The organism is Butyrivibrio sp. MC2021 (genome assembly GCF_000621605.1).
Taxonomy (GTDB): Bacteria; Bacillota; Clostridia; order Lachnospirales; family Lachnospiraceae; genus Butyrivibrio.
Window position 1 is genome coordinate 230,686 of sequence record NZ_JHXX01000003.1, and the last position, 57,671, is coordinate 288,356.

Sequence of the window (57,671 nt, forward strand, 5' to 3'; positions counted from 1 at the left end):
GTTGTCTGGTTCATCTCGATGGTTGTTGACCACATATCTGTTGCATAAGGTTCGCCTGTGTCAGGGTTAATATCGCAGGAAGCTACGATCCACTGGTTGATCTGGTTGTTACCGTCGTTCCAGTTTCCGCCGCCCATATCTTCAGGAACAGCAACTTCTGCTGAGAATCTGTTAAGACCGTCCTCTGTAAGTGTGTACTTGCCATTTTCTACAGTGTAGATAAGTCCTTCTGTACCGCCATGCTGGATCTGAACTCCCTCAGGAGAAGCATACCAGTCAAGGAACTCCATAAGTCTTGCGAAGTTCTCGTCAGAAACCTGTGAACCTACGCAAAGAACACGTCCGTCGCCGTAGTATGTATCAGATGTCTGATAAAGGTTGGTATCTGCTACAGGGATCTCGATGTAGTTGGTTCCCTCGTTACCCTTCTGAGGAGTGTTCCAGAAACCATACTGCCAGCTGTACCAGTAGAGGTAAACTCTCTTGTCCTGCATCTTGGAAACCATTGAGTTCCAGTCCTGTGTAGCTGAGTCAGGATCTACAAGGCCCATCTGATTTGCCTGATAGAAGAACTTGAGCATCTTGTAGTAAGCGCCGTTCTTGTCAGTAAGAGGAGCGATGGAGTGATCTGTTCCGATAAGAACAGATCCGTTAACTTCCTGTCCGTACCACTTTGTAAGCTGAGCTACGCACTCCATGTACTGGCTGTCCCAGTCCTTCCAAAGGCTGATCGCATAAGCGGGATCGCCCTTGTCGTTCTTGGGATGAGCTGTCTGGATGTCCTTAAGACATGCAAGAAGGTCATCAAGGTTCTTAAGATCAGGTGATCCGGCTTCCTTATACATATCCCATCCCATACGAGGATATGAATAAACGTGAAGCTGTTTGTAAGCTGTAGGTCCGTTGTTGTTCATCTCAAGAGGAATAGCATAGATCTTGGTTCCGTCGCCCATCATTGAGTTGAACTGCTTGATCTGTGACATGTACTTAGCAAGGTTAGGATAACTCTCGATCACATCTGTGAGGTCATGTACAAGACCTGTCTCGATACACTCCTGAGCATCAGCGTTGTCAAGGATGATGAGATCACCCAGAGCGCCTGCTGCGCAGCGGGTCTGATAAAGTGTCTGTCCGTCACCGGCTACCTGCGGAGCGATGATGTTCATCTCTAAGTTGAATTTGTCCTTCAAAATCTTGCCGTACCATCCGGACTGAATGCCCTGGAAGTTAGCTGCTACATTGTAGAAATCTACAGTGTAGGTCTCGTCGTGGCTGGCAGCCGCAGGAGCAGCTGCTGTGTCGCCGCCTGTAGTGTCAGTTGATGTTGTGGTGGTTGTTTCGGTCTTGGTTCCGCTTTGAGCCTGACCGCCTGTGGTGTCTGCTGCTGTCTCGCCGCAGCCTGCCAGCATTGAAACTGCCATAACTGTTGAAAGTGCCAGAGACGCAAATTTCTTAAACTTCATTTCATTTCCTCCTTTTTTCTTATAAACATCCCCGTTCCGGGGCTACTCACAAAGTAGTGGGCATTAGCCTTTCACGGCTCCTATCATGATACCTTTTACAAAGTACTTCTGGAAAATAGGATAAACAAGCATGATCGGCAGAACTACAATAACCGTGATGGTCATACGTACACTGGTGGTTGTCTGGGTGGTGGCTGCGGCAGCTGCCAGTGACTGGGTGCTGCTGTTGCTCTGGGCCAGAGATGCCAGTGAGCTGGCCTGGTTCAGGTACTGGTAAAGCACGAACTGCAAAGGATACAGCTTGGTATCTGTCATGAGAAGCAGTGTATCCTGGAAAGCGTTCCACTGGCTTACCGCTGAGAAAATAGCAACGGTGGCCATGATGGGCTTGATAACCGGAATGATGATCCTGAAGAATATGGTCAGGATCCCTGCTCCGTCAATCTCAGCAGCTTCCTGAAGTTCCTTGGGCACTGACTCAACGAAGGTCTTGGTGAGGATCAGGTTAAAGGGTGAAACCACCGCGGGAAGTATGTATCCCCAGAAATTGTTGGTCAGGTGCATTTGCTTCATAACCAGGAACCAGGGAATGATTCCGGCGTTGAAGTACATGGTTGCTACGATAAGCCTGTACCAGAGCTTACGAAGCCACATTTTTTCCTGAGTGAACATGAATCCCAGGAAAGCGGAAGCGAAGACGGTCAGGGCAGTTCCAAGAGAGGTACGAAGCAGTGAGATCTTGAAAGCCTGAAGAAGTCCGTCGATCCTGAAGGCTGACACGTAGTTGTGAAAATGTATCTGTTTCGGCCAGAAAAGCACGTCTCCTCTGGCGCTGATATCGTTGGCACTTATGGTATTTATCAATATGTAATAGAAGGGGTACAGGCAAAGGAAAGCTGCTATTGAAAAAATGATGTAGCAGATGATCTCCATTGTCCTGTCTCCGGCACTGACTTTTATATTGCTCTTAATCTCTTTTTCTCGACTCATAACAGGCTCCCATCAAAGAATACTTTCGCCGCGGATGGCTTTTGATAATCCGTTTACAACAACAAGAAGCACCAGACTTACAAGGCTCTTTAACATACTGATGGCTACGGAAACGGAATATCCGCCGGCGCCCATGGCCAGGTTGTAAACATAAAGGTCAAGAACCTGGATGTATTCCTTGTTGAAAGCGTTCTGGAATACGTAGTACTGCTCCATTCCGTTGTTGAGGAAGTTGGCCACGTTAAGCACCAGAAGTACGAAATATGTAGGCAAAAGACTTGGTATCGTAATGTGCCTTATTATCTGCATTCTGGTGGCGCCGTCCACCCTTGCCGCCTCGATCATCTCGCCGTCGATACTGGCGATGGCTGCGATGTACATGATGGCTGCCCAGCCCAGATTCTTCCAGGTGAGCCACAGCCACTGCACAAACCACACATGGGACGAGGACTGCAGGAAAAGAATGGGCTGCTCGATGACACCGTACTTCATAAGAAGGGAGTTCATCATACCTGTGCTGTTAAAAAGTGCGAAGGCGATGGAGTAAACCATTACCCAGCTGACGAAGTTGGGAAGTGTTGTTACTGTCTGAACGAATTTGCGGAACTTAACTCCTCTGATCTCATTGAGAAATACTGCGAAGAGCATTGGAAGCCAGCTGGTTCCGATGGTGATTCCGCTCATGGCGAAGGTATTTTTAAGTACCTGAATGATCTGTTTTATCTTGGTCTCGCTGCTGACCAGGGATGCAAACCACTTAAACCCTACAAAGGGGCAGTTAGCCAGGGTCTTTGGCGGTTTGTAATCGTAGAAAGCGTACATCCAGCCGTACAGCGGATAGTAGCAAAACAAAAGAACTAAAATAATGAATGGTAATACAAGCAGAAACAGTTTAAAAGAATAGGCTTTTTTCTTAGTCACCTCTGACTCCTCCTGATTTCCCCGAATACTTTACTTCTTTACTACAGATTTCCTTTTAATGAGCTTGCATGGAACCTTCACCACCACAGGATCCCGCTCTGCAGGCTCTTCCCCGTTTGAGCCCTCAAGTCTTGTAAGAAGAAGCTCTGCCGCTATCCTTCCAATGTCCTTAAGAGGCAGCGCTGTGGTCGTAAGCTGCGGTCTGAAATACTCCGCGATGATCTCGTTGTCGAAGCCCACCACAGAGATATCTCTGCCGATGGCGATTCCTTTTTCCTCCAGATAATCATAGATGCCGCCGGTCATCTTGTCGGAGATTCCAAAAATGGCTGTGACCTCCTTGGGAATGATCTGCTCTGCTCCCAGGTAGCCGGCCTTTCTGCTCCAGTCCCCGTAGTACACCAGCTCCGGATCGTACAATAAGCCGTTTTCAAAAAGAGCTCTCTGATAACCCATGAGACGCTTGGCGGTGTGTATGTTCTCCATTCTGCCGCCGATAAAACCGATACGCTCATGGCCCAGGCCTATCAGATAGGAAGTCATCTCATAGGCGCCCTTTTCATCATCTATAACCACTGACGGTACGTTGGACGAATTGGAATATGCATAGCACATAACCACCGGAAGCGGAAAATCTTCATTAAAAGAAGTAATGATCCTTGAATGACCTGCCAGATAGATGACCCCATCCACCTGCTCTGACAGCACGTCCTTCACAACAGGATCCAGAACTGAATGGTACTCCTCTTCCTTGCCGTACCAGGTGTCACTCCACCTGTCATAAAGTCGCAGATTGTGAACGATTGCCCGATACCCTTCCTGCTCACAGCTTCTCATGATGCTCTCTATGATGGTCGGAGAAGTGAACTGCTCAATGTCCTCGGCAATGATCGCCACAGTCCTGGTCTTCTTGCCCCGAAGGCCCTTGGCCATGTAATTGGGCTTGTAGCCGGTTTCCCTGATAACCTGCAGTATTCTGTTTTTAGTCTCCTCGCTGGTCTTGGCCTTGCCGTTTATAACGTTGGAAACGGTAGTTGCCGAGACATTACAGATTTCAGCGACCTCTTTTAGCGTCACCATTGGGTTCCCTCGCGCAATGCTTTGTTAATCGTTAAACTTGAGTTTATTATTGCGCTTACGGCAATTACTTGTCAATATGTTTCTTGTTAAACTGCACATAAAATAGCAAAAAATGAGAAGTGTGTTGTGCAATTATTAGTTGACTTTGATAAGGCATAATTTTAGTATTGTTACATATCCCAAGTTTATCCTTAAACTATTGTCAGGTTTAACAGCATATTGACCGAAAGGAGACCTTATGATCTACTATGTTGACGCAGCTTCCTTCCGCGACGGAGACGGAAGTCAGGCAAGACCTTTTAAGCACATAAATGACGCTGCCAGGATCGCAGTTGCCGGGGACGAGATCGTAGTTAAGCCCGGAATCTACAGAGAGCACGTTGTTCCCAAGAACGCCGGAACCAAGGACGCTCCCATTGTTTACCGCTCTGCGGAGCCCCTCGGAGCTGTTATCACCGGAGCCGAGAAGGCCGCCGGTTGGGAGAAGGTCAAGGGAAGCATATGGAAATTCACTGTGGACAACAGCATTTTCGGTGACTATAACCCCTATACCACCATTGTTTACGGCGACTGGTATTTTTCACCTAATATCAGACATACAGGATGTCTTTTCCTTAATGACAGAATGATGTACGAGACCAACACCCTCAAGGATTGCCAGGATGGAGTCGTTGATTCTTTTGCCTGGGATGATGAGGGATCGCAGTACCTGTGGTTCACAGAGCAGAAGGAGGACAAGACCGTTATCTACGGTAACTTCCGTAAGCTGGATCCCAACAAGGAAAATGTTGAGTTCACGGTTCGCCGCAACTGCTTTATGCCCAAGGTAAATCACATCAACTACATCACAGTCAGTGGCTTTAACATCAACAAGGCAGCCACCACCTGGGCTCCTCCGGCAGCTTACCAGGACGGCATGATCGGCCCCCACTGGAGTATGGGCTGGATCATCGAGGACTGCGAGATCTACGGAAGCAGATGCTGTGGAATTTCTTTGGGAAAATATTTGGACGTTGAAAACGATATGTATTTTACAAAGAAACAGGTAAAGAGCCCCACACAGATGGAGCGCGACGCCGTTTGCCGCGGCCAGTACCACGGATGGCTCAAGGAGAAGATCGGACATCACATCGTTAGAAGATGTCATGTTCACCATAACGAACAGACCGGTATCGTGGGCAGAATGGGCGCTGTTTTCTCAACCATCGAGGACTGCGACATCCACGACAACTGCACCTCAGCTCAGCTGGGCGGCGCAGAGACAGCCGGAATCAAGCTTCACGCAGGAATTGACGTAACCATCAGACGTAACCATATTCACCACAACATCATGGGTGTATGGCTTGACTGGGAGGCACAGGGTGCCAGAGTTTCCCAGAATGTCATGCACGATAACTGCAGGCCCGAGGGCAAAAAGCAGGCTCAAGGCGCCATGTTCAGTACAGATGTATTTATCGAAGTCGGCCACGGTCCTACGCTTGTGGACAACAACCTGCTTCTTTCACCGGTTTCAATCACCATTCCCAGTGAAGGAATCGCCGTTGTTCACAACCTGATATTGGGGTCCTTCTCTCTCATCAACTCAGGAGTTGACAGCATTGTAAATAACCAGAGAGAGCCCAGATATACTCCTTATCACATCCGTCACCGCACAGAGGTTGCAGGCTTTATGACTATCCTCCACGGTGATGACAGAATTTACAACAACATCTTCGTTCAGCAGCATAAGATAACCGACAAAAAGAAAACTGCTCAGGACGCTGATTATCAGGTAGTAGGAACAGGGCCCTTCGACATCTTCCCCACACCGAAGGAGTGGAACGACCAGTTTGACTTCAGTAAGAATCCTGACATGGGAGGCCTGGCAGAGGCTCACTTCGGTCACCTTCCGGTATGGATCGAGGGAAATGCGTACTTTAACGGGGCCACCGTTTATAAGAAAGAGAAGAACAAGCTGGTTAACAAAGCAGCCAAGATAACTGTTTCTCTCTCAGAAAAGAACGGGGATTATTTCTTAAAGACTAATCTTGCAAAAGAGCTTGGAGATTTCACAGATGGCATTATTTCCACCGAGATCTTAGGAAAAGCCTTCGAGCCGGAGCAGAGATTTGAAAATCCTGACGGAACGGATATTATATTCGACAGGGATCTGCTTGGAAACCACAGAGGAACTTCGACTATTCCGGGACCGCTTGCGGAACTTTCCGCTAAGGAGATGCCGGTTTGGAAGGCGCTGAAAATCTAATAAATTCAACAATGAAAAAGAGGGGAATCTTCCCCTCTTTTGCTATTCTAAAAGATAAATGGACTACTTGATTCTCAGGCTCTCCATCACAGATATCGCTGCATCCGCTTTTGTTCCGTCATGGTTGTAGATAAAAAGAATTACGCAGATACCTTTATCCGTGGGAGTGAAAGCGAACTCCACTCTGAAGTTCTCATACTTGCCCACATAGTGGTGGAAGTTAAGTCCCGCCAGGGATTTACTCTGGCTTGTGGGATAGAAATAGTGCCGCAGGGTAAGGCTGTTCCACTTAAGGCGCTTTTCCTCCGAGGGACAAATATTGGAAATAATGGCCCTCTCGATGGCATTGGTCTCGTCCTTTTCCTCCGGGACATCCACAAAATAATCATTGTCAAAATAGAAGATTCCAAAGAGGGCGTTGCCGTCAAGGTACATCTCCCCATCCTTCTCATCGGAGATATGCTTGTTAAAGATCTCAGTGTCATCCACCCTGGTCATGGAATCCGGTATCCTAAAGGTGATATCCCCATCGGCGATACTCCGCTCTGTTCCTGAGGTTCCGATGGTTGTGCTGCTATTTTTTGCATGATAGTCATCCAGGTCAAGCTTGACCTTTCCGCCGGAGGATCCGGCTCCCATTACAGGCAGCATAAGGAGCACGGCCAGCATGATGACAAGTATTTTTTTAGAATTAAATCTCATGCTCATCTCGTCTCCTTTTTACTGTAAAAAATCCCTGCTTCATCAAGGTAATCCAAGACCTTCTTCATGGCCCTGTAATCCCCATAGTCATCTGTTACTTCAACACTCATGCCGCTTTTGTAGATCTCTTCAAAGGACTTTTCAAAGGGCTTTCCCACGATCAGCTGATTGTCGATGTAGACCTGATCCTTGGAGACTCTGATGGCCACACTCTTTTTCTTATCGTTGATGATCCTTACCGAGGCTTCACTTTCTGCGGGCTTTTCCTCTTCCTGCCCCTCGTAGTCGACATCCGGATCTGCGGGCTGCGCCTTAACACTGTTTCCATTTACAAGAAGAGTCATATCCACCAGAGGATCCCCCTTCACGTTTCTAAGCTCCAGGTCCAGGAATTTGGCTCCAATCAACAGGGGCAGCATGACCAAAAGCAGAATTATTAAGTTTTTCCCTGTTCTACTCTTTTTCATCAAGGCTCCTGTTTCTCCTGAATGTTTCCTTCTTCTATGCCAACGCTGAGGATAAGATCCTTTACCTGCTGATAGGTCACATTGGCCGCGTAGTTATCTATAAGAAGCACCTTGTCGTTCTTCATGGCATTTTCCGTTATCTTATCTTTGGCCTCTTCAAAGCCGCTGTAGTCCTTGCCCGCGACATTTATCCCCTCTGTGGAGATCTCGATCACCAGGGTATTGGCCTCTGTTTCGGAAGGTTCCTCCTTCTTTTCATAAGTGGCTTCCTTCAAAAAAGGCATCTGCTCCGCCACGTTCAGCATAATGGTGAGCTGCTTCACAGACAGGTAACTGCAGATAGCTATAGCTGCCACAACTGCTGCCAGCACCAGTGCATACACCCTGGGTTTTACATTTTTCCTGAAAGCTCCGTCCCTTTTTCTGATCCACAAAAACAACCTTATAAAGATCAGCAGGGCCAGAACCGCAATCACAATTTTCATACGTTACTCCTGCCCTGTCAGATAAAGGTTGCTGTAGGTCTCCTGAAGCTGCGCTATCTCTTTTTCCAGTCTCACATGATCCCTGTAAAGGATGCCTTCATCCTGCAGGGTAAGCAGCACCGGCATCCCTTTCTTGGATTCCACAAATGCACTGATCTCAGAAACAAACTGATCATAGGCCTGGACCTGGGTGTCGGGAGTTATGACAATATCTTCGATCACCGTCTCGTCGTTGTAGGCAAGCCTTATATGTCTGGTCTTTGGATCATTCTTTTCATAATCAGCATTCAGCGTGATAAAGGCCACCAGCTGATCTTCAGTCTCGTAAGTTTCAAGCTGAGTTTTCATGATCTCATTCTCAGCCTGAGTTACTTCCATATTGTTTTCAAGCTCGGTCAGAGCCTCTTTTTCCGCATTTGATGTCAGGGACTGCTGGCACATCACCACCATCAGCACGATGAAAATAACATCAAGAAGCGGCGTAAGGTCTATATCCGGCCCCTGTCTTCTGTTTCTTCTCTTCATCTCATCCCCGCTTTACTGCATCTCATACAATCTGTCTATCTCGTCAAAATCTGTCTCTATGGCGTTCACCATCTGGTCCGGTTTTCTTGCTGCATATATCTTAAGGAAAATGGAAAATGCCAGTCCGATCATGGTTGAAGTAAGGGCTGTTGAAAGAGATGTGTAGAGCACCTCGAAGTTCTGCTCCTTTACTGCGGAAAGTCCGGGGATAAGTCCCAGGATAGTTCCCAGAAGGCCTAAAAGAGGAAGCACGGAAATAAGGCTTGTGTACTTCAGATAGGTGATATAGTACTTGTTGAACTCCTTTCGAAGGGGCTCGTGCTTCTGTCTTTCAAAGGTTACAGTGGTGCTCTGTTCCAGATTTCCCTTGTCATTTTTTCTTGCCCAGGAGCTGGTGCTGTTGTAGGCATTTCCGGATCTGTCCTTGATGTCCTTCATTTTGCTGTGGATCATCATGAGATTGATAAGAATATCTGCTCCCACCACAACGATCACAAAATTATATATCCACTCTAAAATACTTAAGTTGATTCCCATTGTCCCTCTCCTTATTTGCTCTTAGGGTTCGATATACCCCTATTATTCTGCACCGGTGCGATCAGCACCTTGCCGGTGCCGCGATATACATTTACCAGTCCCTCCCCTGCTGCCATGGAACCCACCAGTGTAGGTGTGGTCCTCTCCACGGTGAACTTAAGGCCCGTGGACCAGGCTATGGCCATGTTGCCGTCTATCTTAAGAACGTCGTCCTCCAGGTTCACCTCGATGAGCTCGCTCCTGGGAACGGGGCTCTCCAGGGCCACCACGCCCTCTCCTGAAATGCTGGTGTTAAAAAGTCCCTCTCCCCCCAGAACTGCTGAGGATACAGTGGTTCTTGCCGCCACCTTGAGATCAACGGTGTCCTGACAAGCCAGGAACATGCCGTCCTCAATGGTGAGATTTCCATGCCAGTCCTCCAGGTCCTCGATAATAATATATTTGAAGGTAGGCTCCAGAACCAGGATTCCCTCCCCGGTATAAAGGGGCTTAACGGCGGATTCACCGGTTACCTTGCCTGCCGCAAACTTTTTTACCAGATTGCCCAGACTTGAAATGTCGGTGCGAGCCTCCAGGTCCCCCAGCATCAGCTGCATGCTGCCCTTCTGGGTGATTACGCCGCCGGTGCCGTCCAGCTGGGCTATAAGCTGCCTTTTTCTGACATCCATCATGGCAGCAAAGTAGGCCATCTCAGCCTTTTCAGGCTCCACGGATAAGTCCCTCTCATACTCAACAACAGTAAATATTCCTTTGCTCAGGGTGATTTTCTTAGCGTCCGAAGAATTGAACAGATTTGTAGTGATCATAACCCCTCCCCAACTTTCTTCTTTCAGATATTTTATCACTTCCCCCGGATAATAGAAAATGGTACCGGGAGATTAATCCCGGTACCACCTGAAAAATCATATATTATTATTCACCGAACTTTTTAAGAGAATCTGAAACTTCATAAGTAAAGCTGTCGCGATGAGCTGTAATGATAGATGAGTACATCTCCTCACCGTCATCGTATCCCTTTGTGTAATACCAGGAATCACCCATACTTGTCTGACCGTAAATTCCATCGTTCAGTTTATATACAAGGTCACCATTAGGAAGTTTAGCCAGTCCGCACAATTCTACAGGGTAGTAGATAACTGTATCATCATAATGGCCGCCTGAGCTTGAAACTGTAGCTGAATATACTATCATTATGCAGTTATTATCCTCAAAATCTCTTGCTTCCTCCTTGGCAATAAGTAAATACTCGCCTTCAGTCTTAAGATTTGATACTACTCCATCGGTGTAGTCATCAGCAATATAAGCCTCAATTGTTTTCTTGGCATCCTCATACAGTTTGCTTCTTGCACTGTCAGATACATCGGAAAGGCTCTCTACAAGCTTGTATCCTTCAAATACCTCTAAGCCGTCGCCGCTCTCTGAAGTAAAGTTTTCTGAATTTGTGACATCCTGATATAAATCAAACAGATTCTCATGGGCAGATATACCATTCCATGAGTCAAAGTATGTATATCCGAGAAGATCGCCTTTTTCTCCGTAAGTTATTCCTTCATCACTCTTAAGAATATCGCTGAAGAATAAAGAGAAATAGAGAGTCTTAGGTTCGTACTCTTTTTCTTCATTAGTTACAGTGCTCTTGTAGACTAAATATAAATAATTGTAGCTGCTGAAATATGTGTCTGTATCTTTAATGGCATCAAAAATGTATCCTGCATATTCAAAGTCGCTGAAAGTATAATTACGGCCATTACTTCCTGCAGTATATGCAAGGAATGTGTCTTCTGCTTCTTTCTTAACTTCTTCAATAAATTCAGGGGTAAGATCAGCATACTGGCTAACGTACTCCTCAAGGCCGGATACGGTATATTCCTTGGATGTATTCACAGGGATCTTTCCGAAGTTCTTGGCATAATAGCTCATATCGCCGGCATCAAGAGAAATTGTGACAACATCGCCGTTTCTAAGTCCTGATGACTTATCGCAGTTAAAAGAGTAGGTGGAAACAAAGTCTCCTGAATACTCATAATCTACTCTTCCCTCAGGAGCTGTTCCTGTAAATTCAACCTCCAGTTCCTCGAAAGGATCGAATCTTCCGATCTCTGTAAGGCCATCAACCTTGTGCTTTGACTTATCTTTATACTTAAGCTTGCAGGTAACAACATCCTCAAGCTCCTCATCGATCTTGAAGGAGTAACTGATCTCATCACCGTTTGTAAGTTCTTTGTTTTTCTCAAGCTCCACATCAATGGCTTGCTCCATGCAATCCATTGGTGTTAAAAGAGTAAGAAGATTGCCGTATTCCTTCTTGGCTTTCTTTCTGTACTTAAGCTTCTTGCCATACTTGCTCTCAACCTGTTCCCAGTCAATGTGGGCTCTTGCGGTTCCATATCCGTCATAGCCCTCAGTCTCGATAACAACATACTTATCAAGGTCAACCTTGGGATCGGCTTTCACAATGCTGACTACGACAAACAATACTACCAGTACGCCCACAGCTGCTGCGAAGATCTTCGCAAGGGGCAGTGACTTCAATTTAGCTGTTACGTCAGCCCCCACTGGCGGCATAGCTGTTGAAGTGTTCACAGTATTTACAGCGCTTGCTGTATTTTCAGTTCCTGCTGTATTTTCAGTCTTCACGGTTTCAACCGGTGTTTCCCCACCTGAAGGCAGCTTCAATTCCTTTCCGCATTTTGGACAAAACCTCGCGCCTTCCTGCATTTCGGCGCCACAATTTGGACAAAACATTATTCTTTTTTCCTCCTGACACATACTTTTTTTCCTGTGGGTCCCCCACCCACTAAATAAGACGCCTTACTTTAACACACAATTATGCCCATTTTGTGAACAACCCCCAGATATTCCGCAAGAAACCAATATTCCGCTCTTGGTTTCCGTCAAAATTAGCATTATATGCGTAGACTATTCCCCGAAAAACCTATAGAATAGGACTTATCTACGGAAACCGGACAAACCGTTTATTGAAGAGGGAGAGTAATTACAACTATGAAAGAAACCGATTTAAAGGATTTATTAAAGGATATGTCCCTTGAAGAGAAGATCATGCAGCTGGTGCAGCTGCCGGGCTGGGTCTTCCAGGGGGACGCCGCTGTTACAGGTCTTGCGGAGGCCACCGGCTCAGAGAGAGCCAAGATGCTGGCAGGAAGCACCCTGGGACTTTGGGGCGCTGACAGGATCAAGGCCCTGCAGGATGCTCATATGAAAAATCAGCCCCACCACATCCCTATGCTCTTTATGCTGGATGTTATCCACGGACATAAGACAGTTATGCCCTGTCCCCTTGGTCAGGGTGCGACCTTCGATCCCGATACCGTAAAAAAGGGCGCTGAGGTTCAGGCAAAAGAGGCCTCCGCTGACGGAGTTCAGGTAACCTTTTCCCCTATGGCTGACCTTGTAAGAGATGCCAGATGGGGCCGTGTTCTTGAGTCCACCGGCGAGGACAAATACTTAAACAGCCGCCTGGTGGCCGCCATGGTCGAGGGCTATCAGGGAGAGGATCCCAAGGATGCGGATCACGTGGCTGCCTGCGTCAAGCACTTTGCAGCCTACGGCGGAGCAGAGGCAGGAAGAGATTATACCAATGTTGAGCTCTCGGAGCACACCTTGAGGGAGCAGTATCTTCCAGGCTACAGAGCAGGAATCGACGCAGGAGCGAAGCTCGTTATGACCAGCTTTAACACCTTAAACGGAATTCCTTCCTCAGCCAACAAGTGGCTTATGAGAGATATTTTGAGAGATGATATGAAGTTTGACGGAGTACTTATCTCCGACTGGGCTGCCATCGCTGAGATCAAGAACTGGGGCCTTTCCGAGGACTTCAAGGAGGCTTCCCGCCTTGCCCTGGAAGCCGGCGTTGACATCGACATGTGCACCGACTGCTACCAGAACAATCTGGAGGATCTGTTAAAAGAGGGTGCGCTGAAGGAAGACCTTATCGATGAAGCCGTTATGAGAGTTCTGAAGCTCAAGAACGACCTGGGTCTTTTCGAGGATCCTTACCACGGCGCAGATGCTGCCAAGTTCGAGAAGCTTGCCCTTAGTAAAGAGCACAGAGAAGTAGCCAGGGACGCCGCAAGAAAGTCCTTTGTTCTTTTGGAAAATAAAAATGATGCCCTTCCTCTTAAGGCTAAGAAGCTGGCATTTATCGGACCTTATGTTACAGACAGAAATCTCCACAGCACCTGGGCGATCTCCTGCGACGAGAACCACGCCATCAGTCTTGAGACCGCGGTAAAAGAGCTCTATGACGGAAGCGATGTGGAGTGCAGATTTGCAGTGGGCTGTGAGATGCTGGAGGATGGAACTGAGCTTTCAAGGGAGACCTTCGCAAGTAAGCTCTCCGATGCAGAAAAAGAGGCTCTGTTAAAAGAAGCTCTTGAGGCGGCCAAGTGGGCCGACGAAGTTGTCCTTTGCCTGGGCGAAGACATCTGTCAGTCAGGAGAATCCACCAGCCGCGTAAGCATCACCCTTCCCGCTCCTCAGCTTGCTCTTTTCCAGGAAGTTGTGAAGGTTGCAAAAAAGACTGTAACTCTTATCTTCAACGGAAGACCGCTGGAGCTTGATGATATTTCAAAGAAGACCGATGCTCTTCTTGTTTGCTGGAGACCGGGAACAGAGGGCGCTCACGCTGTTACAGATGTGATCAGCGGCAAGTTTTCTCCTCAGGGTAAGCTTCCCATGAGCTTCCCTTACACCGCAGCACAGGCTCCTGTTCACTATGACAGCTACAACACAGGAAGACCCAAGCCTACAGAGGGGCCTTCAATGTTTACCTCAAGATTTTTGGATTGTCCAAATGAGCCCAGATACCGCTTCGGATACGGACTTACCTATTCTAAGTTTGAAGTTTCTGCAGTGAAGCTCTCAGCTGAAAAGCTGGAGAAAGCAGATGCTGCAGGAATCACAGCAACTGTATCTGTTAAGAATGTTGGAAATGCAGAGGCTACGGAAACTGTGCAGCTCTACATCAGAGATATGGTTGGTTCCAGGGTTCGCCCGGTAAAAGAGCTGAAGGGATTTGAAAAAGTTACCCTTGCTCCCGGCGCATCAAAAGAGGTATCATTCAAAATCACTGAGGATATGCTCAGATTCTGGACTATGAACAATTGCTTTGAGAGTGAAGCAGGTAAGTTCAAGGTGTTTGTGGGACTTTGCTCCTGTACGGAGAATGCGGCAGAATTTGAATTGATTTGATGAATAGACCTGGGGGACTGGGAAATGGTCCTACACCCCCGTCCCCCAGGTCCATTTCTACCTTTATTCCAAAGTCTCTTTCACTTCCAGCAGATCCACGCATATCTGATCTGCTAAAGACCTCATCTCCTCATCCGCCGGAATAATATCCGGCACCATGATGCATTGCATTCCTGCAGCTTTGGCAGCTCGAACACCATTGTAGGAATCCTCAATTGCAACAGCCTTCTCAGGCTCAGTTCCCATGGCTTCGCAGGCCAGCAGATATATCTCAGGATTTGGCTTACTTATCTTCACCGCATCCCCTCCGATAATTTTATCAAAATAATCTATCAGACCGGCCTCAGTTAGTTCCCGCTCCACAGAAGCCTTTTTTGTTGAAGAAGCAAGGCCTATGGGCACGTTGTTGTCACGAAGGAAGTCCAGAAGCTCTTTTACCCCGGTCTTAATGGGAAGCTTGCCGCCGTCATACCTCTCATGGAAGATCACAGAGCTCTCTTTTCTGAGCTTCTCATAGATGCCGGCACCAAACTCAGGGGCATAGGCGGTTTCCACGATCTCCGCAGTCTGGGCATCATTGGTTCCGATGCACTTTTTGAAGACCTCCTCCAGGTTCTTAAGGCCGTATTTCTCCGCCAACACCAGCCAGCAGTCAAGGATAGCCCTCTCAGAATCAAAGATGACTCCGTCCATGTCAAAAATCACCGTAATGTCTTTTTTCATACACCTCTCCTCATATGCTTGAAAACAAAAAGAAAAGGATGATCAAACCATCCAGGCTTAATCATCCTTACTACGCTTATTTAACTATATTACTTTATTATGGTGAATTCAATCAGCGGTTTCTGTTCTCTGGCTTCGATCAAGGCATCAAACTGCTCCTGGCCACCGGTGAAGTCCTTGGTGTCCTCATATTTGCAGGTCTCTCTGGTGAATCCCACAAACTGGCCGGAGCCTTCTGTGACGCCGTCGGAGATGTAATCCTTCATCATAAGGGACTTCCACTCATCGGAGATAAAATAGGTCTCGTATCTGTGGTTGTCGCCGCCATAGATGATGCCGTTCTCGATTCGAAGCGGAAATGCGCTGCCGTTGCCGAATACATTGCCGATATTGGCGGCCTTTCCATCCCTCATTCCGTAGATGCAGGCCTCGCTGGCGGAGTTGTCAGCCAGGAAAACCAGATCCGTGATGGCAAGAAGAGGTTCCTCCTCGCCGGAAAGCTGAACATATGCATACCCCTGGCCCTCTGTGAGCTTGGAGATAACATCATCAAAGCTGTCAAACTCGTAAATTCCTGACTGCTCCTGAAGGAAATCCACAGGACCATAGCCAAAGGACTCATCCTCTTCAAATATATTCAGATCTTCGGAAGTATCTGTGGACACGGGCTCAGGCTCCTCCAAAGGAAGTCTGCTTACACCCATAACAGCGGCGTCCCCCTCTGAAGTTGAGCCGCAGGCAGTCAAAAGACCAAAACAAATAGCTACACTTAATATCAAACAGAGTCTCTTTTTCATATATCCCCCTCTCTCTGAATGTACAACAGTGCCGTCTTTATTAATTATACGTGTTATAAACTCCCCAAAACATTAACATTTTATAAATTCGATACCATGCGTGTTTCTCGGAAACGCGCATGTGTGCTATACTTTTCTGGGGGTAATTCTAAAAAAAGCATTAACTTTCTATGTTGGAGGAGATCATGTCAATTGAAGCGTACTTAAATCCTGACTTCACCTGGCCCAAGAAGCTTATTTTTCTGCTGGCGGCCCTGGGAGGTCTTTTTATCTGCAGTATTCTTATTTTTTTCTGGGTAAAAATGGCTGCGGCTGAGAAAACGGACCGCAATGCCACCGGACCCGCTCTTTTCCACAGCTATATGGAACTTTTCTATGAGATGATAATATCCGCAACCTCGGTTATGAGCTTTGCCTGCGCCTATGTCATCATCAATCACGTATACAGCCTGGCCCACACTGCAGGCTACAGCTACGATTATTTCAGGACTTTCATCGAGATCATGGATAACTGGAAGGACTTTGTTCTTCTTATACTTATCTGCACCTCCTGCGTGCTGAACACCATCCTGGACAAGCTCATCATTCCGCTGAAAAAGATCGCCAGAGAGGATAAAGCCACTGTGAGGATGTTGGCTATGTTCTACGTCATCATCATTCTTCTTTTCCTGAATGTCATCGGTGACGAGAGCGAGTACAGCCCGGTAATGATATACTATCTGGGCCTGATGGTGGGTCGTTTCGTCTACTTTGACGCTTCCTTCCTGGATTTTCTTGGGGCGCTGAAAAATATGTTTTTTAAGCTGCCGCTACTGGTTCTTGGGATGGCGCTGTCGGGGCTACTCTGCTACTTTGGCTTCTCTGCGGGATATCTTCTTGAAAGGAACTATTTTATCGTGGGAATCTTCTATACCCACCTGTTCCTGCTGCTGGCGGTGTTTATCATCAAGCTGAGCCACGTTTTGGAGCTGGTGGTGAAAGTTCCAAAGAAAGAAGCGCCCCAAAAGGCTGTGAAGGCTCGGAAAAAGAAGGTTGCTCCCAAGCGGGATGACTACGAGTATTTCCCTGAAGATAACAGAGACAGGGATGATGATATCGAAGACTTTGACGATGACTACTACGAAGATGACGACTATCCGGAGGACCGCAGATGAATGAAGCAGATGAGCGCTACTCAACAGCAGAAGAAGCCATAATCGATGCCTTTTTCCTGCTGGCAGGGGAAAAGGATTTTAACAAAATATCCGTGTCGGATGTGCAGAAAAAAGCGGGGGTTGTGAGGAGCACCTTCTACAACCACTACGAGAACATGCCTGCGCTTATCACCGCTGCGGAGGATAAGACCATTCAGGATATCTTTGCCATGATGGAGGACTTCCATCCAAAGAACGACAAAGAGATCTGCAAGTCATACTTTCTGGCCATTTGCAATTACACGAAGAGTAACCCTTTTCTGGCAAATCTGCTGGAGAGCGCCAGAGGGGACTCTTTCTTTGAAAAAGCCATGACGATGTTCCACAGATATGTGAAAGATGTGACGGATACCGCGCCGGGCCAGACCGGCTCCAAAGAGGAATTCTCTTTCCTCATCGCAGGCACCATCGGATGTGCCATCGGTATCCTCCACAAATGGATCCTTGAGAACTACAAAACGCCGCCCTCAGAAGTGGCCCTGATTCTGGCGAAGATCTTCCTCGGCGGCGTGTATCCTTATATGAATCTGTAAATAGGTTTGAGCCTTTGTTGTGGGGGCCTGAGGCAATTTTCATTTTCACAGGCCGTGACACCCCGGGCAACTTCAACCTGTCAACGCATCAACTGGCAAACACGCATCTTTGCGGATAATCTTCCCTGTTGTGTTTCGGGCGAAGGGATCTTTGCGGATAAGCAGCGCCGTCACATGTCGATAACTAGGCTGTGACGCATTATACTCATCAATGATCTGATGAAGCGCGAGCTTTAATTCCTCATGAGTCAGATCTAGCGCCTCCACCACCTCCGGATCCGGATAGATCCTGGCGGTGAGCCCATTATTCTCCCCGGTTATCACAACCTCTTTTATCAGAGGATTGATCCCCAGTTTATTCTCAATCTCCTCCGGGGACACATTCTCCCCATTGGACATAATGATCAGATTCTTAACTCTTCCGTTGATAAAAAGATACCCATCTTCATCTATATATCCCTTATCTCCCGTGTGGAGCCAGCCATCCTCCAGAGCCGCGGCGGTTTCCCCGGGCATCTTGTAATAGCCCTTCATGACGCTGCTGCCCCGAACCAGGATCTCACCGTCTTTAAAAGAGATCTCCACATTCTTAAGGGGCTTTCCGATGGAACCCTTCTTATGATCGGAAGGAGTGTTGCTGGTGATGACCGGTGAGCACTCGCTCATGCCGTAGCCCTCCAGGATATCCACTCCCAGCTCCTCATATTTATCAATGTAAAAAGGCTCCAGGTGAGCGCCGCCGGTGAAGATGATTCGAAGCTTTCCTCCAAGCACATTTTCATAAATGCTGTGTTTATCAAGATCTTTTTCCAGTGCGGCGATCTTTTTATAAATGGTTTCTATCATAAGAGGCACCATCAGCATTACTTCCGGCTTGAAAATTCCGATATTCCTTACCATGTGAAGAAGGCTGTCATTAAGGCAAACGCAGCAGCCCAGGGACAGGGTCTTCAGGATGTCCATCACCAGGCAGTAGGCGTGATGTATCGGAAGTACGCTTAGAACAACGCAGCCGGGACTTGCCTCGTACTCTACGCTTCTGACATTTTCGGAGAGGTTCTCCTGAGTCAGCATGACGCCCTTACTTTTTCCCGTGGTTCCTGAGGTATATATTATGGTGGCAATGTCAGAACCTGCGGCACCGGGAACATCAAACATTACATCTCCTTTAGAAAGAAGCTGCGAAAGAGAACTTAATCTTTCATCCCCGCTTTCTATCTCCTCGGTGGAAAGAACCCAGATATTCCTCAGCATGGGGCATTTTTTCAGGAACTTTTGTGCATAGCCCAGAAGCTTTTTATCCAGGAAAAGAGCCGCACAGTCCGCCCTCACAAGAAGGTCCGAAAGCTCCTCTGCAGGAAGAAGCGCATCCAGCGGAACCGCCACATTGCAGCCGGTCACCAGAGCAAGATAGCCGGCTATCCACTCCGAGCTGCTGCCTCCGATAAGGGCTATATGAGCTCCCGCAAAGCCTGATACTTCAAGACCTCTGCGTATCTTCTTCACATTCTCCCCAAACTTTTCGTAGGTGATCTCTTCTGTTTCTTTTTTATTCAGCCACTTAAGGGCCGTCAGAGGCCCATACTTTTTTACCGTCTCATCCCAAAGACTTCTTATGTTTTTCATAGCACTCCTCCGTTTAATCTTTCTTTATCAGACCATTGATGCAATGAGGTTCATGGCCTCTCCCACGGTATGGATGTCGCAGAGCTTCTCCGGGGCCAGCTCGATGTCGAACTCATCTTCAACTTCTCCCAACAGGGACATGAAATCCAGGGACGAAAAACCAAGGTCCTCCCTGAAGCGGCAGGAAGCAGCAACTTCCTCGGGGCTTACACCTGAATACTGCGCAATAAGTTTTCTGAACTCTTTCTCGATACTCATAATTTTTCTCCTCCTCATATTGGATGTGCTTGTTTACACGGTTTCTATGATCTTACCTATGGTCATGTCGCTGTTTTCCATGCCTCTGAAAATGATACGCATCAGGTAGTAGTGGAGCAGCTCCATGTTCTTTTCCCCCAGGTCTGCCACCTGATAATGATAGGAAAAATTCATGCCTCCATCAGGGGTGTGGGTCACCGTCAGGTACATTTTCTTGGTGGCGGCGCCGTTGGCGAACCATTTGTTATGCATGGGGATTTCCTTTAAATATGGATTATCCGGCTTCACAGGCATGGGCTGATAGGTCAGGTAACAGCTTTCGTAGGTGGTATCCTTCGGGGTCTTGTAACGCTTTTTTATCTCCTCATAAATAAGTGCCGGGTCGTAGCCCGCGTGAAGATATATGCCGTTCTGGGTGTTCTGTATGATGTAGGCAGCCTCCATAAAGGTGGTTTCTTGGCTGATGACGGTTCTGCAGGGGAACATGACAGTTCTGCTGCCTCCGCTGGTCCACTCATCCTTGGTGGATCTTCTGGAGATGAAGTTCTGTATGGAGATGTCCTCCTGACCGCCGTTTTGCTTGGATAGGTAGGTCCGAATCCCCAGCAGTAAAAGGTTGGTTATTGAAAGGTTGTGGGTCATGCAAAAATCTATGATTTCCTTTGTGGGGACTTCCTCCAGGGGATAGTCCTTGACCTGTACAAATAGGTTTTTCTTTTCTATATCCGCGGCGCGAAGGCTCTTTTTCCTGTGCTTCTTTCTTGCCCTCTCCAGAACCTCAGGTCCCTGAATGTCGGAGTACAGGGGCTCTCCGAATTTATCCAGCTGCTCATCCCAGAACTTTTTGTCTTTGGCAAAACGCTTTGGATTCTGCTCTTTTTCCAGGTCCCTTGTGAGCACCTCTTCGTAGTCCGCCAGGTCCTCGGGAAGCTCTGAGCCGAATTTGAAGTGGGTGTAGAGAGCCATGATGTCATTGGTCATGACCACCACTCCGCAGGAATCGATGAGTCTGTGATCCATATGGATAAAAAAGCCGTTGTAGCCCTCCGGGAGCTTCATGAGGAAAACCTCGCACATGGGAATATTGTCGCCGTCGAAGGTCTCATAAGCCCATTTCTGCATGACGGCGTCGGCATCCTCCATAGTCATATCAGATAGGTCCTTTATGGGAATGTCGGTTATCTTCTCATCAGAAAGGTATTGTTTAACCTCTCCCTCTTCATCAGGTTCCGTGAATCTCACCCTCATGCATCCGTATCTCTGATACTCCAGCAGTATGGCTTTTTTCAGAATGTCAAAATCTATGTCTGCCTTGATGGAAGCCACAATGCTAAGCCCCGCCACCTGCTGTGTCCTGTATTGCCTTATCCACCGGTAGTGCATCTTCTGCGCCGGGGTCAATTCGTAAGTTTTCTTCATATTCTCCTCCCTCTTTCATCTTCTAAGCCATATGTAAACAACCGCCTGTCACTACCTATCCCCTCCAAATCTTTCCTCATTCTCCCACAACCCTCTTCCTCCATCCATACCTCCCCCGACTTAATGAACACCTTCCCCAAAATTGTCCGAAAGATATCGAACAATCCAAAGGAAAGTGTTTGATATCTCCAACAAAGGTTACTTATAATGAAAAAAGAACAATTAAGGAGGGCGAAAAAATGCGCGCTGTACTGACAAGAGTTTTATCTGCCTCTGTAACCATAGATGGAAAGCGGGTTTCCGAGATTGGAAAAGGATTTCTTGTGCTTCTGGGAGTCCATGTCAATGACACCGAGGCCCAGGCAAAAAAAATAGCCGACAAGATCTGCGGCCTTAGAATATTTGAAGATAAAAACGGAAAGATGAACATAAATCCCACGGATGCGGGAGCGGAGCTTCTGATCGTGAGCCAGTTCACGCTGTATGCGGACTGCAGCTCAAGACGCCCGGGATTTACCGAGGCGGCAAGACCTGAGATCTCAGAGCCTTTGTATGAGCTTGTGGTAAAAGAGTGCCGGGACAGGGGCTTCAAAGTTGGCACCGGTGTGTTTGGCGCTGACATGAAGGTTGAGTCGGTCAACGACGGGCCGGTGACTATTGTGCTGGATGTGTGAATGCAGACAGAAATTGACCCCGTCCCCCAGGTCCATCAGATTTCTTCTACATAATTCACAAATTCAAGCTCCGTCAAACTGTGCAGGAAATCTTTGTGGGAGCGCATTGTGTCAAAGTCCACATCAACGATAAGCGCTGCGTCCTGGGATTGCAGCGTTTTTTCTTTGCTCTTGGTCATGCTGCTGATGGAGTAATTGTGATCATTGATCCATTTGGAGAGCTTTTTAACACCGCCACTTTTGTTTACTTCAATATAAATGGTGATATACTTGCTGGATTCCTCAACTCTTTTGCTGAGTCTTACCAGCACAAGGTTGGCGATCATTATCAGGAAAAAGCAGGCGATTCCTATGATCAGGTAGCCACCGCCGATGGCCATTCCCATACAGGAGGTAACCCACAGGGATGCCGCAGTGGTAAGTCCCTTGATCTGTTGTCTTCCTGTTACCAGAATGGTTCCTGCTCCGAGAAAGCCTATGCCGCTGACTACGCCTGCCGGTATACGGCTTACATCCGCATTCAGCCCCGGCATCATGGCAAGAAAGATATTTAAGGAAGTGGCAACGGCAGAACCCAGGCTCACCAAAGCAAAGGTCTTGATTCCGGCATTATGTCTTTTTACCACACGTTCCCAGCCCACAAGGCTTCCGAAAAGTGTCGCCAGAATAAGTCTGATGGCAACTGCTATATCATTAGGACTTTCAAGAAACTCAATGATCGTCGTAAGATTCATATTATTTCTCCTATAAAAACAGACTCTTTTACATTTATATTATACCGAAAAATCCATTGTAATTATTTATGTAAATCTCAATTTTTCATAAAAAAAGAGGATTCGGAATATCCGAACCCTCTCTCTGAATTTGTCCTATTTTACTGTACTGCATTGAACTCGATGATCTCGCCATTGTTGTACTCGTCGTAGATGGCTGACATATAGGAGTCATCCTCCACCTGGCCGTCAGCAGTTGCAGGTGAATTGCCGATCTCGGAGATAACGAAATATGTGGCATCTCCATTAGTATCGTAGTTAACGTATGCCTCCTGATCAAGCATCAGTGAACCGTTAAGTACAGTTAACTTCTTAGCGAAGTGATTGCCGCAGGCATAGAGCTTTCCATCAGCAATAGCGAAAGGATAAGCTGTTCCGCCGGCTGTTACATAGCCCATGTATGTAGGCACGCCGTCTGCGTAGCGATAGATCTCTGCGTCGATGGCTGCGATCTGATCGATATTGTCAAAGGTATAGTCTGTTACAAGAAGAACGTCCTCACCGTTGATGTTTGCATTGGCATAACCCTGTCCTGCCTGGAGCTTGTCAACGATCTGGGTAAAGGTCTCGCACCCTGTGATGTCCATGGGAACATGCTCTGCTTCTGCAGCTGCTTCCGGTGCTCCTGCAGTCTCATCAGGGATGTCACTGCCATACTTTGCAGCATCATACATCATTTCTGCAATAGCCTGGAGATCGAAGCCCTCCAGATCCTTAGCCTCTGTTGAAAGGCTGTAAGAAACACCCAGTTCTACATCAAACCATCTGATAAGATCGATGGTGTACTCATCTGAAATGAATCTTGAATATGTGCCGGTCATAAGGCCGTCTCTCCAGGTTGAAAAAGTGATATCGTCAGTCACTGTCCAGTCATAATAAAGACCTGAAACATCTGTGTTGTCATCACCTGTCACCTGTGCTCTTGCTGTGTACTCAAGATCGTCAAGGTTAAATACTGCCTGAACCAATTCCCCCGGAAGTGAAGAAGGATCTGTATCCTCCATCAGACTCCACTTTGCATTGGTTACTCCCTCGGGAAGCTTGAAGAGTGCGGGTACAACCTGATTGGCCTCTTCCTCTGTACTGTCGCGCCAGGGGTTGGCGATCTGGGTTGTCTGCTCTTCCTGGACAGCTGTCTCCTGCTGTACTTCTGCAGTCTCTACCGCGTCAGAAGAGCTGTCTGTCTTTCCGCAGCCTGCAAGCGCAAGGGCCATTGTTGCTGCAACCACCAGTGATACCAAATTCTTTCTTTTCATAATATATTTCCTCCTCATGATTGGTTTCCTATTCTTTATACGAACAGGAAACTGCTTTGGCAAAAAACATGCTTTAATTATACGGAAATATATTGTCTATCTTTATTAAAAATTCATAAAAATTACTTCTTTTCAGACTTTTTCTTTCTTTTGATAACTTCTTCGGTGCCTACTCCGACAGCGCCAACTCCAAGGAGAAGCCATGGCCAAGGGAATTTCTTTGCTGTTGAAATAGGTGTAGGAAGCTCGGGCTCTACCACATTTGTAATAGTTCCTGTGGTTCCTCTCTCAGGGGTTGCAACCTTTGCATCATCCTTATTCTCTGTCACTGCATCGGGCTCTGTAGCCACAACAACGGTCTCCTCTTCCTCCGGTGCCAAAACTGCGTTCTCACTCTGTGAAACAGCTCCTGCCTCAAGAGATGTAGCAGCCTTATTTCCCTTTGATACCAGCTTAGAAGGCTTTGTTGCACCAAGAACCTCGGGAAGATCAGCATCAGCAACATCACCGCCTGCTAAAGAAGAAACCTTATTGGAACCGTTTCTGTAAACAACATTTGTATTCTGTGGCTGGTTATTGGAAGTATTCTCAGAGCCCTGGTCATTTCCCTGGCTTCCCTGATTGCCCTGATTTCCTGAATTTCCGTTGTCTTCGCTGCCGGTCTCAGGCTTTCTTACCTTGAATTTCTTCTTGTCGTTAAGAACTTCGCTTGCCTTGTCAGCCTCTTCCTGAGCTTTGTCAGCGGCCTCCTGAGCCTTTGCTGCAGCCTTCTTGGCCTCCTCGTAGCTTTCAACGGCCTTGTTGTACTCTGCCTCAAGAGCTGCAATTCTTTCCTTGCTTACTGTGCTGTCAGCCTTAAGCTCCTTAAGAGCCTCAGCCATCGCATTGACCTTATTGTAAGCCTCATCTACAGCGTCGTACTTCTCCTTGGCTTCCTTCTGCTCTGCTGTGGCATCAGAAAGTTCATCAGCGGCGTTATCCTGAGCCTTCTTGGCATTTTCAAGGGCCTTCTGGGCATCCTGCAGAGCCTCATCCGCCTCAGTCTTTTTGGAATCGGCATCTTCCAGCTCTTTCTTGGCATTTTCAAGATTAGCCTTCTCATTTTCAAGCTCTTCTGACTTCTCTTTATAAGTATCATTTGCAGCATCAAGATCAGACTGTGCCTTGTCACATGCCTCCTTAGCATCAGTTTCCTTACCCTCAGCCCCAGTCAGAACTTCATTTGCAGCATCAAGCTTCTCCTGCGCAGCATCAAGTTTTTTCTGAGCCTCTTCAAGTACTCTTTCAGCCTTTCTCTTACGCTGTGAGAGATTACCGTATCTGTTTTTTTCTTTATTGATCTGAGCAACAAGATCATCATAAGCCTTCTGCGCTGCTTCAAGCTCTCCGGCTGCTTCATCACGCTGTTTTTCAAGGCTTTCCTTGGTTTCCTTAGACTCTTCGTACTTCTCCTGCAAAATATTCAGATTCTCCTGAGGAGATTCCAAAGCTTCCTTGGCCTTTTTAGCTTCCTCTGTCAAAGTCTCAAGAGAAGTCTTTGCTTCATCTGCTTTATCTTTTGCATCCTTGGCATCAGCCTTTGCAGTATCCAATGCAGTCTCTGCTTTTGAAGCAGCTTCGGTCTTATCTGTAAGGTCCTTATTCTTCTCTTCCACAACCTTATCAAGGCTCTCTCTGTTACTCTTAGCTTCGTTATAATTCTCTGAAGCTTCCTGAACGTCTTTTGCTGCGTCTTCCTTTATAGAAGTCTGCTCAGTGATAACGCCTTCCTGCTTCTTGATTTCATCCTGGGCATCACTAATAAGACCGTTCTGCTTATTTACTTCCTGATTTGCATCAGAAATATTCTTATTAAGGTTAGAAACCTGATTACTGAGCTCGTTGATCTTGTTCTGAACCTCAGCAGCTTCCTTTGAATTCTCGCCGTATTTCTTCTCTACCTCTTTCTTCTGCTCTTCCAAAGAAGAAATCTGACCGCTGAGCTCTGTCTTCTTTTCAGTAGCTTCTGTGATCTCTTTGTTCTTATCACCGATTATACCGTTGGCAATATCAATTGCTTTCTGCTGCTCATCTATCTTGCCCTGGGCTTCGTTAAGCTTTTTATCAGCCTCTTCTGCAGCCTCAGTTGCAGCCTTATTGGCGGCAATATATTTACTCTCGGCATCAGCGGCAGCCTCTGCCAGCTTATTGGCATTCTCGATAGCTTCCGCATTATTGCTTGTATAATCATCTACTGCTTTCTTAGCTTCTTCTGCAGTTTTATCAGCATTAGCCTTTTCCTTTGCGGTATTGGCTACTGCTTCCTTGGCATCCTTGGTATCCTGCTGGTATTTTGTATTGCCGGCTACATAATCATCCTTTTCTTTAAGAATCGTTTCGACATTATCATATTTGCCGTTTCTCCGGATTATCGCAATTTGGTATGTGTAAGCTGCACAAGCTACAGGATCCATAGTATTACCGCACTCATCCAGTACTTCATAGCTGTAATAATACTTATGCCCATTGTATGTAACTTCAATATAGTTCAATGACCAATCTTTGTGTTGCATTGATGCACGAACATTAATATCTTCAGCTTTAAGTTCAGGATTCTCCTCCAGGAAAATGAGTGATATCAACTGCTCTGCAATAGTAAGATTATTAGCTTTAGACCTGCTCTTATTAATATATTTATCAGCTTGCTTCATCAGCTTCTCGATATCATCGCTGCCTGCGTACTTATCTTTTGCCTTCTGAAGTTTTTCCTTGGCAGATTCTTCAGCTAAACCAGCTTCTTCCTTAGCTTTATTTGCCTCGTCAAGCTTATCGTTAAGATCCTTAAGGGGCTTTGCTGCCTCATCTGCAGCTTCCTTAGCCTTATCAGCCTCATCTTTCAGTGCTTTTGCAGTGTCTGCAAGCTCCTTGGCAGCCTCCTGGTCCTTTTGTGCCTGCTCCTTATCCGCTTCAGCCTGCTCCTTGCTCTTTCCGGCCTCTGCAGCTATGGATTTCTGCTTTGTAATTTCTGAATTTGCATCGGAAATAGCTTTTTCTTTATTGGCAATCTCTTCTTTAAGCTTATCTATACTTTCCTGAACCTTTTTAGCTTCTTCACAGTCCTTACCGGCAGTTTCCTCTGCAGTCTTTTTAGCCTTCTCAAGTTCTGAAATCTGGTTGTTGAGGTTTTCTATATCTTCCTCTGCCTTATCCTTGATGCCATTCTGCTTTTTGATCTCAGCCTCAGCATCGGAAATCTTCTTGTTCTCGTCTTCGATGGCCTTCTCTGCATCTTCGATGGCTGTCTCAGCTGCTTTTTCCTTCTCCTTGGCCTTATCCAGAATTTCCTTCATTCCGGCTTCTGTCTCTGCAGCTTTCTTCGCATCCTCTGCTGCATCATTAAGTGCTTTCTGAGCATCGGACTTATCCTGATTAGCCTTGTTAAGGTCTTCCTGGGCATCTGTTATCTTATTCTCAGCCTCTTCTGCCTTCTTATTAAGCTCAGCAAGCTTATCCTCAGCCTCTTTTCTGGCAGCTTCCTTGCTGTCAGCAAGCTCCTTGGCTGCATTAAGCTCTTCCAATGCTTTTTCGTAGGCTTCTTTAGCTTCGTTATAAGCTTTTTCAGCAGCTTCATATTCGGTCTGAATCGCGCCGTATTCACTCTTCTCTTGGTTAAGTGTTGCTTCAGCTGTCTTTTTGGCTCTTCCTGCAGCATCCCTTCTTGCAGCTGTTTCTTCCATGTCCTTTTCAAGGTCCTTGACTGTCTTTTCCTTAGCATCATAGTCCGCTTTTACTTCGTCATACTCGCTCTGTACGCCGTCCTTTGCCTCCTGGGCTGCTTCTTTTTCAGATACAGCATCTTCGTAGGCCTTCTTAGCATCGTCAAGCTTCTTCTGAGAATCTGTAATAGCTGTGTCAGCATCTTTTACGTCTTCTGTAAGTTCGTTTATCTTTTCCTCGAGCTTATCTGCAGAATCTTTCTTTTTCTCGGCATCTGCTGAAGCCTCATCATATTCGGCTTTAGCTTCGTCTACCTTATCCTGGCATTTAGATACCTTCTTATCCGCATCAACCTTATTCTCTCTTGCCTCAGCCAGAGCGGTATCTGCGGCGTTCAGGTCCTTCTTTGCGTTAATTACTGCGGACTTAGCCTTCTCGATGGCTTCCTTCACATCACCGCTGTAGTTTCCGTCGGGATCCTTGAGACCATACTGATCAAGGATGTCCTGAAGGGCCTTCTTTGCAGCGTCAACTGCTGCCTCTGCCTTGTCATATGCAGCCTTGGCATCGCTTACCTCTTTGCCTGCAGCATCTGCGTCGGCCTTGGCGTTGTCCACTGCCTTGTTTGCTGCCTCTGCCTGGTTCTTGGCATCCTCTGCAGCCTTGTTGGCATCATCCACAAGGTTCTTTGCTTCTTCCTTTGCCTTCTCAGCGGCCTTCTTGGACTTGTAGGTCTCATCGGCAGCTGTCTCAACAGCTTCGCCGTCTTCTGCAGCCTTGTCAGCGTCTGCCTCCGCAGCCTCAGCTGCTTCCTTTGCATCCTCTGCTTCGTCAGCGGCAGCCTGAGAATATTTCTCAGCCATCTCTGTGGCTTCGTCGTTTACTGTCTCCTCATACTCCTTAACAGCCTTCTCTGCTGCGTCATTGAGCTCATCAAGTTTCTCAACAGAATCCTCGATATTCTCTATGGCCTTCTCAGCATCCTGAAGGTCCTTATCTATATCGCTTGGTTCAACCGGCTCAGCAGACTCGTCGTCCATGGCATCTGTCACTGCATCCTTAGCATCCTCGATAGCGTCTGCTGCCTCGTTGTTGGCCTTTTCAGCACTGTCCTCAGGAAGGTCTGAGCCATTCTCTGTTACTTCGGTGTTCTCATCAATAAACTCTGAGGGAACATCATACTCAGCCGCCTGCACAGTCATTGACTGAAGACCCATGCTGGCACTGATACCTATGGTAATCGCTTTGATTATCTGCTTGTCAATTGAATTTTTCATACTACTCTCCCATACTTTCTTTCATACATATATAATTTCGCCACTCTAAAATAGTAGCTTTGACATAGTATCAATTGAGCTATCATACAATCAATCATATTCAGAGTTTCTTTTGTCCCGAGCGATATTTCACGTGATTATATTCTTATCTTCGTGACAGGCAATAAAAAACCCGGGGCACCGGAAGATTTCTCCCGAAGCCCTGGGTCTCAAAAATCATATGTATTTAGTTATCTGATCAATATTCGTATCCGTGGTCCACATGAACATGTGAGAAGAGGTACTTGTCCAGACGAACAATTGCCCATGGCGTGTAGATACCGCAGGTGATAGTTGAAAGAATTCCGCAGATGATGTACTGTCCGAAGAGACCAAGGCCTGTTCCGTCGTAGTACATTCTGTCTGCACCTACAATTGAGTGCTTCATCTGCCACTTCTCGATCATTGTTATTGTCCATGGTGTTGCGATAGAGCAGGTGAGTACGATCAGAAGTGTCTGAAGAAGACCATATCCGAAGAACTGGAAGCTGTTTCCGTCAAAGCTGCCCACTGAAGTCGGATCATCAGCATAGAAGGTGTGCTGCATCTCCCATTTTCTGAGGGCTACTACCAGGAAGAAGCTGTAGATACCGCAGGTAACAACAGTAAGGATCTCCCAGAGGATCCAGTGTCCAAGAAGTGATTCGCCGTTGCCGTTGAAATCAAGTCTTCTGCCGTCGATAACAGTGTGGGTCTTTCTCCACTTGAAGATCTTGCAGAGCATCCAGGGTGTTGCGATACCGCAGGTAACGCTTCCGAGAATAGCTGTAAGAACAAGAAGTCCCAGAAGCTCTGTGCCCTCGCCGTCAAAGTATGAATTGTTCTGGCTCATAACTGCGGGAACTGCATTGCCGTTAGCATCGGTGCCCTGAGGCATTGCTGCACGATCCTTCTCTTTTTCCCTGTTGTACTTGTCCTTCATCTCAGCGTAGAAAGACTTGTAGGCATCAATGTCTGCCTGCACATCAGGCTGTGATTCCATACCCTTTTTGCCAAGAACAACTCTAGCGATGGACTCAAGACCCCATGCCAGTGAAAGAAGTCCGAAGATAACAGTAACGTACTTCCAGTTAAAGAACATTCCAAGGCAGGAAACAAAGCTCAGCACTGAAGCGCCTAAAGCAACGAAACCGAAAGGAGTTCTCTTTTCAGGCTTCTTGTAAAGGATATATCCAACAGCTCCAAGGCCTGCGCCTGCAGCAATAACAAATATAAGCTTAACCAAACCGAAAAACACTTTGAAAACAACTCCGATAACCGGGATAAACAGGAAAATTCCCAGAACACGGAACAGGACCATCTTAATGATTCCCATGATAAGGGGCATAAGCAGAAGCACAGGGGCTGCCAGCTCCATATTTTCAAGAGTCAGGTAATCCCTCCAGTTCTTTTTGATGTCCTCAGCCTTCTTACCGGCCTCGCTGACGGTCTCCTTGATAACCCTGGCCTCATCTGAGTTCTTCACCTCGTTGATGGCATTATCGATTTCATTGCCCAGGGACTGTCCGGCATTTCCAAGGAAATCTCCCGCGGAAGGTCCCGCCTGGGGAGCCGGTGGCTGCTCGCCGCCGCAATACGGACAGAATCTGCTGTCATTGTCAATTTCTTTTCCACAGTGAACACAAAACATTTTTTCTTTTCCTCCTAGATTAGAGTAGATTATTGCGCTTAATGAAAAACACAGCGCATACTAACGCGCAGGCCACGAGAAACAGTATTTCCCATAACCTGAAATCTTCTTTCCCCTTATTTATGTATCTGATTCCTCGGATAATAAAAAAGATGATAAGCACCGGCAAAAGAGTGACAGAGAGAATGTTCCACTTTGCAGCCTCCCCAAAGTCCAGTCGGACTATAGCCGCAAGGGCGTGGCTCATGCCGCACCCGGGACACATAAGGCCGGTGACCCATCTGAAGATACATGGCAGCCCAAAACCCAGATTGGAGAATGCCACGATATACAGTATTACAAAAATCCCAATGGGAACGAACTCTTTGGCCAGAGCTCTGATCCTATCCCGCTTGTCTATGGCATTCCACCTCCGTTCCATTGCATTTTGGACTAACAACCTCAGTATTTTACCACATTTCTTCCAAAAGAGATTGACCATTATGTGAAAAAATTATCATCTACCTGACCAAATTTCATAAACAGGCCAAAATATTATATAATATAATAGATATAGTATCGATAAACCGAACAGGAATATTAATGAAAAAAAAGCGGAGCAAAACAGGATTATTCGTGCTTCCGGTGGTGGTATTCATTATTTCCATCATCATTCTCGCCTTCGGAAGCAGACTTCTCACGGAGTCAAATATGACCCGTTTCAGCCAGCTGGACAAGGGCTGGTCTGTTTGCTATGACGAAATTTCCCTGGAGGATGTCACCCTGTCGGAGCTGACCCTGTCCGGCATTCAAAAGGGCACCGTCATCACCACCACCAATACCCTTCCCCGCAAGCCCATTATTTCCCCCAATATCATGTTCGTGGGAAAAATGTCCATAATAGAAGTCTATGTGGACGATGAAGAGGTCTATACCTACGGCCGTGAGGATTATGAAAACGGCAGGCTTATCCCCAAGAAATACCATTTCATCCCGGTAAACAGCGCAGAGATAACCCATGAATTAAAGATAGTATATACAGTGGGCGAAGATGACATTTTTACAGAGATAGCCCCTGTATACTATGGCACCATGCATGACCTCATGAAGGAATTTCTTGAGGTTCACCGATTTCCTATTTTCGTAGGAGGCTTCCTTATCGTATATTCATGGCTTCTGTACTCCCTGGCCATATATCTGCTTCTTACGGGAAGGCGGGATCTCTCCATGTTCTTCAGTTCCGCCATCGCCATGCTTCTTGGTCTTTACACCTTTACCTACAACGACATCTTTTGTCTTCTCAGTGATAAAAACCATCTTTTCTATGTCATGGAATTCATGACACTGTACCTGATCCCGCTGTCTGTCAGCGTGCTTCTTTACACTACCCACACAAATATCGTCACGGTCTGGCAGAGACTCATTATCATAATAAATTCCCTGCTTCCCGCAACGATACTGGTGATGCACCTTCTTAACATCATCCACATCAATCACTTTGTATCCCCCTTCCAGATAGTAATTCTGGTGGAAATAGTGATAATGCTGCCGCCCCTGTTTATAGGCCTTAACAAAGAGCACAAAGAAAGACTCTCCTCGGAGACCTACACCGGCGTGGATGCGGACAGCTACCTGCTTCTTGGCTTTATCATTCTCATATTTTTTGCCCTGTTGGAAATCGGAAAATATAACTTCATCAAATTTACAGGCTATACCGACAGGCTCTTTACCAGCATCAACTACCTGACCCTGGGCATACTGTACTTCATTTTCTGCCTGTTTATTTACTATTTCCTCTACAGCATAGGCAGCATCAACTCCAACTACATAAACAAGCAGCTGGAGGGTCTGGCCTTTACCGACACTCTGACCGGCCTTATGAACAGAGCCAAGTGCATGCAGTATTTCGCCGCCATAGAAGTGCCCTATGCTGTGGTGAGCTTAGACCTGGATAACCTCAAGTACGTAAATGACAACTACGGCCACGCGGAGGGTGACAAAATGCTCCGGTCCTTTGCCCAGCTCCTTGACAAGGCATTTCCTACCGCAAGCATTCTGGGCCGTGTGGGGGGCGACGAGTTCCTGGTGACCATAGAGAACCCTTCCGACAATATCTGCGACAAGTGCATAAGGGACCTGGAAGATTACATGGACAATTTTAACGATGGCATTGAAAAGTTTACCCTCTCTGCCTCCTGTGGCTATGCCTACAGTAAAGAGATTCCCGGCGCCGGCTTTGAAGAAATCTTTTTCCTGGCAGACTCAAGAATGTATGAGATGAAGGAGAAACACCATGCGTAAAAAAGTTCTTTTTCTTATCATAGCCTTCATAGTGTTCCAGCTGCAGATCGTGGTGTGGCAGCTGGTCTTCAAGCCCATCCACTACAGGGATGTCATTGTCCTTAACGATGGCTGGACCGTAAACTACAACGGTGCAATCTACACAGATGTAAAGCTCTCCAATCTCAGAAATCTCCTGGGCACTTCAACCTACGCAGGGGATACTATTACCATGTCTAAAAAGATCGAGCCCCTTGCGGACCATCTGTCCCCCACCCTTATGTTTGAAACCAATTTCAGCGCCTGGAAGCTGCATTTCGGCGGCGCAGAGCTGGCCACCCATCACTATGACAAGCTCCAAAAAGGGCAGTTTGTGGGCAGCGAAAGGAACTTCGTACCCATGCCCTCCTCCACCGGCGAAGTGAATCTGGAGCTGGAGCTCTATGTTACCGATGACGGCGCCTACAGCTACTATTCGGCTCCGCTTCTTGGCAGCTATTCCGACGTTCTTTTATACTGCGTTTATACAAATATGTTTGTGTTCATGGCCTCCACCTTCCTTATCACCTTCGGCCTTATGTTCTTTGCCATAACCCTGGGCTTTAAAAGCACCATGCCGGAGATCAGGATGCAGACCTTTGCCTCCCTTTTGTTCATCACTCTGGGAGTGTGGTTCCTGGCCCAGTTCAAGCTCTTCAGTCTCTTTGTCAACACCAGGGGCCACGAGACGGAGCTTGAGTATATATCCCTTTATCTTGTGGTTCCCCTGATGTACATGGTCATGGGAAGTATGCAGGATTATCTGAAAAAAAAGATCTTCATAGCCTTTGCCTCCATCAGTACCCTGGTGGCGCTGCTGCCCATACTTTTACACACTTTCGGCCTTGTGCACATCAACAAATTCCTGGTTGTCTATCAGATAGACGCCCTGGTCCTCATGATATTTATGCTTGTGATGCTTATAAAGGACTATCGGAGGACCGGTCTTAACACCTCCCAGTCCATTCAGTTCGCCGGCCAGTGCGTTCTGGCGGGCTCCTTTATCATAAATGTGCTTTTCTATTACCTTGAAGTCTCTGGAATCTCTGAGCAGTTCATGATCTCAAAGATGGCGGTTCCCATGGGCGCCCTTTGCATGGCCTTTGCCTCCCTGTTGAACTACTACGTATATATTTCCGAGACCTACGCCCGTAAAAAAGAGCGTGCCTCCCTGGCCCACCTTGCCTACGCCGACGGCCTTACCGGAATTCCCAACAGGTCCAGATACGAGAAATACTTATCTGACCTTGATGAAACCGATGAGGATTACTGCATTGTCAGCATTGACCTCAACAACTTAAAGACCGTAAACGACCACAGCGGCCACCTTATGGGAGACAGATATCTTTCGGAATTCACAAAAGCTTTGGAGAAAAACAGCCTTAATAAAGGCTTTATCGCCAGAATCGGCGGTGATGAATTTGTATTGGTTCTTACCGGGGAAAATATGGAACTGGCAGATAACATCATGGGCCATGTCCAAAGGGAACTTGACAGAATAAACAGCCTGAGCAAACTCTATAAACGCAGTGCCGCCTACGGTTATGCCTTCAGACACGAGATAACCGCAGGCGATTTCAATCAGGTTTATCTTCTTGCGGACCAGCGCATGTACCGCCACAAGTCGGAAATGAAAGAAAAGATGGCTTGAGGGCTTATGCAATCAAAGATGCTGGTCTCTGTCCACTTTGTCGTACTGCTTTAAAAGCCATGGTTCTATGGCTGCGGTAAGCTTCATGTCCAGGTTAAAGAAATAGACTGTGAAGGTTACCCCAAAGAATACCACGGACACTATTACAATTATCTTCAGTATTTTCAAAAATATTCCCATTTTGTCCTCCGATGTCGTCAAAATTTTTTTTACCAGGATTTGTCATCGGGAAGTATCTCCAGTGACGGATCCAGGGGCTCTTCCTGCATAACGGTTCTCATGAAGGAATTGATCTGATCTCTTACTCCCTGTCTTGAAATGATCCTGGGGTCAAAGAGGTCGTGGGATACCCATACCAGCGGGATTCCCTTTTCTCTTGCTCTTTCCTCAAAGAGACCGTGCATACCGTCCAGGGCCTTGCAGCTCATGTGCTCCCAAAGGATGACCATGTCTGCGTTGAACTCCTCAACGAACTCCCAGAGCTCATCAAGAAGAACCTTGTAACCGCCGTGGGTTCTGTTTCTCATGATCATGTTCTCGGTGAGCCATGCCATGTCATAGATGGCCTGCTCTCTGTTCTCGGGGGTGTCCTCCGTGGCCAGCATCTTGGTGGATACCATAGAAAGCATGTCCGTAAGAGGAACTATTCCCCAGCAGTTAAGAAGCCATACAAGGAAGTCCATGTAATAGTGGGACTGAACGCCCCATACGATGGCTCTGTGTCTGTATTCCTTGGCTGCCATTTTCTTTTTTGCATAAGCCTGCTGAGCAAGCTTGGAGATCTTTCTGTCGGCCTTTTCAAAGGCTGCAACTCTTCCGCAGATGGCCATGTAGTTGGTCTCTGTGTAAAGAGCAAGGTTGGATCCGAATACCTGTGGGTACGGAGTGCGGTTCATCTCAAGCCACTCCATACGGCACTTGGTGGCATAGTTTACACGCTTAGCACATTCGAAATATGCTTTCCAGTCCCATTTTTCTCCGGTGTGCTTTTCTATGAAAGCTATGGCGTTCCTGATCTCCTGGGCCGCGTACTCCTGAACGTCGTCCTCTCTGTGACGAAGGGGCGCTGCCAGCTGGAATACCGGGATTCCGTCCTCATGCTGAAGACGCTGGGAAATAACGCCGTTTCCAAGAAGGGATCCGTCGCAGGTGGTATTGCACTGGATGGCGCAGGCACCGATGATAGGCGCGTCATCATCAATGGAAACACCGGCCTCAGCCTCAGGCATGGGACATACGTCGCCGGCAAGACCGAATTCCTGGGCAACGTCTATATAGTGACAGGCTGCGTACTGGTTAAGAAGCACCGATACGTAGGTTGACGGGGTCTCACGGGACAGAGCCTTCAGTGTGGGAAAGCCCATCATTACTGCCGTCATCTCATTTTCATCCACAAGGACAACCTTGTCGGAGAACTTTTTATCATTGCCGATTCTGCGGTCGCCCCTGAACAGTGAATCCAAAAGCTTTGCCACATCATCGATAATAAGGTCCTGCTCCTCGTGACAGATCCTCAGGTACTCGCCTCTAAGTCCCTGGGTATGTCTGTCCACCATCATGGGAACAGCCAGGTAATTGGCCATCCAGCGATAGCGGAACATAGCCTTGACATTTCTTGGTTTAACAACGAATTTGCCGAGGGTCATCATTATCCTCAGCCATCTTGAGTAGTCGTAGAGGGTATCAGCCACTCCGCGCCACTCTCTGCGGGTCCTTACCTTGGAGCCCTCTTTATAAAAATCGCCAAGACGATCAGCGCCGATTTCTTTAGCCATTCGCTACCCCCTTGTTATGAATCTTTTTGATCTCAATGCTCTCAACAAAGGCCTGTACTCTGGTGACCATCTGTCCCGAGGTTCCGATGGAATAGGGTCTGTCCACCGCAAGAACCGGATATCCGTATTTGTTCCTGAGGATGGTGGTTCCCATCATCTTCTCGTAGGCCCAAGGGTCGCAGAACTTCATCTGCTGATAGATGATGCCGTCAGCCTTGTACTCTTTTGCCAGCTGATCCACGTATACCCTTCTGTGGTCCATCTTGTCCGTGTTCATGAATCTCGGGCACTCGCCCTTGTTCATGTAGATACGGCAGATCTGGGTCAGGGCATCCTCCTCGTCATTGAGGATAATGGGATCTCTTCCGGGAAGGGAACCATAGCAGAAGCGGTCTGCGCAGACATAGGCCCCGGCGTCCTCGATGAGCTTTACGAAATCCGTATCGTCCACCTCGGAGCCCGCCACAAGAACCCTTGCTCTGAAGCGGCTCTTTTCATCGGGTTCACGGGTCTTAAGTTCCTCCAGAGTCTCCTTTAACTTGTCTATCAAAAGATACTTTGGCGCCACATAGGTTGCCAGAGTTATCACATTGAACTCATAGCCTGTTATCCTGGGATTGTCCTCTTTTCTGAAGTCCCCGATGGCCCTTATAAGCTCGCAGGTCTCGTTGAACTCAGCCACCGCCTTCCTGATGGCGGCATCGGAAATATCGATTCCGAAGGTCTCATGAAGAGGATTCAGAATGTGATTCTTGCACTGAAGCACATAGAGATTAAGGCCGTTGTCGTCAGCCTTCATGGGCACTTCCATGTACTGGAAAAAGAACTTCTCTTTGTCCTTTCCCATGGTCTTAAGAAGCTCCATGTTCTCGATACATCTGTTCATCATGGAACAGCCGTCGGGAGTGATGACGCAGTCGGCGAAATTGTAGCCTCCCTCAATGGCACGCTCCAAAAGGGCGCGGCTGTACTCGCACAGGAAGCTGGTCATGTAGTAGGTGGAAATGTCCAGAGACCCGGTTCTGGGGGCTCTGAGCCTTGCGGAAAAACATCCCTCAAGGTTAAGAAGAGGCTCCGGCGTATTCTCACAGGTATATGCCACGCATACCTTCCCCTCCGCCTGAGCCTTCTGAACCAGCTCATTGTTTGCCTCAAGAAGCAGGTTCTCAAAATAAATCAGATGTTTTAAATCTTTCATTCAAAATCTCCTGAAATCTTCTGATTATTGGAATTATTATAAAAATAGTCTAAATGATGCGGGCATAAATGTAAATATATTGTGCAACCTTAACAAAACTTTTATACATCTTGCTATTCAATAAAAATATATCGTTTATCAATATATTTTTGTTGACAAACAAAAAGAAGAGTTTTAAACTACAGCTATGATCACATCAAGGATCTGTAATTTGCTGTATTCTCCGGAGAATCTATAAGAAAGAAGAGATAATATGAAAGTGAACAGTTCAGAAGCAATTAGTATCAAAGTAAGTAAGATCGCGATTTTTCTTGTAACCGTTGTTGCAGTAGTCATGTGCGTTATAGGTCCCAAGCTGGTGGACATCGTCATGACCAAGGATTCACCCATAGTCACAGGCCAGGCCAGATACCTGATGCTCCTTATAGGTGGATACATCTGCGCAGCAATCCTTTTTGCCTTTCTGTTTTTACTCTACGGGCTGATCTCCAGGATCGAGGTCGGAAATGTTTTCACCCCGGAGAACGTGAAGGCACTTAGGAATCTGGCATGGATAGTGTTTGCAGCCAGCGTCATCACCGGTGTCATCGGCATCTGCTGCACCCTTATGCTGCTTATCGTCACAGCCACAGCCACTTTTACCATCCCAATTATCTGCGTTGTGAAGAATGCCTTCGGGAAGGCCGTGGAAATGAAGGACGAGCTGGATTTCACAGTATAAGGAGGGAGCTATGATCAGAGTAAACTTAGATGTCGTTATGGCAATGCGAAAGATCGGCTCCGGGGACCTGGCAGACAAGGTGGACATCACACCGGCCAATCTTTCTATCTTAAAAAACAATAAGGCTAAGGCAATCCGCTTCTCTACTCTTAATGCCATATGCAAGGAGCTGAACTGCCAGCCGGGAGACATTCTGGAATTTATTCCGGATGAAGAGTGAGGAGAAAAGTATGGATAACTACAATATGAATCAGTCACCGGATCAGTTTATTGATTTCGACGAATACGAGAAAGAGACATTTGTTGCTCCCAAGCCTCTAAGGCCCTACGTTCCCAACAAAAACATTTTCAGAATAGCCGCAGTTGTCAGCTATCTCATCGGTTTCTTTTATTATAAATATGTTTTCGGCATCGCCCCCAAGGACTCGGTTCTTTTCCGGGACCATGTGGGAATACCCTATTTTATCTTTGGAATTCTCTTTATTGCCGGGTGCGAGGCCTTCGCTCATTTCACCGGCAGCTCCTATGAAGATATCAGAAAGAGAAACGGCTCCGTTTTGGAGGGCGTGATCTTCATGGTCTGCGTACTTCTTCAGAGCTTTGCACTTCTCCTTTGGGGGTACAGAACAGACGTCTTTGCCGCGGTTTTCCAGGTTATCATGTGGCACCTGACCATCATCTACTACGTACTTGCCAGGTGTGGAACCCTTACAACAGGTAAGAGCGGCATTCTTTTCCCGTTGGATTTTCTTGAAGGTCTTGTCATCGTTCCCTTCGGCAACTTCGCCCTGAGACTCGAGACTCTTTGCAGAAAGGGAGATATGAAGGATACACCGGACGAAACCTCTCAGGGAAAACAGGTCAAGATAACCTTCAGAGGTATTCTCACCGTGATCTTCAGCGTATTCGTGGCACTTATGGTTTGTCTCTATGCTCTGTCACAGCTCAGCGCCGTTTCAGACACCTTCAGGAGTCTCAACGACAGCGTTACAAAAGCCATTCAGAGCGTTGTGGGTGATGACATCGCAGTGTGGATCATCAGGAATATGTTCAAGTTCCTGGTTTCAATTCCCTTCGGATGTTTCCTCTATGGTCTTGTGGCAGGATCTCTTAAGAAGAAAAAAGCTGATATCTCCGAAGCCTGCTTTAACCACTATACCAAGGGCTTACATCAGCTCCCTGCCTACTCGGCATATATCATTATCGGAAGTATCTGCTTCTTATATACAATATTCTTCGGAACAGCTCTTTACGACTTTATCAACAATCAGGGCCTGTTTGCATCAACTGCCCACGAGGCCTCAGTCAGAGCCGTTGACAGCTTCTGGAGCCTTATAAGAGTGGTACTTCTGAACTTCGCGATCATGGCGGGCTCATGCCTCTTCTCAAGAAAAGCCCTCTGGGAGCAGAAGTCCACAAGAGTCATCGCTACACTGCTCTTTGTGTTTGCTCTGGGATTTGCGCTTCTTGGACTCTATAATCTTTGCGTTGTATATATGGGAGAATATGGATTTACAGCGAAGAGAGTGCTTTCTACCTGGGTTGAAGGCAACATCATTGTATGGTGCGTGCTGATGATAGTAAGACTTTATAAAAAGATTCCCGCTGCTCAGATTGGAATCATTCTTGGAGCAATCTCCTTCTCAGTTGTGATGTGCGCTAAGTTCTAAATGTTTGTGGCTGGGTTAGACCTTGGGGACGGAGAAATGGCCCTACAACCCCGTCCCCCAGGTCCACTTTCCGTCCCCAAGGTCCAACCCCGTTTTTTCTATTCAAACTGGCTTCTATACAATGCGTAGTAGGCACCACGTCTATTCATCAAATAATCATGATTACCCTGCTCGACAACATTACCGTTGTCCACAACCAGGATATTATCCGCGTTCCGGATAGTGGAAAGGCGATGCGCTATGATAAAGCTGGTCTTGCCGGCCATGAGGCTGCGCATGGCTTTTTGCACTTTGCGCTCGGTGGAGGTGTCCACGTTACTGGTGGCTTCGTCCAGGATCAGCATGCTGGTGTCATAGAGCATGGCTCTTGCAATGGTGATAAGCTGCTTCTGACCCTTACTTATATTGCCGCCGTCCTCGCTGATAACGGTGTTGTAGCCCTTTGGAAGGCGCATGATGTAGTTATGGATGTGGGCCGCCTTGGCTGCTTCCACAACCTCCTCCATGGTGGCGTTCTCTTTTCCGTAGGCAATGTTGTCAAAAATGGTTCCGTTAAATACCCAGGTGTCCTGAAGGACCATGGAGTAGTTCTTTCGAAGGCTCTGCAGCGTGTATGCCTTCACCTCTTTTTCATCTACGAAAATAGCTCCCTCGTTGACATCATAGAACCTCATAAGAAGGTTGATTATGGTGGTCTTGCCGGCGCCGGTGTGGCCAACGATCGCTATGGTCTGTCCCGGCTCAGCCTTCATGTCAAAGTCCTTAAGGACTATCTTGTTCTTGAGATATCCGAAATCCACATCCCTGGCTTCTACGCTTCCCTCTGAGTTCACAAGGTCTGCGGCCCCCTCAATATCTTTTACCTCTTCCGCCTCGTCCAGCAGCTGGAAAACTCTCTCCGCCGCTGCCAGAGCGCTGAAGATCTCGTTGATGATATTGGAGATTTCGTTGATGGGTCCTGAGAACTTACGGCTGTATAGGATGAAGCTGGAGATCTGGCCGATGCCTACGATTCCGTTCATGTACAGCATGGCGCCTCCAAGACCGATGGCCGCAAGGCCGATGTTACTAATCATTCCGATGGTGGGACCCATGGTCATTCCAAGGCTGTCGGCGTCTCTGTAGGCCTCTGCGGCATTTCTGTTTATCTCCTCAAATCTGTCGCAGACGTAGTCCTCGTGGGCATAGGCCAGAATGGTCTTTTGTCCCGTGAACATCTCCTCCGCAAAGCCGTTCATCTCGCCGTAGGCAAGGCTCCTGAGTCTGTAGAGAGGTCTGGTCCTCTTACTCATATACCTTGTAAAAAGCACCGACACAGGAATGGTGAACACCATACAAAGCACTAATGGCGGTGAGATAATGCACATCATCACGAAGCTTCCGATAACGGTAACAAAACTGGTAAGAATCTGCACAACATCCGATGAAAGGCTGGTGCAGACAACGTCTATGTCGTAGGAAACACGGCTGATGATATCTCCCGCCAGATGCCTGTCAAAGTAGCCCACCGGCAGCTCCATCAGCTTGTTAAAGACATCTCGCCTCATGTTCCTGGCAACTTTTCTTCCCACACGCATCATGCCTATGTTCACGATAAAACTCAAAATATTTCCGCTGACGTAGGCGATCAGCATGAAGATTCCGTAGCGGATAACCGCATTCATATCTACTTTTCCCGCCCCTGCTCCTGCGGCGTTAATGGCTTTGCCCGCAAAATCAGGTCCCAGCAGGTTCCCTATATTGCTGGCAAAAGCGCACAGCAGCATCAAAAGCACAACCCAGGCGTACTCCATAAGATATTTGAGCATGCGCCTAAGGGTCCTTCTGGCGTGTTTTGGTCTTTCTTTAGCTTTTCCTCTGTCTCCGGGTCCCGGCATAATAAATCTCCCTTGCTCAGGTTGTTTGCATTTCAAAAGTTTCTCTGTAGGCTGGGCAGCTCTCCATAAGCTCCTCATGGGTGCCGTAGCCGATGCAGCTTCCGTTGTCCATCACCATGATGTGATCCATGCCCATGATACTGCTGACTCTCTGGGCAATCAAGATAAGGGTGCTGTCCTTGTGGTTCTTCTTAATGGCCGCTCTCATGGTGGAGTCAGTCTTGTAATCAAGGGCGCTGGAGCTGTCATCCAGAACCAGAATCTCAGGATCCGCCGCCAGGGCTCTGGCCACCAGGAGCCTCTGCTTCTGGCCTCCGGAGAGGTTCGCTCCCTTAATGGCTGCCATGTACTCCATCTTGCCATCAAGGCTGTCTATGTATTCCATGGCCACTGCATCCTCCGCAGCCTTATTCAGGTCTTCCTCAGAGATGCCTCTTCCGAAGTCGATGTTATTTTTGATGGAATCGTTAAAGACCATATCGTTCTGGAAAACCACGCCGAACTTCCTTCGAAGCTCATCCTTCTCATAGCTTCTTACGTCCCGTCCGTCAATGGTGATACTGCCCTCATCCGCGTCGTAGAATCTCATCAGAAGGTTCACCACTGTGGTCTTGCCGCAGCCCGTGGGTCCTATGATTCCGAGACTCTCACCCTTTTTCAGGGAAAAACTGATACTCTCAAGGGCACGTTCTCTTTTGCCTCCCGCAAAGTCTGCGTCGGTCTTACTCTCGCTGCCGTAGGAAAAGCTGACGTTGTCGAACCTGATGTGGTCATCTCTGTCCTTTATTCCATAGGCAATCTCCCAGCCGTCGTCGCAGTTTATGACTTCATCTATTCTGTCTGCGCTGGCACTGGCCTTACTGATACTCATAAATATACGGTTTAGGCCCATAACACCCATGGTGATCATGTTGAAATAAGTAAGGAAAGCCAGGATAACACCGGGCTCGATCTGGCCTGCATTTACCCGGGCCGCACCGAAAATAACAACAAGGGTAAGTCCGATATTAAGGCACAGCTGCATGAAGGGTCCCGGGATAGCCATGACAGTTCCGGCTCTCATGTCGGTTTTTGCCATCTCCTCATTGGCGGCTGCAAAACGTCTTTTTTCATACTCGCCCTTACTGAGGGCCTTAACAACGCGGATTCCCGTGATGTTCTCACGCATGATTCGGACCACGGAATCCAGCTTTTTCTGAACGCCGGTGTACATGGGAATACCCTTTGAAGATACGAAGAATATTACAAAAATAAGGAAAGGCAGCATGACGATAAGGATCATTGACAGCGCCCTGTCCATCATAAAGGTCATGATAACGCCGCCGATAAGCATCATGGGAGCTCTTACGCAAAGGGCCTGAAGCATTGCCACGCAGCCCTGAACATTGTAGCTGTCGCTGGTCATTCTGCTGATAAGACTTGGAAGTCCGAAGGAGTCGAATTTGTCTCCGGAGAGATTGGCAGTCTTTTTAAACAGGGCCTGCCTTACGTCGAAGCTGACTCTGTGAGCGTTATTGATGGCCCGCCTGTTGGCCATGACATTCAGCTGCCTGCAGAGAATTGCCACTATAAACATCAAAAGTCCCCACAGGATGACCTCAGCCATTCTTCCTGCGGGAACTATGTTGTCTATCATATGTTCAAGAATATAAGGGATTGTAAGCTCCGTCATGGTGCCTACGAGCTTTAAAAAGATGGCAAAAAGAATTGCCCACTTGTATTTCCCCATGGATTTAAAGATCAGTTTCATAAACTACCCCATTTCTCCCAAAAAGCAAATCCATTGTAGCATAATTATGCATAATGAACAAAGCTTTCAAAATGGGCAGGGCCTCAAAACCGGGAATGGCTACCGAATGAAAACATAGCAAAACCCTTCGGGGGCCGGCCCCGGAGGGTTTTATATTGTCATTATAATACTTTGGAGAGGAAGTCCTGAAGACGCTTACTCCGGGGATGGTCGAAGAACTCGTCGGGAGTGTTCTCCTCCAGGATCTTGCCTTCGTCCACGAAGAGTACCTTGGTGGCAACTTCTCTTGCAAAGCCCATCTCATGGGTTACAACCACCATGGTCATGCCGTCATCGGCAAGCTGCTTCATAACGTCAAGAACCTCTCCTACCATCTCTGGATCCAGAGCTGAGGTGGGTTCATCAAAAAGCATCATCTCGGGATTCATGCACAGTGAACGCACAATGGCGATTCGTTGCTTCTGTCCGCCGGACAAGGATGCGGGATAAACATCCGCCTTATCCAGAAGATTAACCCTCTCAAGAAGCTCTGTGGCTTTCTTCCTGGCCTCCGCTTCACTCATAACCTTGAGCTTCACAGGAGCCAAAATGATATTCTGCATAATTGTCAGGTTGTTGAAAAGGTTAAAGTTCTGGAACACCATTCCCATGCGTTCCCTTACTTTATTGATATTTACTCCGGGAGCAGTAATGTCCTCTCCGTCAAAAATGATCTGGCCGGAGGTTGGACGCTCAAGCAGGTTGAGGCACCTTAGAAAGGTACTTTTTCCGGAGCCTGAAGGTCCTACTATAACTATTTTTTCTCCCTTGTTGATCTCGTAATTGATGCCATCGAGGACATGGGATGTGGTGCCGTCGGCATTCTTAAATTCTTTGTGAAGGTTTTTAACGGTTATCACTCTTGCGCATCCTCCTTTCCAATCTGTCCAGAAGTATGGTCAGCAGCTTGATGATTATGAAGTAGATAACTGCCGCACCGATAAGGGGCATAAAAGCATCATAGGTTCTGGATGCGATCTGATTGGCAACGCGGGTAAGATCCGCAAGGCTTACATATCCCACAATGGCTGTCTCTTTTATCAGAGTGATGAACTCATTACCCAATGGAGGAATGACGTTCTTGATAGCCTGTGGAAGTATGATATAACGCATTGTCGCGGCCTTTGAAAGACCAAGGCTTCTTCCTGCCTCCATCTGTCCCTTGTCCACCGCCAGGATGCCGCCTCTGACAATCTCTGCCACATAGGCACCGGAGTTGATACCGAAGGAAAGGGATGCAACCAGTATTCCGTTGTTGGAGGATGCCATGATGATGAACCACATGATAAGGAGCTGGAGCACGCTGGGTGTTCCTCTTATCACATCGATGTAGATCGAAGCAATATAATTAAAGATTGTAGGTGATCCATCTTCTTTGTTGGAAAGCTTCATAAGTGCTAAAACAGTTCCGATGATGATACCAAGGATGGCGGAAAAGATCGCGATCTCAATGGTGATACCAAGTCCTGAAAGATAAAGCTTCCATCTGTCGCCTGTTATAAAGGCCGCTGCAAAACGTTCTGATAATGTCATTTATTATTCTCCAATGTACTGCTGAACAAGCTTGTCATATGTGCCGTCTGCCTTGAGCTCTGCAAGAGCGTTGTTGATCTTGTCTGCAAGCTCTGTGTCTCCCTTAGGAAGAGCGATAGCGTAGTCCTCCTGCTCGAAGCCGAAGGCTGTACCGTCGATTACATCAACCTTATCGGAAAACTGAGCGCCGAATACTGCTGCAGGATTCTTGTCTACGATAACGCAGTCAACACGTCCGTTGTTCAGGTCGTTAACAGCATCTACAGCTTTATTATACGCTGAAACGTCAGCTCCCTCAATTTCATCTGCGATAAATTCGCCGGTTGTTCCAAGCTGAACGCCGATCTTCTTGCCAACAAGGTCATCTGCTGTGGCAATGGCTGATCCCTTGGGAACGATAACTGCCTGAACAGCCTCGTAGTAAGGAGTTGAGAAATCAACCATGTTCTTACGCTCTTCTGTAACTGTCATGCCTGCGATGGCAACATCGATCTTGCCGCCGATGGATGAAACCAGTGAATCGAACTCCATATCCTGGATCTGAACTTCCATGCCCATCTTCTCGCCGATGGCCTTGATAAGAGCGATGTCAAATCCGTCAGGCTTGCCATCGTCGCCAACGTACTCAAAAGGCGGGAATGCTGCGTTGGTTCCTACTGTGAGGGTTCCGCCGGACTTAGCGCTGCCGCAGCCTGCTAAAAAGCTCATTACCATGGTCATTACTACAACTAAAGTTAAAAGTTTCTTCTTCATAATTTTTTCCTCCTGTTTATGCATAAATTCTGTATATTTATTCATATTTATGTATAATATAACAGTGATAGTAAAATTTATCAAGAGGAAGTTTAAAATTTATCAATTTCTTCGGTTTACCTCCCTGGCTCCGGCGTATCGTGAGAGGCGGAAGTTATTCGCAGCGTCCATAGTCCGTGCTTACCTTCCAAGGACGCTGCACCATGGGGAAATATAAATTACTCGCATCAAGGGGGCCGGGATACCTGCCGGGCTACGGCGCACCATGGAAGGGCGCAAATTATTCGCATCGTCCGGCTCAGTGATTTAGGGCACTTCAGCCAGCCATCCAGGCTCATTTCGCGTTGCTCAGAGCAATCGCCTGAATGTCAGTCTGAAGCGCTCCTAAATCATCATCGCCTCCCGAATGTCTCATAATTTCCACCCTCCCATGGTGCGCCGTAGCCCGGTAGGTATCCCTCACCTAAGATTGTAGAGAATTTCTACCCTCACATGGCACATCGTCCTCGGCAGGTAAGCACTCACTGGATAGCGCTAATATTTTCCACTCTCCTATGATGCACCGGAGTCCCGGGAGATAAATCCTCAACTGAGAGTAGGAAGGGTTTTCGCCATCCTTTGGTGCAATGAAGAAGAGGGAAGGAAGTCACTATTATTTTTTTAAAGCGGGCATGAAGCCAATAAACTGTGAATGGTAACTATTTGTTCATCATCATCCTAGATTTTTAGTGCTCAAAATTATAACATTAACTACGTATGAAACTACAGACAACGCACATTGTTCATTTGCTTACGTATGGTCTTTTTTAATTATTTGTTAATAATTTTTTCAACACGAAAATGATAGAATATACGTGGTAAAAATGCGACTTAAGAGGGCTGCTGATTGATAATAATCCTCATTATTTTTGGGGAATATTACACAATTATTAAGTCGCCTTGTATGTTGTGTGTGGGAAATTAAAGGAGGTTATTGAATGTATTGTAGGAAAACACTTGCACTACTTCTGTCCGGATTCTTATGTCTTTCGGCTTTTTCACCTTCGATCAAGGCTAATGCATATGCGGAAGAAGAACTGATCATGATGGATGCCACTGATGAGGAACCAGGTATTCAAGACGAGCTGATTGAGGAGGATGACCCAAGTGCATTCCCGGAAGAGGAGTGCGAAATCATAGAAGATGAGGGAGAATTAGCTGCATATGGAACAAATTCCGGCAATGTGCAGGCCAGAATGAGAGAGGTTTGCGGCCCACTTGTCGGAACAAATTTCACTCCCTTTACATATACACTAAACGGTGCATGGAAGGCCGAAGGATGTCAGGGATTTGTAATGCATATGTCAGATAGGATATTTGGCGGAAGCAGATTCTCAAATCCAAGTGCCTTCATCATGTGGGACGGTCAGACTAATTTCAATAATCTGGCGAATTTCATAAAGACCAATGCCAGACCCGGTGACATTTTACGTTTTTATTCCAATTCAAATGGAATGAATGCGCATAGTGTGATTCTTTATAGCGTTGATTCGGATTCAATAACATACTACGAGTCACAGGGAATTAATGAATCACAAAATAAAGTATTTTATACCACAAAAACATATTCATATCTGCAGAATTATTACTCATCACGTTGTGACGGGTACTTCATTTATCAGGCCAATGATAATGTATATAATGCAGTACGCCCTCAAGGAACCGGCGGTGAAAACCCACCGGTAGAAAAGCCATTTCATGATTATACGGTTTCGAACTTATCTCAAACAGATGTTAAGCTATATGTACAATGCGACAATCCGAACGGTCAAAAATTCGGAAATGTCGGAATCGTAATCACAGGCCCCGGAGGGCCCTTTGAAAAGACCGAGTATTCGGGATATTCCAGAACTCCTTATTTGGAAATCTGGTATGAATTTAAGAAAGAAGTAAACGCAGGAGGCTTGCAGCCCAATTCTACATATCAATGGTATATTTGGGCTGATCGCGGAGGAACAGTTTTTACTTCTGAAACAAAGACTTTTACAACTCTTCCAATTGACGTAACCGGAGTAACCCTCAACAAATCCAGCGTAACAATAAAAGAGAAGGAAACAACTGCCTTAACAGCAACAATTTCTCCTTCCAACGCTTCCAACAAATTCGTTAGCTGGTCAAGCAGCAACACTGCAGTTGCAACAGTTGACGGAAATGGCGTGGTTACCGGTGTTAAAGCGGGAACAGCAACAATTACCGTTAAGACGGTCGACCAGGGCAAAACAGCTTCCTGTACCGTCAATGTTTTACCCAATACAATAGCGGTAACAGGAGTAAGTCTTAATAAGTCAGCCATCACACTTAAGGCAGGTGCTCAGGAAACTCTTACAGCAACTGTAGCTCCTTCCAATGCGACCAATAAGAACGTGACCTGGTCCAGCAGCAATACTTCAATCGCAACCGTTTCAGATAACGGTGTTGTAACTGCAAAGGCATCAGGAACAGCAACAATTACTGTAAAAACAGCAGACGGTGGCAAAACAGCTTCCTGCACAGTAACAGTTCCTGTAAATGTTACCGGAGTAACCCTCAACAAGACAGAGCTCAACATGGAAGTAGGATTTTCCTATAATCTCACAGCAACAGTTGCTCCTTCCAATGCTTCTGACAAATCGGTAACCTGGTCCAGTGACAAGACTTCTGTTGCAACCGTTAATTCAAACGGTAATGTCACAGCAGTTTCAGAAGGAATCGCATACATAACCGTCACTACCAAGGATGGCAACAAGACTGCAAAATGTAAGGTTACAGTAGGCGACGTTACAGTAGCCGTAACCGGAATTACTTTAAATACAGATATAGCATCTGTTCCTGTTAACGGACAGGTTGCTCTGACTGCCAAGGTGGCACCCTCCAATGCAACAGACAAGAGCGTTATCTGGGGAAGCAGCAATGTTTCCGTTGCAGAAGTTGACAAAAACGGTATTGTAACCGGTGTAAAGGCCGGAACTGCTACTATCACAGCCACAACTGTGGACGGCGGATTCTCAGCTTCCTGTACAGTGACAGTAAGAGCTACCGATGATCCCGGTGATGACCCCGGCATGGTTCAGGAGATCTTTATCTCAGGAACACTCAAAGCAGATAAGGCTGTAGATTCCTGGAAGAGCTCCGACAAGACCATCGCCACCGTTTCTAAGACCGGCAACAAGACCTGTAAGGTTACAGCAAAGAGCACCGGTACTGTTACCATCACAGCCTATAAGAGCGGACGTGCTTTTGAGACTTTTGAAGTTAAAGTTGAGATGCCTGTATTCGAAAATCTTACAATAGGCCAGGGAAATAAGCTTACTTTCAATGTATATAATCATCTGACAGGCACCACAACAGAGGTGACACCTGACAGGCTTACATCATCCAATAAAAAAGTCCTTACCATCGATGAAAACGGTATTGCAACCATCAAGAAAAATGGTAAGGTGACCATCACCGCTTATTACGGAAAAAAGAAGATTACAGGTAAATTCGTTATTACTAATCCTGTTATCAAGCAGAGCAGTGTAAAGGTTGCCAAAGGAAAGAGCAAACTTCTTACCATCAACAACTCTGAATTTAAAGGATATAAGCTGGAAGTCAGCCATCCTGACCGCATCAGCGTATCATCCGACGGCACCGTTACAAGAATAAGCAAAGGAACAGCTTATGTATATCTGACAATAGACGGTGTGACCTACGATAAGTGCAAGATAACTAATTAAATAAAATCAGCCACAGAAAAAGCCCGCAGGAAACTGCGGGCTTTTTCTCCCGGGACTAATTTTGGTTGAGATTAAGTGGTAGCACTTTGAAGGTGACAGCCTTAAAGCCCCCGAACACTCCTTTGCCCCGGATTACCGCAGTGGCAGTTCCAACACTTTTATTATTTTTGTAGTAAGAAATCGTATAGTCCGTACCATAAACAAGCTCCTTCCCCTTATATTTCGCGGAAATAAATCCTGCAGATCCCGGGGAAGCACCATTGGCAGAATAATTCTGATCCTTGATCTTGAATGTGGCACCGCTGATGCTCTTTTCATATACCCTGAAGAAGGTCCAGTTATAGCCTTTTTCCGTGTAAATCGAATAGTTTCCCTTGGGATATAACTTGACATACAACTCTGTTCCCGCAGGAATGATATCCTTCTTAAGGTCAACCTCATCCCCGGGTTTTGCATATCTGCCGCTGTTCAAATAGGACTTTGTATCCTTGTCATATTCAAGTAATCTAACGTACTGATTGTAATGCACGGTGTAGGTATAGTCTTTGCCGTTAACAAGGGCTTTTCCGCTGGCATCTGTCACAGTGAGCTTGGGCTTGCAGATACCTGTGGCGTTCTTCTGCTTAATATCTCCCGCTCTCAAAAATACGGATTCCAGGCGGCCCTTCTCGATGGTAAATCTGTACTCTGCGCTTCCCTTATAATTTCTCTTAAATTTAATCTTCAGAAGACCGGTGTTCTCACCAACCACCTTGTTGGCGCCATAGGAAAGTACATAGTCCTTGCCTGAGGAAAGAAGATCATATCCGCCTCTGGCGTTTCTTCCGTAGACCTCAGCTGCAGGCTTAACGCCGCCCTTGAGGTAATAGTAGTGTTCATTCACAATTACCGCCAGCTTGGCGCTCTGACCTGAAAGCAGACTGTCTTTGGCTTCTGAGCTGCTCTTTCTTGTCACAAAAACAATATCCTCACCGGACAAAGATGCAGCGGTTATCTTAAAGGTCTTTTTCACAATTCCTGTGTATTTACCAAGGCCTGTAAAGATCATAGTGGCGGTTCCCACGCCGGTATTATTCTGATACTCCAGCCTGTAGTCGGTTCCCTCCTTAAGGAGACTTTCCGGGTCCCCGGTCTTGGAAGAATAAACCTTAATCTCCTGCTTTATCTCTTTTCCGTCCTCATAGGGTAAAGATGCCTCGATGCCGGAAAATGTCATCTTTGAAAGAGGAGTTACTACTTCTTTATCTGTATCAGGGCCCTTTTCCTCTGAGATCACTTCCTTGAAGTAAATGGTTCCTGTAAATGCACCTTTGCCTGAAATGCCGATGGTATAAACTCCGGGAGCAATAAGCGCATCCTGCTCCGATACCTTTTTATCATCATCCGTCACAGGATAAATGTACTCATAATCGGTTCCCTCCTTGAGGGCCTTCATTTTGCCGGAGAGGTTGGCCTTCAGGGTGATCTTGCCCTTATGCTTCTTTCCGTTTGGTGCAAAATAAAGCTCCTTCGAGTTCATAACAAGATTACCTGCTGCCAGCTCTTTTTCCAGATCAAAAGGAAGAATCTTGAAGTTATCCTCAAGCTTTCCGCTGACTCTGCCCTTGAACTTAATGATCAGGGTGGCGGTTCCCGGCTTAACATTGTTCTTGTAGCTGACGGTGTAGTCCACATCGGGAGTAAGGGCATAGGTGTATACGAATACCTTCACCTCAGGACATGTAACCGCCTTACCAGTATAGGTCTTGGTGGGCTTGTGATAGATCCAGGGTTTGTAGGGCAGCTGCTCCGGATATTCTATTCCAAGTTCCTCGCGGATTTCCGGAGTAACATCCCCGAAATCGGCCTCCGTAGGCACCATTTTGAAGTTGGCGTAAATCCTGATATCTGCGGTTACAGGCTTGTCAAAATCATAGGCATCAAAGCTGCTACTTCCTGAAGAATACCAGCAGATGAACTTGTAGCCTTCCTTAACGGGATCCGCGGGCTTTTCTATCTTGTCTCCGTGATTTACCACATAATCCGCAATAGTCTTGCCATCGCATATTATCTTGACCGAGTGTGTCATCCTTGTCCACTTTGCATATAAGGTAAAGTCTCCCTCATACCTGTAATCATCATCTCCGGATGCGGGATCTGTGAGGGCCTTATCGTAATACCAGCCCCCGAACTTCCAGCCCTCTCTTGTAGGCTTTGCAAGCTCAGTAAGGTGCAGATAATGTTTTGTTGTGTCTATTACCAGATCCTCAAGCTCCAGATCGCAGCCGGTGTCATATTTTACTCTGAGCTGTTCCTTGACCCACCTTGCATAGAAGGACATGGGACTAGTGAGAATAACATCATAGAGTTTAGCATATTTTCCCAACACGCCGTCAACGGTGGGGGACTGGCTCCACCCCTGCATGGAATAGCCTTCTCTTTTGAAAGTCTTGTAAATATATGGATTCTGGCCGTAACGGGACTGAACAACCTCCGGGTCACTTCCGTTTTGAGGGTAAAAAGTCACATCAATGGGATTGCCCACATAAACTATATAAATTGTGGTGTCCTCCACGAGAGGAGTTATAAAGTCATATCCTGAATATCGCCCGTTTTCATCATAATAACTGACTTGTATTGAATATCCCTCACGCTTCGGAACATCAGGCATCTTGGGCACAGATCCGGCCTCGATCACCTGGGTGTCAATCACCTCATTTTCCTTATAATAGTCATATTCAACAAAGGTAACTGTTATTTTTGCAGCTTCTCCGTAGCCGATGAAATTGGGGTTAAACCGCTCTATGGACAGTTTTTGAGCCTTCTTGGCATCTGAAAGCTTTATCCAGGAAAGCTTGTTCTTAGGATAGTAAATATCTGGAACAGATGTAATCTTCGAAGATTCCCAGGTGACTCCCCTGGGAATATCTCCGTTGAAAGTAACCTTTTTTACACCGGAATTCTCAAAAGCATCCCAGTAAACAAGATCCACGTTTGCAGGAATATCCACCTCCGTAAGGGAAGCGCATCCCTTAAAATCGCTGGTACCAATTGTCTTCTTACTGCTGTTGAGCCTTATGCTCTTAAGTTTGCTGCAGTTCTGAACACAGGAGCCCTTCGTTGTTGTAACCTGGTCTCCGATAACAAGGCTTGTTATCTGTGTCTCATAAAAAATAGCACTCTTAAGTTCAGTAATGCTTTCCGGAATTACTATATCTCCATAGGCCAGATTACAAAAAGCAAATGCATACTCTCCAAGATATGTAAGATTCTTTGGAAGAACAATCTTACTCTCCATGGTCTTACAGCCTTTAAAGGCATTGTCGCCGATATAAGTGAGCGTATCGGGAAATTCCAGTGAGCCTGTTATATTGTTACATCCGGAAAAAGCGTATTTTCCGATGTGTGTTATCTTATTAAACTTAGGAACTATGACATGGGTACGATATCTGCCTTCCAATGCATAGGCACCAATATAGGTGATATCTTCATTTAATGTTATTGTTGCAGAGCTTCCTGCGGAGCACGCCCAAAATGCATAATCTCCCAGGTAAGTGACCTTGGACAGATCAATGAAAGGATCTACTGATGCACGATAAAATGAAAAATTGCCTACCCTTGTAAGACTTGTAGGCGTGTTGATTTTCATGCCGCCGCCCTTGTAGCTCATGTAAAAAAATGCAAAGTCACCGATTGATGTTATGCGGTTATCCAACTTGACTGTCTTAAGGTTTCTGCGAAAATCCGCCCAGCCCGGAAGGTTGTTGTCAGAGTAGTCATACATTGGGCCGTAGCCGGTGAGAGTCAGGGTTCCGTTATCATAGGTGTAGCTGATGTTCTCACCACACTGGCCTGATTTCTTTGTGGTATTTCCGATGGCAACTCTGAAATCAACGCCCTCCATCCTGCTTTTAAGGTCTGAAATACCTTCCTCCCAGGTCTTGTTTCCCGCAGGGTAATAAGCCACCTTATAGTGCTCATAGGCGCTTACATAGAAGTCTTCTTCATGTCTTATAAAAGCCTTTTCCCCGATAGTAGGTATATCTCCTGTAAAATGCATAAAGTCAAAGGTAAAAAACGCAAAGGCATAATCGCCGATGTATTTAAGGCTCTTGGGAATAGTTATATCCTTATGGGTTCCGCTGGAGTAAAAAGCGTGATCCTCGATCCTCTCAAGGGTGCTTGGCAGCTTGACCTCTCCGCAGATAGTTGCTCCCTGGAAGGTATAGGGCCTGATAACCGTTGTTCCCTCTGCGACAATAATGTCTCCGAAGCATCCGGCCAAAGAGCATTTTCCGAAATTGGTCAAAGTAGCGGGAATAGTGATGCTTCCGTCACTCCTAAAGTGGATATAGTCCATAGCATAGTCATGAAGCGAAGTCAGAGTGCTTGGTAACTTAATAGTCTTGAGGCTGTCTCCGCCGACACCATGGGGATCACCGGTGTCATAGAATATGTATGAACCAAGCTCAGTGATACCCTCCTCAACGATGATGGTCTTGATACCTTTCATCTCTTTGAAGGGACTGTAGTCTCCCTTGGCGGTGAGATAATCATAGGTTGCACCTGTTCCTGTAAGTCTCAGCTCGCCGGTGGACTGGTTGTAGGTGTAAAAAACATTTTCTCCGACCTGATTTGCAGCTCTCTCCTCTTCAAAGGCTGCATCCTCCGAGGAAGGCTCTTCTGATTCGGAAATTTCTTCCTCGATAAGCTCCTCTTCAGAAAGCTCCTCTTCGAAAGATTCCTCTTCTTCCAAATCCTCATCTGACAAAACTTCTTCTGTCAGTTCATCTTCGGATTCAGGAAGCTCCTCTTCAAAAAATGTTTCATCCAGAATTGTACTTTGATCAGCAGCGAAAGCTGTGGCAGAAATTGCCCCCACTTCCCCCAGAGCAAGCACTGCGCTCATTGCTGCAAGTACCAATGATTTAACTACTTTTTTCATATCCTTTTTCACTCCCATAAAAATTGCAGCTCACATATTAATCGCAAGCTGCAAGATTTTACCATATTCCGTTAAAATCCACAATGGAAACAAATCTAAAATAATAATTCCCTTTACCCCTTTAATATGCTACTATAGTGAAGTATAAAATTGAAAAAAATAGTATTGAAGGGAGAAGTAAAAATGACAACAGCGCAGATCGGTATTGTAATCTCTATTTTTGTCTATCTCGCCATGATGCTGATGGTGGGATTCGTTAGCTCCAGGGAAACCAAAGACGTCAAGGACTTCTATCTTGGGGGAAGAAAGCTTGGTCCTTTCGTTACAGCCATGAGTGCTGAGGCTTCCGACATGAGCTCCTATCTTCTTATGGGTGTTCCGGGTGTTGCATATTTCTCAGGTATCGCAGATGCAGGCTGGACAGCTGTGGGCCTTATCGTTGGTACCTATCTCAACTGGCTCTTCACCGCCAGAAGACTTCGTAACTATACGGAAAAACTTGATGCCATCACTATTCCTGATTATTTCAAAAAGCGTTTCCGCGATAACAGCAATGTGATCCTTGCCATCGGTGCAGCCTTCATCATCATTTTCTTCATACCCTACACCGCTTCAGGATTCTCTGCCTGCGGCAAGCTTTTCTCATCACTGTTTGGTGTTAATTACCAGCTGGCCATGATCGTTTCCGCAGTTATCATCGTTGGTTACACCACCACCGGCGGATTCCTGGCTGCTTCCAAGACTGACTTTATCCAGTCCATCGTTATGACTGCTGCTCTGTTCTTCGTTATCGGCTACGGAGTTGTTTCTGCAGGAGGAATGGGTCAGGTTATGGAAAATGCAGGACACCTTGACGGCTTTTTGAACATCAGCGCAACCTACGACAATGTGTCCCAGAGCGCTGCTCCATACGGACTTTTCAATAAGATAACCATGTTTGCCTGGGGTCTTGGCTACTTCGGAATGCCTCACATTCTTCTTAGATTCATGGCCATCAGAAAGACCTCTGAGCTCAATCTCTCCAGAAGGATCGCATCCATCTGGGTTGTATTTGCTCTTGCCATCGCAGTATTCCTTGGTATCGTAGGAAGAGCCATGACAGAGGCCGGCGTCCTTGAGAGTCTTATCGAGGATCCCACCAGTTCCTCCAAGGCAGAGACTCTTATCGTTGTTATAGCAAGACAGATCAGTGAGCACGGCTTCATCTTTGCTCTTCTGGCCGGACTTGTAATCGCAGGAATCCTGGCATCCACCATGTCAACTGCGGATTCCCAGCTTATTGCAGCTTCATCTTCAGTTTCCGAGAATATCATTCAGGAGACCTTTGGAATCAAGCTCTCTGAGACAGCAGCCATGCTGACAGCAAGAGGAACCCTGATCGCTGTTGCCATCCTTGGTATCATCATCGCCTGGAACCCCAACAGCTCAGTATTCGGAATCGTATCCTTCGCCTGGGCAGGCTTCGGTGCGGTATTCGGACCGGTTATGATCCTTTCACTTTACTGGAAGAAAACCAACAGATACGGCGCCATCGCAGGAATGATCTCCGGCGGCGCAACAGTATTTATCTGGAAATATCTTGTAAGACCTCTTGGCGGCAACTGGAATCTCTATGAGCTTGCTCCCGCATTCCTGGTAGCCATCATCTTCATCGTTATGGTGAGCCTTGTTACTCCCGCACCGGATAAAGATGTTGAGGCAGAATTCGAACAGGTATCAAAGATGTCATAAATGTCAAAAAAAAAGAGGGGGTGACCCCTCTTTTTTGTTTACAGTATTTCTCTGAAATCCTCCACAGGCATAGGCTTGTAGAAGTAATAGCCCTGGATGAAGTCGCAGTCCGCTTCCCGAAGGAATTTGAGCTGTTCCTCAGTCTCAACGCCCTCGGCGGTTACCTTTGCGCCGATGAGGTGAGCCAGGGTTATGGTGGAGGCAATGATGGACTCAGCCTTTACGTTGATTCCGATCTTTCTGATAAAGCCAAGATCCAGCTTGATTATGTCAAAGTCAAAGGTCTCCAGCATGGAAAGGGAGCTCATTCCGCTTCCGAAGTCATCCAGAAGGATCTTGATTCCCTGTTTTTTCATCTCCTTAAGGAACTCCATGGCCTTGGATTCCAGATCCGCGTAGGCAGACTCTGTGACCTCAAATCTGATCATGGAGGCGTCGATCTCATGCTCTTTTATCCTGTCAAAAATATTCTCAATAAAGGTGGAATCATAGAAGTCCACCCTGGAAAGGTTGATGGCACAGGGAACTGCGGTCTCGCCCTTTCTCTTTCTCTCCGCCAGGAACTCTATGACCTTATCCAGCATAAAGCTGTCAAGGTGAGAGATCATGCCCTCTGCCTCAATAACAGGGATGAATTCTCCGGGGGATACCATTCCCAGGTCCTTATGCCGCCATCTGATAAGGAGCTCCGCGCTGACGATCTCCCCGGTCTTTACATCTACTATAGGCTGATAGAAAGGCAGGAACTCATTTTCCAAAAGTGCCCTCTCAAAATCTGCCACCAGGAACCTCTGCTTAACATAGGAATCCTTCAGGGTATCGTCATAATAGCCGTAGAGGCGGTTTCCTTTTCCCTGCTTATTCTCAATGGCCTTCTCCGCCATCTTGGCTCCCGCCAGAAGCTGGGTAACCTCGGCGTATCTGTTCTTGATGGAATAGATACCGCAGCGAATCTCATAGTTGTATTCCTTGTTCTGACGCTTGTAAACCTGGCTGCAGACGGCCTTCAGGTTCTTGTCCTTTAAGTTCTCATCTGCTGTTATCAGGACAAAATGGTCACTTTCCAGTCTTCCCATGATCTCAGGCTTCAGGTGCTTTCTTATGGCATCCCTGGTCTGGAAGATAACGAAATCTCCGTTCTGGTCGCCAAAAAGCTCGTTTACCGCCTTAAAGCCCTTAACATTGGTGTATACCAGTGAGTAGTTCTCATCTTCAGGCAGCTCCTTGATAAAGAGCCTTGCCCTCTCCAGGAACCCGGTTCTTGTATATTCATCCGTCATCCAGTCGTGGTCCAGGGCTGTGGTCACATCAAAGAAGATAACCAGGAACCAGTCGGGATATCCCGGCACCTCCCGGGCTCTGATGTTCTTGGCCCTTACTCCCGTGGAAGTATCCACATGGACGGTTCTTACAAAATTCCCCTTTTCCTTGATTTCCTTCAGCACAAGAGGCAGTCTCATCTGATTAAGGAAAGTATCTCTTTCCTCATCCACAACC

43 protein-coding genes (2 of these 43 only partly in view) are annotated in these 57,671 nt (G+C 46.8%); 12 read left to right on the top strand and 31 right to left on the bottom strand.

Annotated elements, in window-relative coordinates:
- The 4 genes from T359_RS0109035 to T359_RS0109050 form a co-directional block, all read right to left on the bottom strand.
- Window positions 1–1,463: the 5' portion of a sugar ABC transporter substrate-binding protein gene (locus T359_RS0109035; RefSeq protein WP_026517189.1), read on the bottom strand. The gene continues 322 nt to the left of window position 1, outside the view; the window shows 1,463 of its 1,785 coding nt (coding positions 1–1,463); the start codon lies at window positions 1,461–1,463; its stop codon lies beyond the left edge, outside the window.
- Window positions 1,464–1,526: 63 nt separating this feature from the next.
- Entirely contained in the window at window positions 1,527–2,453 is a 927-nt protein-coding gene (locus T359_RS0109040) for a carbohydrate ABC transporter permease (protein ID WP_026517190.1), read from the bottom strand.
- A gap of 12 nt (window positions 2,454–2,465) precedes the next feature.
- Window positions 2,466–3,374 (bottom strand): ABC transporter permease subunit, encoded by a 909-nt coding sequence (locus tag T359_RS0109045; protein WP_026517191.1) that lies wholly within the window; start codon window positions 3,372–3,374, stop codon window positions 2,466–2,468.
- Between the two features lie 30 nt (window positions 3,375–3,404).
- Complete coding sequence (locus tag T359_RS0109050; RefSeq protein ID WP_026517192.1) at window positions 3,405–4,454, bottom strand: LacI family DNA-binding transcriptional regulator; 1,050 nt, start codon at window positions 4,452–4,454, stop codon at window positions 3,405–3,407.
- A 238-nt stretch (window positions 4,455–4,692) separates the two neighbouring features.
- Here T359_RS0109050 and T359_RS0109055 point away from each other — a divergent pair, with 238 nt between their 5' ends.
- Window positions 4,693–6,699, top strand: a complete 2,007-nt coding sequence (locus T359_RS0109055; protein ID WP_026517193.1) for a right-handed parallel beta-helix repeat-containing protein — start codon at window positions 4,693–4,695, stop codon at window positions 6,697–6,699.
- Between the two features lie 63 nt (window positions 6,700–6,762).
- On the opposite strand, the gene T359_RS0109060 is transcribed toward T359_RS0109055, so the two are convergent.
- The 7 genes from T359_RS0109060 to T359_RS0109090 form a co-directional block, all read right to left on the bottom strand.
- Window positions 6,763–7,401, bottom strand: a complete 639-nt coding sequence (locus tag T359_RS0109060; protein ID WP_155840068.1) for a hypothetical protein — start codon at window positions 7,399–7,401, stop codon at window positions 6,763–6,765.
- A gap of 2 nt (window positions 7,402–7,403) precedes the next feature.
- On the bottom strand, window positions 7,404–7,868 hold the full coding sequence (locus T359_RS0109065; RefSeq protein ID WP_026517195.1) for a hypothetical protein: 465 nt from the start codon (window positions 7,866–7,868) through the stop codon (window positions 7,404–7,406).
- Window positions 7,868–8,353, bottom strand: coding sequence for a hypothetical protein (locus T359_RS0109070; RefSeq protein ID WP_026517196.1), 486 nt, complete (start codon window positions 8,351–8,353; stop codon window positions 7,868–7,870). The genes T359_RS0109065 and T359_RS0109070 overlap by 1 nt, the downstream gene beginning before the upstream one ends.
- A 3-nt stretch (window positions 8,354–8,356) precedes the next feature.
- Window positions 8,357–8,878: a hypothetical protein gene (locus T359_RS0109075; protein ID WP_026517197.1), complete on the bottom strand. Its 522-nt coding sequence runs from the start codon at window positions 8,876–8,878 to the stop codon at window positions 8,357–8,359.
- Window positions 8,879–8,890: 12 nt separating this feature from the next.
- The gene (locus tag T359_RS21530) at window positions 8,891–9,415 is read right to left on the bottom strand and encodes a MotA/TolQ/ExbB proton channel family protein (protein ID WP_026517198.1); all 525 of its coding nucleotides are present in this window, start codon (window positions 9,413–9,415) and stop codon (window positions 8,891–8,893) included.
- Between the two features lie 11 nt (window positions 9,416–9,426).
- A complete protein-coding gene (locus tag T359_RS0109085; protein ID WP_026517199.1) occupies window positions 9,427–10,221 on the bottom strand; it encodes an AIM24 family protein in 795 nt (264 codons plus the stop codon).
- A 106-nt stretch (window positions 10,222–10,327) separates the two neighbouring features.
- On the bottom strand, window positions 10,328–12,160 hold the full coding sequence (locus tag T359_RS0109090; RefSeq protein WP_026517200.1) for a zinc ribbon domain-containing protein: 1,833 nt from the start codon (window positions 12,158–12,160) through the stop codon (window positions 10,328–10,330).
- A 258-nt stretch (window positions 12,161–12,418) separates the two neighbouring features.
- Here T359_RS0109090 and bglX point away from each other — a divergent pair, with 258 nt between their 5' ends.
- Window positions 12,419–14,626 (top strand): beta-glucosidase BglX, encoded by a 2,208-nt coding sequence (gene bglX / locus T359_RS0109095; protein ID WP_026517201.1) that lies wholly within the window; start codon window positions 12,419–12,421, stop codon window positions 14,624–14,626.
- A 63-nt stretch (window positions 14,627–14,689) separates the two neighbouring features.
- On the opposite strand, the gene T359_RS0109100 is transcribed toward bglX, so the two are convergent.
- Together T359_RS0109100 and T359_RS0109105 are read right to left on the bottom strand one after the other, a co-directional pair.
- Window positions 14,690–15,349, bottom strand: a complete 660-nt coding sequence (locus T359_RS0109100; RefSeq protein WP_026517202.1) for an HAD family hydrolase — start codon at window positions 15,347–15,349, stop codon at window positions 14,690–14,692.
- An 89-nt stretch (window positions 15,350–15,438) separates the two neighbouring features.
- Entirely contained in the window at window positions 15,439–16,146 is a 708-nt protein-coding gene (locus T359_RS0109105) for a hypothetical protein (protein ID WP_155840072.1), read from the bottom strand.
- Window positions 16,147–16,331: 185 nt separating this feature from the next.
- Here T359_RS0109105 and T359_RS0109110 point away from each other — a divergent pair, with 185 nt between their 5' ends.
- On the top strand, window positions 16,332–17,300 hold the full coding sequence (locus tag T359_RS0109110) for a hypothetical protein (protein WP_026517204.1): 969 nt from the start codon (window positions 16,332–16,334) through the stop codon (window positions 17,298–17,300).
- Complete coding sequence (locus tag T359_RS0109115) at window positions 17,297–17,872, top strand: TetR/AcrR family transcriptional regulator (protein ID WP_026517205.1); 576 nt, start codon at window positions 17,297–17,299, stop codon at window positions 17,870–17,872. Before T359_RS0109110 ends, T359_RS0109115 begins: the two co-directional genes overlap by 4 nt.
- A gap of 72 nt (window positions 17,873–17,944) precedes the next feature.
- Here T359_RS0109115 and T359_RS0109120 read toward each other — a convergent pair whose 3' ends face one another.
- From T359_RS0109120 to T359_RS0109130, 3 genes are read right to left on the bottom strand one after another with little or no spacing between them, the layout of a single operon-like run.
- On the bottom strand, window positions 17,945–19,498 hold the full coding sequence (locus T359_RS0109120) for an AMP-binding protein (protein ID WP_035784095.1): 1,554 nt from the start codon (window positions 19,496–19,498) through the stop codon (window positions 17,945–17,947).
- A 27-nt stretch (window positions 19,499–19,525) separates the two neighbouring features.
- A complete protein-coding gene (locus T359_RS0109125; protein WP_026517207.1) occupies window positions 19,526–19,756 on the bottom strand; it encodes an acyl carrier protein in 231 nt (76 codons plus the stop codon).
- Window positions 19,757–19,789: 33 nt separating this feature from the next.
- Entirely contained in the window at window positions 19,790–21,175 is a 1,386-nt protein-coding gene (locus T359_RS0109130) for a condensation domain-containing protein (protein WP_026517208.1), read from the bottom strand.
- 239 nt (window positions 21,176–21,414) lie between these two features.
- Between T359_RS0109130 and dtd the strand changes: the two genes are divergently transcribed.
- Window positions 21,415–21,849 (top strand): D-aminoacyl-tRNA deacylase, encoded by a 435-nt coding sequence (dtd, locus tag T359_RS0109140; RefSeq protein WP_026517209.1) that lies wholly within the window; start codon window positions 21,415–21,417, stop codon window positions 21,847–21,849.
- 35 nt (window positions 21,850–21,884) lie between these two features.
- Here the strand turns inward: dtd and T359_RS0109145 are convergent, their stop codons facing one another.
- The 5 genes from T359_RS0109145 to T359_RS23445 all read right to left on the bottom strand — a co-directional run bounded on the left by T359_RS0109145 (window position 21,885) and on the right by T359_RS23445 (window position 31,001).
- Window positions 21,885–22,583 (bottom strand): MgtC/SapB family protein, encoded by a 699-nt coding sequence (locus T359_RS0109145; protein ID WP_026517210.1) that lies wholly within the window; start codon window positions 22,581–22,583, stop codon window positions 21,885–21,887.
- A 140-nt stretch (window positions 22,584–22,723) separates the two neighbouring features.
- Window positions 22,724–23,878 carry a hypothetical protein gene (locus tag T359_RS0109150; RefSeq protein ID WP_026517211.1) on the bottom strand — a complete coding sequence of 385 codons (1,155 nt, stop codon included), beginning with the start codon at window positions 23,876–23,878 and terminating at the stop codon, window positions 22,724–22,726.
- Between the two features lie 122 nt (window positions 23,879–24,000).
- Window positions 24,001–28,851 (bottom strand): hypothetical protein, encoded by a 4,851-nt coding sequence (locus tag T359_RS0109155; RefSeq protein ID WP_026517212.1) that lies wholly within the window; start codon window positions 28,849–28,851, stop codon window positions 24,001–24,003.
- A 238-nt stretch (window positions 28,852–29,089) separates the two neighbouring features.
- A complete protein-coding gene (locus tag T359_RS21535; protein WP_051545184.1) occupies window positions 29,090–30,520 on the bottom strand; it encodes a DUF898 family protein in 1,431 nt (476 codons plus the stop codon).
- Window positions 30,521–30,539: 19 nt separating this feature from the next.
- Window positions 30,540–31,001, bottom strand: a complete 462-nt coding sequence (locus T359_RS23445) for a DUF2752 domain-containing protein (protein WP_051545187.1) — start codon at window positions 30,999–31,001, stop codon at window positions 30,540–30,542.
- A 101-nt stretch (window positions 31,002–31,102) separates the two neighbouring features.
- Between T359_RS23445 and T359_RS0109170 the strand changes: the two genes are divergently transcribed.
- Both T359_RS0109170 and T359_RS0109175 read left to right on the top strand, forming a co-directional pair.
- Window positions 31,103–32,800: a GGDEF domain-containing protein gene (locus T359_RS0109170; RefSeq protein ID WP_026517215.1), complete on the top strand. Its 1,698-nt coding sequence runs from the start codon at window positions 31,103–31,105 to the stop codon at window positions 32,798–32,800.
- Window positions 32,793–34,469, top strand: coding sequence for a GGDEF domain-containing protein (locus T359_RS0109175; RefSeq protein ID WP_026517216.1), 1,677 nt, complete (start codon window positions 32,793–32,795; stop codon window positions 34,467–34,469). Before T359_RS0109170 ends, T359_RS0109175 begins: the two co-directional genes overlap by 8 nt.
- A 12-nt stretch (window positions 34,470–34,481) precedes the next feature.
- Here the strand turns inward: T359_RS0109175 and T359_RS22780 are convergent, their stop codons facing one another.
- From T359_RS22780 to T359_RS0109190, 3 genes are read right to left on the bottom strand one after another with little or no spacing between them, the layout of a single operon-like run.
- The gene (locus T359_RS22780; protein WP_197027080.1) at window positions 34,482–34,649 is read right to left on the bottom strand and encodes a hypothetical protein; all 168 of its coding nucleotides are present in this window, start codon (window positions 34,647–34,649) and stop codon (window positions 34,482–34,484) included.
- Window positions 34,650–34,678: 29 nt separating this feature from the next.
- Window positions 34,679–36,244, bottom strand: a complete 1,566-nt coding sequence (locus T359_RS0109185; RefSeq protein WP_026517218.1) for a 2-hydroxyacyl-CoA dehydratase family protein — start codon at window positions 36,242–36,244, stop codon at window positions 34,679–34,681.
- On the bottom strand, window positions 36,237–37,442 hold the full coding sequence (locus T359_RS0109190; RefSeq protein WP_026517219.1) for a 2-hydroxyacyl-CoA dehydratase family protein: 1,206 nt from the start codon (window positions 37,440–37,442) through the stop codon (window positions 36,237–36,239). Before T359_RS0109190 ends, T359_RS0109185 begins: the two co-directional genes overlap by 8 nt.
- A 253-nt stretch (window positions 37,443–37,695) precedes the next feature.
- Here T359_RS0109190 and T359_RS0109195 point away from each other — a divergent pair, with 253 nt between their 5' ends.
- From T359_RS0109195 to T359_RS0109205, 3 genes are read left to right on the top strand one after another with little or no spacing between them, the layout of a single operon-like run.
- Window positions 37,696–38,163 carry a DUF2975 domain-containing protein gene (locus tag T359_RS0109195; protein ID WP_026517220.1) on the top strand — a complete coding sequence of 156 codons (468 nt, stop codon included), beginning with the start codon at window positions 37,696–37,698 and terminating at the stop codon, window positions 38,161–38,163.
- 10 nt (window positions 38,164–38,173) lie between these two features.
- Window positions 38,174–38,383 carry a helix-turn-helix domain-containing protein gene (locus T359_RS0109200; protein WP_026517221.1) on the top strand — a complete coding sequence of 70 codons (210 nt, stop codon included), beginning with the start codon at window positions 38,174–38,176 and terminating at the stop codon, window positions 38,381–38,383.
- Between the two features lie 10 nt (window positions 38,384–38,393).
- Complete coding sequence (locus T359_RS0109205) at window positions 38,394–39,833, top strand: DUF4153 domain-containing protein (protein ID WP_197027081.1); 1,440 nt, start codon at window positions 38,394–38,396, stop codon at window positions 39,831–39,833.
- 98 nt (window positions 39,834–39,931) lie between these two features.
- Here the strand turns inward: T359_RS0109205 and T359_RS0109210 are convergent, their stop codons facing one another.
- From T359_RS0109210 to T359_RS0109230, 5 genes are all read right to left on the bottom strand, one after another.
- Window positions 39,932–41,710 carry an ABC transporter ATP-binding protein gene (locus tag T359_RS0109210; protein WP_026517223.1) on the bottom strand — a complete coding sequence of 593 codons (1,779 nt, stop codon included), beginning with the start codon at window positions 41,708–41,710 and terminating at the stop codon, window positions 39,932–39,934.
- Window positions 41,711–41,726: 16 nt separating this feature from the next.
- Window positions 41,727–43,460, bottom strand: coding sequence for an ABC transporter ATP-binding protein (locus T359_RS0109215; RefSeq protein WP_026517224.1), 1,734 nt, complete (start codon window positions 43,458–43,460; stop codon window positions 41,727–41,729).
- A 161-nt stretch (window positions 43,461–43,621) separates the two neighbouring features.
- Window positions 43,622–44,359, bottom strand: coding sequence for an amino acid ABC transporter ATP-binding protein (locus T359_RS0109220; RefSeq protein WP_026517225.1), 738 nt, complete (start codon window positions 44,357–44,359; stop codon window positions 43,622–43,624).
- Window positions 44,346–45,032, bottom strand: coding sequence for an amino acid ABC transporter permease (locus T359_RS0109225; RefSeq protein WP_026517226.1), 687 nt, complete (start codon window positions 45,030–45,032; stop codon window positions 44,346–44,348). Before T359_RS0109225 ends, T359_RS0109220 begins: the two co-directional genes overlap by 14 nt.
- Window positions 45,033–45,035: 3 nt before the next feature.
- Window positions 45,036–45,785: a basic amino acid ABC transporter substrate-binding protein gene (locus T359_RS0109230; RefSeq protein WP_026517227.1), complete on the bottom strand. Its 750-nt coding sequence runs from the start codon at window positions 45,783–45,785 to the stop codon at window positions 45,036–45,038.
- Between the two features lie 977 nt (window positions 45,786–46,762).
- Here T359_RS0109230 and T359_RS21540 point away from each other — a divergent pair.
- Window positions 46,763–49,519 carry an Ig-like domain-containing protein gene (locus T359_RS21540; protein WP_051545190.1) on the top strand — a complete coding sequence of 919 codons (2,757 nt, stop codon included), beginning with the start codon at window positions 46,763–46,765 and terminating at the stop codon, window positions 49,517–49,519.
- A gap of 55 nt (window positions 49,520–49,574) precedes the next feature.
- Here T359_RS21540 and T359_RS0109245 read toward each other — a convergent pair whose 3' ends face one another.
- On the bottom strand, window positions 49,575–54,443 hold the full coding sequence (locus T359_RS0109245) for a leucine-rich repeat protein (RefSeq protein WP_155840074.1): 4,869 nt from the start codon (window positions 54,441–54,443) through the stop codon (window positions 49,575–49,577).
- A gap of 183 nt (window positions 54,444–54,626) precedes the next feature.
- Between T359_RS0109245 and T359_RS0109250 the strand changes: the two genes are divergently transcribed.
- Complete coding sequence (locus T359_RS0109250; protein WP_026517229.1) at window positions 54,627–56,174, top strand: sodium/proline symporter; 1,548 nt, start codon at window positions 54,627–54,629, stop codon at window positions 56,172–56,174.
- A 38-nt stretch (window positions 56,175–56,212) separates the two neighbouring features.
- Here the strand turns inward: T359_RS0109250 and T359_RS0109255 are convergent, their stop codons facing one another.
- Window positions 56,213–57,671: the 3' portion of an EAL domain-containing protein gene (locus tag T359_RS0109255; protein ID WP_026517230.1), read on the bottom strand. The gene runs 911 nt beyond the window's last position; the window shows 1,459 of its 2,370 coding nt (coding positions 912–2,370); its start codon lies beyond the right edge, outside the window; its stop codon occupies window positions 56,213–56,215.

What these genes read in the sequence shown, in the direction of transcription:
- T359_RS0109090 (WP_026517200.1), bottom strand. Translation starts at nt 12,160, where the DNA reads ATGTTTTGTCCAAATTGTGGCGCCGAAATGCAGGAAGGCGCGAGGTTT.
- T359_RS0109130 (WP_026517208.1), bottom strand. Translation starts at nt 21,175, where the DNA reads ATGAAGAAAACTTACGAATTGACCCCGGCGCAGAAGATGCACTACCGG.
- T359_RS0109245 (WP_155840074.1), bottom strand. Translation starts at nt 54,443, where the DNA reads ATGAAAAAAGTAGTTAAATCATTGGTACTTGCAGCAATGAGCGCAGTG.
- T359_RS0109050 (WP_026517192.1), bottom strand. Translation starts at nt 4,454, where the DNA reads ATGGTGACGCTAAAAGAGGTCGCTGAAATCTGTAATGTCTCGGCAACT.
- T359_RS0109070 (WP_026517196.1), bottom strand. Translation starts at nt 8,353, where the DNA reads ATGAAAATTGTGATTGCGGTTCTGGCCCTGCTGATCTTTATAAGGTTG.
- T359_RS23445 (WP_051545187.1), bottom strand. Translation starts at nt 31,001, where the DNA reads ATGGTCAATCTCTTTTGGAAGAAATGTGGTAAAATACTGAGGTTGTTA.
- T359_RS0109115 (WP_026517205.1), top strand. Translation starts at nt 17,297, where the DNA reads ATGAATGAAGCAGATGAGCGCTACTCAACAGCAGAAGAAGCCATAATC.
- T359_RS0109105 (WP_155840072.1), bottom strand. Translation starts at nt 16,146, where the DNA reads ATGAAAAAGAGACTCTGTTTGATATTAAGTGTAGCTATTTGTTTTGGT.
- T359_RS0109250 (WP_026517229.1), top strand. Translation starts at nt 54,627, where the DNA reads ATGACAACAGCGCAGATCGGTATTGTAATCTCTATTTTTGTCTATCTC.
- T359_RS22780 (WP_197027080.1), bottom strand. Translation starts at nt 34,649, where the DNA reads ATGGGAATATTTTTGAAAATACTGAAGATAATTGTAATAGTGTCCGTG.
- T359_RS0109085 (WP_026517199.1), bottom strand. Translation starts at nt 10,221, where the DNA reads ATGATCACTACAAATCTGTTCAATTCTTCGGACGCTAAGAAAATCACC.
- T359_RS0109075 (WP_026517197.1), bottom strand. Translation starts at nt 8,878, where the DNA reads ATGAAGAGAAGAAACAGAAGACAGGGGCCGGATATAGACCTTACGCCG.
- T359_RS0109215 (WP_026517224.1), bottom strand. Translation starts at nt 43,460, where the DNA reads ATGAAACTGATCTTTAAATCCATGGGGAAATACAAGTGGGCAATTCTT.
- T359_RS0109150 (WP_026517211.1), bottom strand. Translation starts at nt 23,878, where the DNA reads ATGAAAAGAAAGAATTTGGTATCACTGGTGGTTGCAGCAACAATGGCC.
- T359_RS0109175 (WP_026517216.1), top strand. Translation starts at nt 32,793, where the DNA reads ATGCGTAAAAAAGTTCTTTTTCTTATCATAGCCTTCATAGTGTTCCAG.
- T359_RS0109185 (WP_026517218.1), bottom strand. Translation starts at nt 36,244, where the DNA reads ATGGCTAAAGAAATCGGCGCTGATCGTCTTGGCGATTTTTATAAAGAG.
- dtd (WP_026517209.1), top strand. Translation starts at nt 21,415, where the DNA reads ATGCGCGCTGTACTGACAAGAGTTTTATCTGCCTCTGTAACCATAGAT.
- T359_RS0109145 (WP_026517210.1), bottom strand. Translation starts at nt 22,583, where the DNA reads ATGAATCTTACGACGATCATTGAGTTTCTTGAAAGTCCTAATGATATA.
- T359_RS0109120 (WP_035784095.1), bottom strand. Translation starts at nt 19,498, where the DNA reads ATGAAAAACATAAGAAGTCTTTGGGATGAGACGGTAAAAAAGTATGGG.
- T359_RS21535 (WP_051545184.1), bottom strand. Translation starts at nt 30,520, where the DNA reads ATGTTTTGTGTTCACTGTGGAAAAGAAATTGACAATGACAGCAGATTC.
- T359_RS0109125 (WP_026517207.1), bottom strand. Translation starts at nt 19,756, where the DNA reads ATGAGTATCGAGAAAGAGTTCAGAAAACTTATTGCGCAGTATTCAGGT.
- T359_RS21540 (WP_051545190.1), top strand. Translation starts at nt 46,763, where the DNA reads ATGTATTGTAGGAAAACACTTGCACTACTTCTGTCCGGATTCTTATGT.
- T359_RS0109210 (WP_026517223.1), bottom strand. Translation starts at nt 41,710, where the DNA reads ATGCCGGGACCCGGAGACAGAGGAAAAGCTAAAGAAAGACCAAAACAC.
- T359_RS0109065 (WP_026517195.1), bottom strand. Translation starts at nt 7,868, where the DNA reads ATGAAAAAGAGTAGAACAGGGAAAAACTTAATAATTCTGCTTTTGGTC.
- T359_RS21530 (WP_026517198.1), bottom strand. Translation starts at nt 9,415, where the DNA reads ATGGGAATCAACTTAAGTATTTTAGAGTGGATATATAATTTTGTGATC.
- T359_RS0109110 (WP_026517204.1), top strand. Translation starts at nt 16,332, where the DNA reads ATGTCAATTGAAGCGTACTTAAATCCTGACTTCACCTGGCCCAAGAAG.
- T359_RS0109060 (WP_155840068.1), bottom strand. Translation starts at nt 7,401, where the DNA reads ATGAGATTTAATTCTAAAAAAATACTTGTCATCATGCTGGCCGTGCTC.
- T359_RS0109155 (WP_026517212.1), bottom strand. Translation starts at nt 28,851, where the DNA reads ATGAAAAATTCAATTGACAAGCAGATAATCAAAGCGATTACCATAGGT.
- T359_RS0109225 (WP_026517226.1), bottom strand. Translation starts at nt 45,032, where the DNA reads ATGACATTATCAGAACGTTTTGCAGCGGCCTTTATAACAGGCGACAGA.
- T359_RS0109100 (WP_026517202.1), bottom strand. Translation starts at nt 15,349, where the DNA reads ATGAAAAAAGACATTACGGTGATTTTTGACATGGACGGAGTCATCTTT.
- T359_RS0109170 (WP_026517215.1), top strand. Translation starts at nt 31,103, where the DNA reads ATGAAAAAAAAGCGGAGCAAAACAGGATTATTCGTGCTTCCGGTGGTG.
- T359_RS0109055 (WP_026517193.1), top strand. Translation starts at nt 4,693, where the DNA reads ATGATCTACTATGTTGACGCAGCTTCCTTCCGCGACGGAGACGGAAGT.
- T359_RS0109040 (WP_026517190.1), bottom strand. Translation starts at nt 2,453, where the DNA reads ATGAGTCGAGAAAAAGAGATTAAGAGCAATATAAAAGTCAGTGCCGGA.
- T359_RS0109195 (WP_026517220.1), top strand. Translation starts at nt 37,696, where the DNA reads ATGAAAGTGAACAGTTCAGAAGCAATTAGTATCAAAGTAAGTAAGATC.
- T359_RS0109190 (WP_026517219.1), bottom strand. Translation starts at nt 37,442, where the DNA reads ATGAAAGATTTAAAACATCTGATTTATTTTGAGAACCTGCTTCTTGAG.
- T359_RS0109230 (WP_026517227.1), bottom strand. Translation starts at nt 45,785, where the DNA reads ATGAAGAAGAAACTTTTAACTTTAGTTGTAGTAATGACCATGGTAATG.
- bglX (WP_026517201.1), top strand. Translation starts at nt 12,419, where the DNA reads ATGAAAGAAACCGATTTAAAGGATTTATTAAAGGATATGTCCCTTGAA.
- T359_RS0109205 (WP_197027081.1), top strand. Translation starts at nt 38,394, where the DNA reads ATGGATAACTACAATATGAATCAGTCACCGGATCAGTTTATTGATTTC.
- T359_RS0109200 (WP_026517221.1), top strand. Translation starts at nt 38,174, where the DNA reads ATGATCAGAGTAAACTTAGATGTCGTTATGGCAATGCGAAAGATCGGC.